The 56879-nt window shown below is 59.0% G+C and carries 53 protein-coding genes and 1 pseudogene (1 of these 54 running past the window's edge); 29 read left to right on the top strand and 25 right to left on the bottom strand.

Annotated features, from left to right (window positions below):
* From AB4Z52_RS15635 to AB4Z52_RS15605, 7 genes are all read left to right on the top strand, one after another.
* Window positions 1–33, top strand: partial view of an ABC transporter substrate-binding protein gene (locus AB4Z52_RS15635; RefSeq protein ID WP_442218843.1) — the 3' portion only. 1278 nt of this gene lie to the left of the window's left edge; 33 of the gene's 1311 nt are visible here — the last part of the coding sequence; its start codon lies off the left edge, out of view; it ends in the stop codon at window positions 31–33.
* Between the two features lie 212 nt (window positions 34–245).
* A complete protein-coding gene (locus tag AB4Z52_RS15630; RefSeq protein ID WP_442218842.1) occupies window positions 246–1118 on the top strand; it encodes a carbohydrate ABC transporter permease in 873 nt (290 codons plus the stop codon).
* 3 nt (window positions 1119–1121) lie between these two features.
* Complete coding sequence (locus AB4Z52_RS15625; protein ID WP_442218841.1) at window positions 1122–1952, top strand: carbohydrate ABC transporter permease; 831 nt, start codon at window positions 1122–1124, stop codon at window positions 1950–1952.
* A gap of 12 nt (window positions 1953–1964) precedes the next feature.
* On the top strand, window positions 1965–2963 hold the full coding sequence (locus tag AB4Z52_RS15620) for an ABC transporter ATP-binding protein (RefSeq protein WP_442218840.1): 999 nt from the start codon (window positions 1965–1967) through the stop codon (window positions 2961–2963).
* Between the two features lie 130 nt (window positions 2964–3093).
* Entirely contained in the window at window positions 3094–4572 is a 1479-nt protein-coding gene (locus AB4Z52_RS15615; RefSeq protein WP_442218839.1) for a mannitol dehydrogenase family protein, read from the top strand.
* Between the two features lie 58 nt (window positions 4573–4630).
* A complete protein-coding gene (locus tag AB4Z52_RS15610) occupies window positions 4631–5320 on the top strand; it encodes an HAD family hydrolase (RefSeq protein ID WP_442218838.1) in 690 nt (229 codons plus the stop codon).
* A gap of 3 nt (window positions 5321–5323) precedes the next feature.
* The gene (locus AB4Z52_RS15605) at window positions 5324–6907 is read left to right on the top strand and encodes an FGGY-family carbohydrate kinase (protein WP_442218837.1); all 1584 of its coding nucleotides are present in this window, start codon (window positions 5324–5326) and stop codon (window positions 6905–6907) included.
* Window positions 6908–6914: 7 nt separating this feature from the next.
* On the opposite strand, the gene AB4Z52_RS15600 is transcribed toward AB4Z52_RS15605, so the two are convergent.
* Window positions 6915–7766, bottom strand: a complete 852-nt coding sequence (locus tag AB4Z52_RS15600; protein WP_442218836.1) for a MurR/RpiR family transcriptional regulator — start codon at window positions 7764–7766, stop codon at window positions 6915–6917.
* Window positions 7767–7999: 233 nt separating this feature from the next.
* Here AB4Z52_RS15600 and AB4Z52_RS15595 point away from each other — a divergent pair, with 233 nt between their 5' ends.
* Complete coding sequence (locus tag AB4Z52_RS15595; RefSeq protein WP_442218835.1) at window positions 8000–8725, top strand: sulfate transporter family protein; 726 nt, start codon at window positions 8000–8002, stop codon at window positions 8723–8725.
* On the opposite strand, the gene nth is transcribed toward AB4Z52_RS15595, so the two are convergent.
* On the bottom strand, window positions 8699–9466 hold the full coding sequence (gene nth, locus AB4Z52_RS15590; RefSeq protein ID WP_442218834.1) for an endonuclease III: 768 nt from the start codon (window positions 9464–9466) through the stop codon (window positions 8699–8701). The genes AB4Z52_RS15595 and nth overlap by 27 nt on opposite strands.
* A 22-nt stretch (window positions 9467–9488) precedes the next feature.
* Here nth and AB4Z52_RS15585 point away from each other — a divergent pair, with 22 nt between their 5' ends.
* On the top strand, window positions 9489–9986 hold the full coding sequence (locus AB4Z52_RS15585) for a DUF2244 domain-containing protein (protein ID WP_442218903.1): 498 nt from the start codon (window positions 9489–9491) through the stop codon (window positions 9984–9986).
* 290 nt (window positions 9987–10276) lie between these two features.
* Here AB4Z52_RS15585 and AB4Z52_RS15580 read toward each other — a convergent pair whose 3' ends face one another.
* The 3 genes from AB4Z52_RS15580 to AB4Z52_RS15570 are packed head-to-tail and all read right to left on the bottom strand — an operon-like array spanning window position 10277 to window position 13087.
* Window positions 10277–11368: an NAD(P)/FAD-dependent oxidoreductase gene (locus tag AB4Z52_RS15580; protein ID WP_442218902.1), complete on the bottom strand. Its 1092-nt coding sequence runs from the start codon at window positions 11366–11368 to the stop codon at window positions 10277–10279.
* A gap of 34 nt (window positions 11369–11402) precedes the next feature.
* Window positions 11403–12797, bottom strand: a complete 1395-nt coding sequence (locus tag AB4Z52_RS15575) for an FAD-dependent oxidoreductase (RefSeq protein WP_442218833.1) — start codon at window positions 12795–12797, stop codon at window positions 11403–11405.
* Window positions 12779–13087, bottom strand: coding sequence for a (2Fe-2S)-binding protein (locus AB4Z52_RS15570; RefSeq protein WP_442218832.1), 309 nt, complete (start codon window positions 13085–13087; stop codon window positions 12779–12781). The genes AB4Z52_RS15575 and AB4Z52_RS15570 overlap by 19 nt, the downstream gene beginning before the upstream one ends.
* Before the next feature lie 139 nt (window positions 13088–13226).
* Here AB4Z52_RS15570 and AB4Z52_RS15565 point away from each other — a divergent pair.
* Window positions 13227–13397, top strand: a pseudogene (locus tag AB4Z52_RS15565) (LysR family transcriptional regulator); the annotation flags it as partial.
* Between the two features lie 105 nt (window positions 13398–13502).
* Window positions 13503–14108 carry a LysR substrate-binding domain-containing protein gene (locus tag AB4Z52_RS15560; protein WP_442218901.1) on the top strand — a complete coding sequence of 202 codons (606 nt, stop codon included), beginning with the start codon at window positions 13503–13505 and terminating at the stop codon, window positions 14106–14108.
* A gap of 69 nt (window positions 14109–14177) precedes the next feature.
* On the opposite strand, the gene AB4Z52_RS15555 is transcribed toward AB4Z52_RS15560, so the two are convergent.
* The 5 genes from AB4Z52_RS15555 to AB4Z52_RS15535 form a co-directional block, all read right to left on the bottom strand.
* Window positions 14178–16169, bottom strand: a complete 1992-nt coding sequence (locus AB4Z52_RS15555; RefSeq protein WP_442218831.1) for a hydantoinase B/oxoprolinase family protein — start codon at window positions 16167–16169, stop codon at window positions 14178–14180.
* A gap of 1 nt (window position 16170) precedes the next feature.
* On the bottom strand, window positions 16171–18213 hold the full coding sequence (locus tag AB4Z52_RS15550; protein WP_442218830.1) for a hydantoinase/oxoprolinase family protein: 2043 nt from the start codon (window positions 18211–18213) through the stop codon (window positions 16171–16173).
* Between the two features lie 327 nt (window positions 18214–18540).
* Entirely contained in the window at window positions 18541–19866 is a 1326-nt protein-coding gene (locus tag AB4Z52_RS15545) for an NAD(P)/FAD-dependent oxidoreductase (RefSeq protein WP_442218829.1), read from the bottom strand.
* Window positions 19867–20032: 166 nt separating this feature from the next.
* Window positions 20033–20227 (bottom strand): RidA family protein, encoded by a 195-nt coding sequence (locus tag AB4Z52_RS15540; RefSeq protein ID WP_442218828.1) that lies wholly within the window; start codon window positions 20225–20227, stop codon window positions 20033–20035.
* Window positions 20228–20464: 237 nt separating this feature from the next.
* Complete coding sequence (locus AB4Z52_RS15535; protein WP_442218827.1) at window positions 20465–21373, bottom strand: LysR family transcriptional regulator; 909 nt, start codon at window positions 21371–21373, stop codon at window positions 20465–20467.
* 107 nt (window positions 21374–21480) lie between these two features.
* On the opposite strand from AB4Z52_RS15535, the gene AB4Z52_RS15530 reads away from it, so the two are divergent.
* Window positions 21481–22509: a zinc-dependent alcohol dehydrogenase family protein gene (locus AB4Z52_RS15530; RefSeq protein ID WP_442218826.1), complete on the top strand. Its 1029-nt coding sequence runs from the start codon at window positions 21481–21483 to the stop codon at window positions 22507–22509.
* A gap of 290 nt (window positions 22510–22799) precedes the next feature.
* Complete coding sequence (locus AB4Z52_RS15525; RefSeq protein WP_442218825.1) at window positions 22800–23672, top strand: methylated-DNA--[protein]-cysteine S-methyltransferase; 873 nt, start codon at window positions 22800–22802, stop codon at window positions 23670–23672.
* 15 nt (window positions 23673–23687) lie between these two features.
* Here AB4Z52_RS15525 and AB4Z52_RS15520 read toward each other — a convergent pair whose 3' ends face one another.
* Window positions 23688–24683, bottom strand: coding sequence for a sugar-binding transcriptional regulator (locus AB4Z52_RS15520; RefSeq protein ID WP_442218824.1), 996 nt, complete (start codon window positions 24681–24683; stop codon window positions 23688–23690).
* 383 nt (window positions 24684–25066) lie between these two features.
* Between AB4Z52_RS15520 and tal the strand changes: the two genes are divergently transcribed.
* Window positions 25067–26032 (top strand): transaldolase, encoded by a 966-nt coding sequence (tal, locus tag AB4Z52_RS15515; RefSeq protein ID WP_442218823.1) that lies wholly within the window; start codon window positions 25067–25069, stop codon window positions 26030–26032.
* Window positions 26033–26106: 74 nt separating this feature from the next.
* Here tal and AB4Z52_RS15510 read toward each other — a convergent pair whose 3' ends face one another.
* The 4 genes from AB4Z52_RS15510 to AB4Z52_RS15495 all read right to left on the bottom strand — a co-directional run bounded on the left by AB4Z52_RS15510 (window position 26107) and on the right by AB4Z52_RS15495 (window position 29553).
* Window positions 26107–27273 (bottom strand): CaiB/BaiF CoA transferase family protein, encoded by a 1167-nt coding sequence (locus AB4Z52_RS15510; RefSeq protein ID WP_442218822.1) that lies wholly within the window; start codon window positions 27271–27273, stop codon window positions 26107–26109.
* Between the two features lie 10 nt (window positions 27274–27283).
* On the bottom strand, window positions 27284–27829 hold the full coding sequence (locus tag AB4Z52_RS15505) for a MaoC family dehydratase (protein WP_442218821.1): 546 nt from the start codon (window positions 27827–27829) through the stop codon (window positions 27284–27286).
* Between the two features lie 34 nt (window positions 27830–27863).
* Window positions 27864–28700: an amidohydrolase family protein gene (locus AB4Z52_RS15500; protein ID WP_442218820.1), complete on the bottom strand. Its 837-nt coding sequence runs from the start codon at window positions 28698–28700 to the stop codon at window positions 27864–27866.
* A 64-nt stretch (window positions 28701–28764) separates the two neighbouring features.
* A complete protein-coding gene (locus AB4Z52_RS15495) occupies window positions 28765–29553 on the bottom strand; it encodes an IclR family transcriptional regulator (protein ID WP_442218819.1) in 789 nt (262 codons plus the stop codon).
* Between the two features lie 188 nt (window positions 29554–29741).
* On the opposite strand from AB4Z52_RS15495, the gene AB4Z52_RS15490 reads away from it, so the two are divergent.
* The 11 genes from AB4Z52_RS15490 (at window position 29742) to AB4Z52_RS15440 (ending at window position 39888) form a co-directional block, all read left to right on the top strand.
* Window positions 29742–31049, top strand: a complete 1308-nt coding sequence (locus AB4Z52_RS15490; RefSeq protein WP_442218900.1) for a sugar ABC transporter substrate-binding protein — start codon at window positions 29742–29744, stop codon at window positions 31047–31049.
* Between the two features lie 181 nt (window positions 31050–31230).
* Window positions 31231–32124: a carbohydrate ABC transporter permease gene (locus AB4Z52_RS15485; RefSeq protein WP_442218818.1), complete on the top strand. Its 894-nt coding sequence runs from the start codon at window positions 31231–31233 to the stop codon at window positions 32122–32124.
* A gap of 2 nt (window positions 32125–32126) precedes the next feature.
* Window positions 32127–32993 (top strand): carbohydrate ABC transporter permease, encoded by an 867-nt coding sequence (locus AB4Z52_RS15480; RefSeq protein ID WP_442218817.1) that lies wholly within the window; start codon window positions 32127–32129, stop codon window positions 32991–32993.
* A gap of 4 nt (window positions 32994–32997) precedes the next feature.
* Entirely contained in the window at window positions 32998–34110 is a 1113-nt protein-coding gene (locus AB4Z52_RS15475) for an ABC transporter ATP-binding protein (RefSeq protein WP_442218816.1), read from the top strand.
* Window positions 34111–34122: 12 nt separating this feature from the next.
* Complete coding sequence (locus AB4Z52_RS15470) at window positions 34123–35235, top strand: mandelate racemase/muconate lactonizing enzyme family protein (protein ID WP_442218815.1); 1113 nt, start codon at window positions 34123–34125, stop codon at window positions 35233–35235.
* 12 nt (window positions 35236–35247) lie between these two features.
* Window positions 35248–35577 carry an L-rhamnose mutarotase gene (locus tag AB4Z52_RS15465; protein WP_442218814.1) on the top strand — a complete coding sequence of 110 codons (330 nt, stop codon included), beginning with the start codon at window positions 35248–35250 and terminating at the stop codon, window positions 35575–35577.
* Window positions 35578–35625: 48 nt separating this feature from the next.
* A complete protein-coding gene (locus AB4Z52_RS15460; protein WP_442218813.1) occupies window positions 35626–36699 on the top strand; it encodes a Gfo/Idh/MocA family protein in 1074 nt (357 codons plus the stop codon).
* Between the two features lie 2 nt (window positions 36700–36701).
* A complete protein-coding gene (locus tag AB4Z52_RS15455) occupies window positions 36702–37160 on the top strand; it encodes a MaoC/PaaZ C-terminal domain-containing protein (RefSeq protein WP_442218812.1) in 459 nt (152 codons plus the stop codon).
* Window positions 37150–38301, top strand: a complete 1152-nt coding sequence (locus tag AB4Z52_RS15450) for an extracellular solute-binding protein (protein ID WP_442218811.1) — start codon at window positions 37150–37152, stop codon at window positions 38299–38301. Before AB4Z52_RS15455 ends, AB4Z52_RS15450 begins: the two co-directional genes overlap by 11 nt.
* Before the next feature lie 47 nt (window positions 38302–38348).
* Window positions 38349–39080: an SDR family oxidoreductase gene (locus AB4Z52_RS15445; RefSeq protein ID WP_442218810.1), complete on the top strand. Its 732-nt coding sequence runs from the start codon at window positions 38349–38351 to the stop codon at window positions 39078–39080.
* A 127-nt stretch (window positions 39081–39207) separates the two neighbouring features.
* Window positions 39208–39888 carry a DUF1345 domain-containing protein gene (locus tag AB4Z52_RS15440; RefSeq protein ID WP_442218809.1) on the top strand — a complete coding sequence of 227 codons (681 nt, stop codon included), beginning with the start codon at window positions 39208–39210 and terminating at the stop codon, window positions 39886–39888.
* Between the two features lie 3 nt (window positions 39889–39891).
* Here the strand turns inward: AB4Z52_RS15440 and AB4Z52_RS15435 are convergent, their stop codons facing one another.
* Both AB4Z52_RS15435 and AB4Z52_RS15430 read right to left on the bottom strand, forming a co-directional pair.
* Window positions 39892–40065: a DUF1328 domain-containing protein gene (locus AB4Z52_RS15435; protein ID WP_442218808.1), complete on the bottom strand. Its 174-nt coding sequence runs from the start codon at window positions 40063–40065 to the stop codon at window positions 39892–39894.
* 211 nt (window positions 40066–40276) lie between these two features.
* Window positions 40277–41923, bottom strand: a complete 1647-nt coding sequence (locus AB4Z52_RS15430; protein ID WP_442218807.1) for an acid phosphatase — start codon at window positions 41921–41923, stop codon at window positions 40277–40279.
* 67 nt (window positions 41924–41990) lie between these two features.
* On the opposite strand from AB4Z52_RS15430, the gene AB4Z52_RS15425 reads away from it, so the two are divergent.
* Window positions 41991–43208: a cytochrome-c peroxidase gene (locus AB4Z52_RS15425; protein WP_442218899.1), complete on the top strand. Its 1218-nt coding sequence runs from the start codon at window positions 41991–41993 to the stop codon at window positions 43206–43208.
* 81 nt (window positions 43209–43289) lie between these two features.
* On the opposite strand, the gene AB4Z52_RS15420 is transcribed toward AB4Z52_RS15425, so the two are convergent.
* A complete protein-coding gene (locus AB4Z52_RS15420; RefSeq protein WP_442218806.1) occupies window positions 43290–43532 on the bottom strand; it encodes a hypothetical protein in 243 nt (80 codons plus the stop codon).
* A gap of 50 nt (window positions 43533–43582) precedes the next feature.
* On the opposite strand from AB4Z52_RS15420, the gene AB4Z52_RS15415 reads away from it, so the two are divergent.
* Complete coding sequence (locus AB4Z52_RS15415) at window positions 43583–43879, top strand: transposase (protein WP_442218898.1); 297 nt, start codon at window positions 43583–43585, stop codon at window positions 43877–43879.
* 236 nt (window positions 43880–44115) lie between these two features.
* Complete coding sequence (locus tag AB4Z52_RS15410; protein ID WP_442218805.1) at window positions 44116–45888, top strand: diguanylate cyclase; 1773 nt, start codon at window positions 44116–44118, stop codon at window positions 45886–45888.
* A gap of 240 nt (window positions 45889–46128) precedes the next feature.
* Here AB4Z52_RS15410 and AB4Z52_RS15405 read toward each other — a convergent pair whose 3' ends face one another.
* From AB4Z52_RS15405 to AB4Z52_RS15375, 7 genes are all read right to left on the bottom strand, one after another.
* Window positions 46129–47556, bottom strand: coding sequence for a gamma-aminobutyraldehyde dehydrogenase (locus AB4Z52_RS15405; protein WP_442218804.1), 1428 nt, complete (start codon window positions 47554–47556; stop codon window positions 46129–46131).
* Window positions 47557–47574: 18 nt separating this feature from the next.
* On the bottom strand, window positions 47575–48390 hold the full coding sequence (locus tag AB4Z52_RS15400) for an ABC transporter permease (protein WP_442218803.1): 816 nt from the start codon (window positions 48388–48390) through the stop codon (window positions 47575–47577).
* Window positions 48380–49351, bottom strand: coding sequence for an ABC transporter permease (locus tag AB4Z52_RS15395; RefSeq protein ID WP_442218802.1), 972 nt, complete (start codon window positions 49349–49351; stop codon window positions 48380–48382). Before AB4Z52_RS15395 ends, AB4Z52_RS15400 begins: the two co-directional genes overlap by 11 nt.
* Window positions 49348–50337 (bottom strand): ABC transporter ATP-binding protein, encoded by a 990-nt coding sequence (locus tag AB4Z52_RS15390; RefSeq protein ID WP_442218801.1) that lies wholly within the window; start codon window positions 50335–50337, stop codon window positions 49348–49350. The genes AB4Z52_RS15395 and AB4Z52_RS15390 overlap by 4 nt, the downstream gene beginning before the upstream one ends.
* Before the next feature lie 233 nt (window positions 50338–50570).
* The gene (locus tag AB4Z52_RS15385) at window positions 50571–51731 is read right to left on the bottom strand and encodes an ABC transporter substrate-binding protein (protein ID WP_442218800.1); all 1161 of its coding nucleotides are present in this window, start codon (window positions 51729–51731) and stop codon (window positions 50571–50573) included.
* Between the two features lie 122 nt (window positions 51732–51853).
* Entirely contained in the window at window positions 51854–52762 is a 909-nt protein-coding gene (locus AB4Z52_RS15380) for a LysR substrate-binding domain-containing protein (RefSeq protein ID WP_442218799.1), read from the bottom strand.
* A gap of 403 nt (window positions 52763–53165) precedes the next feature.
* Window positions 53166–54737 carry a Fic family protein gene (locus AB4Z52_RS15375; protein WP_442218798.1) on the bottom strand — a complete coding sequence of 524 codons (1572 nt, stop codon included), beginning with the start codon at window positions 54735–54737 and terminating at the stop codon, window positions 53166–53168.
* Window positions 54738–55689: 952 nt separating this feature from the next.
* Here AB4Z52_RS15375 and AB4Z52_RS15370 point away from each other — a divergent pair.
* Window positions 55690–56412, top strand: a complete 723-nt coding sequence (locus AB4Z52_RS15370) for a hypothetical protein (protein ID WP_442218797.1) — start codon at window positions 55690–55692, stop codon at window positions 56410–56412.
* The last annotated feature ends 467 nt before the right edge of the window (window positions 56413–56879 follow it).

Raw genomic sequence — 56879 nt, 5'->3', positions numbered from 1 at the left:
CGCGAAATGACCAAGGCCGGTTATATCAAATAAGAAACCTCCCGAGGTGGAGGGAGTGCCTCCGCACTTCCTCCCTTAGGCCGCCGACGCCCGAACTGCTTCGGCGGCCTTTTCCATCTCCGCTGGTTCTTTATTTTCAGCCGCGCTGTAGCCATTCTCCACGCTTGCAACAAGTTTGGGCTTGCAACAAGTTTGAGCTCGCAACAAGTTTGGCTCCCCCGCTTTAGACAAGATTGGTCCTTGCCATGGCGACGTTACACACCAGTTCCGCGGCCCGCCTGATGATCGCGCCGTCTGTTGTTCTTCTCTTTGCGTGGATGATCGTCCCGCTGGTGATGACGATCTATTTCTCGCTGCTGAACTACAACCTGCTCAATCCCGGCGTCGAGACCTGGGCCGGTTTCTCCAACTATTCCTACTTCCTGACCGACCCCGGCTTCGTTGCCGCCTTGATCAACACCATCGTGCTGGTGGTTGGCGTACTGCTGATCACCGTCATCGGCGGCATCGCCTTTGCGCTCTTGCTCGATCAGCCGATCTTCGGCCAGGGCATCGTGCGCATTCTGGTGATCTCGCCGTTCTTCGTCATGCCAACGGTGGCGGCGCTCGTCTGGAAGAACATGTTCATGAACCCGGTGAACGGGCTGTTTGCCTATATCGCCAAGGTGTTCGGGGCACAGCCGGTCGATTTTCTCGCCACCATGCCGCTGTTTTCGATCATCCTGATCGTCGCCTGGCAATGGTTGCCGTTTGCAACGCTGATCTTGCTGACCTCGCTGCAGTCGCTCGATTCCGAGCAGCAGGAAGCAGCCGAGATGGACGGGGCCGGCGTGGTCTCGAAATTCATCTACATCATCCTGCCGCACATGGCCCGCGCCATTACCGTGGTCATCCTGATCCAGACGATTTTCCTGTTGTCGGTCTTTGCCGAAATCCTCGTTACCACCAATGGCGGTCCCGGCACCGACAGTACCAACCTGACCTATCTGGTCTACGTCCAGGCCCTGCTGCAATTCGACATTGGTGGCGCATCTGCCGGCGGTATCGTCGCCGTCATCCTCGCCAATATCGTCGCGATCTTCCTCGTCCGCCTCGTCGGCAAGAATCTGGAGGCATGAACCATGGCCCGCAATGTCACAACGCGACGCAAGGTGGTCATGACGGCGATCGCCTGGCTCCTTGCCATCCTGATCTTCTTCCCGATCCTGTGGATGTTCCTGACCAGCTTCAAGTCGGAAGCCGACGCCATCGCATCGCCGCCGCAATTCCTGTTCTTCCACTGGACGACGGAGAACTACACCGAGGTGCAGTCGCGGTCCGATTATTTCCATCACTTCTTAAACTCGGTGGTCATCGCCTTCGGGTCGACCTTCCTTGGTCTCTTGATCGCCATTCCGGCCGCATGGGCCATGGCGTTCTCGCCAACGAAACGCACCAAGGACGTCTTGATGTGGATGCTGTCGACGAAGATGATGCCACCGGTCGGCGCCTTGATCCCGATCTATCTGATGTTCCGCAACACCGGCCTTCTTGATAGCCGTGCCGGCCTCGTCGTCGTGCTGACCCTGATCGACCTGCCGATCATTGTCTGGATGCTCTATACTTACTTTAAGGAAATTCCCGGCGAGATCCTTGAGGCGGCCCGCATGGACGGTGCCTCGCTCATGAAGGAGATCATCTACGTGCTGACGCCGATGGCGGTGCCGGGGATTGCCTCGACGCTGCTGCTCAATATCATCCTGGCATGGAACGAAGCCTTCTGGACCCTCAACCTGACTGCTTCGAACGCAGCACCGCTGACGGCCTTCATCGCTTCCTATTCCAGCCCCGAAGGCCTGTTCTACGCCAAGCTTTCGGCAGCATCGACCATGGCGATCGCGCCGATCCTGATCCTCGGCTGGTTCAGCCAAAAGCAACTCGTTCGCGGCCTCACCTTTGGCGCGGTTAAGTAAGGACAAAGAAACATGGGCAGCATTTCCCTTCAGAAGGTTTCCAAGGTCTTCGGCGAAGCCAAGGTCATTCCTTCGATCGACCTCGAAATTGAAGATGGCGAGTTCGTCGTCTTCGTCGGCCCGTCGGGCTGCGGAAAGTCGACGCTCCTGCGGCTGATCGCCGGGCTTGAGGACGTCAGCGGCGGCAAGATCACCATTGACGGCCGCAACGCCACCGAGATGCCGCCGTCGCAGCGCGGCCTTTCCATGGTGTTCCAGTCCTATGCGCTTTATCCGCATATGAGCGTGCGCGGCAATATCGGCTTCCCCTTGAAGATGGCCGGTCTTGCCAAGGACGAGATCGATCGCAAGGTCAATGACGCCGCACGCGTCCTCAATCTGACCGAATATCTGGAACGCAAGCCGCGTATGCTGTCCGGTGGTCAGCGCCAGCGTGTCGCCATCGGCCGCGCCATCGTGCGCGAACCGTCGGCCTTCCTGTTCGACGAGCCGTTGTCGAACCTCGATGCGGCCCTTCGCGTCAACATGCGCCTTGAGATCAGCGAGCTGCACCAGCAGTTGAAGACGACCATGGTCTATGTGACCCACGACCAGGTCGAGGCGATGACGATGGCCGACAAGATCGTCGTGCTCAATCGCGGCAATATCGAGCAGGTCGGCTCGCCAATGGAGCTGTACAAGACCCCGGCAAATCTGTTTGTTGCCGGCTTCATCGGCTCGCCGAAGATGAACTTCGTCAAGGGTGTCTATGCCCAGCCGTTCGGAGCACCGACGGTCGGCGTTCGCCCTGAACACATCCTGCTGTCGACGGAAAGCGGCGAATGGAAGGGCAAGGTCATCGTCGCCGAGCACCTGGGCTCCGACACCTTCTTACATGTCGATGTCGACGGTATCGGCACGATCACGGCGCGCGGCACCGGCGAATTCCCGGTCAAGGCTGGCGAGATGGTCTATCTCACACCCGATCGCAACCGTATCCACAAGTTCAACGACAAGGGTCTGGCGATGTAATCGCTTGATCGACGTCGGGCCAACCATGGACGGCATCGCATAGCGCCCGGGCATGCGGCCCGGGTTCTTAAAAGAGACGGTTGGACCCGGGACCAGCTGAACCAAAAGACCTTTCAGAAGGACTGGAGACATGACGAAACTATCGCTGGCAACGTTGAAAGAGGTGTCGGCAACCGCTGCGATACCTGGCTATGACAGGTCGTCGCTTGTCGCCGGTATCGTGCATTTTGGCGTCGGAAACTTCCACCGCGCCCACCAGGCGGTCTATCTCGACGATCTGTTCAACCTCGGTCACGATCATGACTGGGCAATCGTCGGCGCCGGCGTTCTTCCATCCGATGCGGTAATGCGCGAAAAGCTCGCCGCACAGGATTTCTTGACCACCGTCGTCGAACAGGACAACAATAAAACCGCTGCGCGCGTTACCGCCCCGATGATCGGCATACTGCCGACGGGCGATGCCAAGGCGATCATTGCCAAGCTCGCGGACCCGGCGATCCGTATCGTTTCGCTGACGATTACCGAAGGCGGCTATTTCATCGATGCTTCGGGAAAGTTCAATCCGGCGCACCCGGCGATTGCCGCCGACGGTCAACATCCCCAAGAACCGAAGACCGTTTTCGGCCTTATCGTCGCCGGCCTCAAGGCGCGGCGCGACAAGGGTCTTTTACCATTCACCGTGATGTCGTGCGACAATATTCCCCACAACGGCGGCGTCACTTTGGCCGCTGTCGTCGGAACCGCGCAGCTTTCCGATCCGGCATTTGCCGATTGGATCAAGGCCAACGTTTCATTCCCGAACGGCATGGTCGACCGGATCACGCCGGCAACGGGCGCCCGCGAGATCGATCTGCTCAGAGACAATTTCCAGATCGAGGACAACTGGCCGGTCTATTGCGAAGAGTTCAAGCAGTGGGTGCTGGAGGACAAGTTTCCGCTCGGCCGTCCTGCTCTCGAAAAGGTCGGCGTTACCTTCGTCGACAATGTCGCTCCCTATGAACATATGAAGATCCGCATTCTCAATGGCGGCCACGCGGCGATCGCCTATCCGGCTGCTCTCATGGATATCCATTTCGTCCACGACGCGATGGGGGATCCGTTGATCCGGGCGTTCCTTGCAAAGCTTGAGAACGAGGAAATCATCCCGATCGTGCCGCCGGTGCCAAACACGTCACTCAAAGATTATTTCCAGCTGATCGAGCGCCGCCTGCTCAACCCAAAAATTGCCGATACCGTTCCGCGGCTCGCACAGGATGGCTCCAACCGTCAGCCGAAATTCATCCTGCCTTCGACGGCCGACCGGCTTGCCCGCAATGAAGATGTCATCGGCCTGGCGCTGGTGTCGGCACTCTGGTGCCGCTACTTTGCCGGCACGACCGACAGCGGCAAGGAGATCGTCTTCAACGACGCAAGTGCCGATCGGCTGCATGCCGCAGCCCTTAAGGCGAAGACCGATCCTGCTGCCTTCCTTGCCTTTGAGGATATCTTCGGGACCGTCGCCAAGTCAGATCTTTTCGTCAAGCGCTTCGCCCACGCCCTGAAGACACTATGGGCGAAAGGTACGCGCGAGACTTTGCAGCTATATCTCGACGACAAGCTGGCGGAGTAGCCGCCGGCCGGCGCGCTTGTGCGCCGAAATCACGACACGATTTCAGGTTGGATCGGCAATGGCTGATGCGGAATACGGGCTCGTCATCTTCGACTGCGACGGCGTCCTCGTCGATAGCGAGCCGCTTTCGATCAGTGTGCTGGTTCAGGCGATGCGCGATTCCGGTGTCGAGATCGACGAGGAGGGCGCCTATAAGCGCTTCCTTGGCAAGAGCCTTGCGACGTTGATCGACACGCTGGAAACGGAGTTCAACGTTTTTGCCAGTCAGGAATTTCTCGATCGTATCCGCAACGATCTCTATGCCCGTTTTCGAACCGAACTGAAGCCAATTCCGGGCGTTGCCGAGACGCTGGATGCGCTGGATGTTCCGCGCTGTGTCGCGTCTTCCAGCCAGTTGGAACGCATCCGGCTTTCCCTTGGCCTAACGGGGCTTCTCGACCGGCTAGAGCCGCACATCTTCTCGGCAAGCATGGTCAAACGCGGCAAACCCGCTCCCGATCTTTTCCTTCATGCGGCTGGCCAGATGGGCGTTGAGCCCGGCCGATGCGTCGTCGTTGAAGACAGCCCCGCTGGAATTACCGCAGCAAGGGCCGCCGGCATGACGGTTTTTGCCTTTGCCGGCGGGTCGCATGCACATTCGGCCCACTACCACGCTGAATTGGACCGACTTTCGCCCGAAGTGGTGTTTGACGCCATGGAGGATTTGATACACCTTGTCCGAAAACGTAAAAACGGACGGGGCTCATAGTTGATGCGTGATCACGTGGTTGCGGTCGATGTCGGCACGGGCAGCGCGCGTGCTGCCGTTTTCGATCGGGAAGGGCGAATGCTCGGCAAGGGTGAGCATCCGATCATCATGAACAGGCCTTGCGAGAACCACGCCGAGCATAGTTCAGAAGACATTTGGTCTGCCGTCTGCATTGCCGTCAGGGCAGCGATTTCGGCGTCCGGCGCCGCCTCCTCAGCGATCGGTTCCATCGGGTTCGATGGCACGTGCTCTCTTGTCGTTCGCGATGTCGACGCTCAACCACTGACCGTTTCGACAGGCGGCGAAGCCCGTTTCGATACCATCGTCTGGCTCGACCACCGGGCCCTTGAGGAAGCGGATTTCTGTACGGCGACCGGGCATTCGGTGCTTGAACATTCCGGTCACTTCATGTCGCCGGAAATGGAAATGCCGAAATTGATGTGGCTGAAGAAGAACCTGCCGCAGAGTTGGGGCAAGGCCGGCTATTTCTTTGATCTCGCCGATTTTCTGACATGGAAGGCAACGGGGTCGATTGCACGGTCGCGCAGCACATTGACTGCCAAATGGAATTATCTCGCGCACCGCAATCCCGGCTGGCAGTCGGATTTCCTCGAACGAATCGACCTGTCGGATCTGCGCGAGCGTGGGCATCTGCCGGAAGAAACCGTGCCGGTCGGCGCCAGTGTCGGGACGCTGTCGCAACAGGCAGCCGAAGAACTGGGGCTTGATCGCGAGTGCCATGTCCCCGCCGGCATGATCGATGCCTATGCCGGTGCGCTCGGAGCGCTTGGTGGCTATGCCGGTGATCCCTCCGGCCTCGAGCGGCAACTGGCGCTGATTGCCGGCACCTCCAGCTGTATCGTCGCCTTTTCCCAAGAGCGCAAGCGCAGTACTGGCATGTGGGGTCCGTATTACGAGGCAGGCTTTGCGAACATGTGGCTGGTCGAAGCCGGGCAGTCGGCGACCGGCGCTTTGCTCGATCACATCGTTCGCATGCATGCCGCCGGTGGCGAACCGACAGCGGCACTTCACCTGAAGATCGTCTCGCGTATTGCCGAGTTGCGCGCGCTCGAAGGCGATGCCTTCGCAGCGCGCATCCACGTGCTGCCCGATTTCCACGGCAATCGCTCGCCGCTTGCCGATCCACATGCGGTCGGTGTCGTCAGCGGATTGACGCTCGACAGCTCGTTCGACGGGCTTTGCCGTCTCTACTGGCGCACGAGCCTCGCCATCGCGCTTGGCATTCGCCATATCCTCGAGAAGATGCACGAATTCGGCTATGTGCCGGATACGCTTCATGTGGCGGGCGGGCATGTGAAGAATGCCGTGCTGATGGAGCTTTATTCCGACGTGACGGGCTGCAAGGTCATCGTGCCGAAGATGAACGAGGCGGTTCTGCTTGGGACGGCTATTGCCGCATCCGTTGCCGGTGGCTTACACAAGGACCTGGCATCGGCCGGCGCCGCCATGTATCCGGGCGGCTATGAACGCTTGCCAAACCTCGGCAAGAAGGCCGCCTATGACCGCGACTATAGGCGTTTTCTGGCAATGTACAGGCATCGCTCCGAGCTTGAGCGAATGGAATAGCGGTTGCTTACCGAAGTGGCGCGTCGGCAAACATGCCTTCCAGCTCGGCAATTCGCCGTCCTCGCGCTTCGCCGTCCGGGCCGGCAGAATGAGAGACTGCGGCTGCAAAAAATTCCAGAAGGGCCGTAACTGCTGAATAATTATCGCGATTGCCGACGCGCGAGGGTGGCAGAGACAGCGTGATATTGGCGAACTCATGGGCCCATTCCGTGTACTGGCTCGTGACCAGCAGAACCTTGTAGCCGGCACGTCGCGCTGACCGCGCCAGGAGGCGCGACTTGGCGAAACGGTGAGAATCGATAATGACGAGTAGCGAATCTGATGTCTGATGGCACAGGAGCTCGGTGTAGCTGCCATTTGTGCCGTCGGCCAACTGCACGTGGTCGCGGGCAATTCCGAGATGGTTGCAGAAGTGGTAACCAAGACAGGCGGTGCTATGGTGCGCGGCGACGAACACTTCGTTTGCGGCCAGAACGGCGGCTACGGCATCGCGCCACTGCGGCTGGCTGGCCAGATTGTAGATGTGGTGCAGCATCTCGATCTGTTCGGACATGAGACCGGCAAGCGGGCGTCCTTCGGCGATGTCCTTGCGCAATTGCTCAATTGAGTCCGGAAGCTGAGACGTGCCAGGCGGCACGGTTTCACGCAGATGAACTTTTATCCCGTCGAGACCTTGATAACCCAGGGCGCGCAGGAACCGGCCCACCGTCATGGGGCTCAGCTCCAGTCGGTCGGCGACCGAAGACGCGGTTTCAAACGGAAGCTCGTTCATATGATCGGAAAAGTAACGCGCGATGCGGCGCTCGGCAGGGGTCCCCGATTTCATGTATGTCTTGAGCTTCTGACCTAGGTCTTCCAAATTTGCCTCGCTGACGTTTCACCTACTGAGCGAGCCGTTACACCGTATAAGCAATCGGGGCGGGCGCCGGCTTCTCAGGTTTAAGTTGTTGTTTTTTAATAGTAGCTCAATATATATTAGGGTCTGCTTCTTTACAACAAGTCACTTACAGACATTTGACCGGGATGGGTGCACGCTTGTCGGCAACCCAATCCCACCTTACATCCTGTGCGAGTTTCAAGGAGAGGCCGCGCATGATCATCGAAGCTGCACGTCTGGCGATTGCCAATCTATTCGCGTTGGAAACACGCACCGTTTTCTGGAAAGTGCTCAGCATAACGCTTCTGGTGCTGGTCGGCCTTTGGTTTGCTCTTGATGGCGCCTTTATCTCGTTTGCCTTACCTTGGCTTGAAGCGTTCTTTCCGAATATTCCCCATTGGGCCACCTGGCTCGCTTATGGCTTTGCAGTCATGGCAAGCTTTGGACTTGCCATCGGCCTATCATTGCTGCTTTCGCCAGTGACTGCTCTTATAGCCGGACTTTTTCTCGATGATATCGCCGAGGTGGTGGAAAAACGCGACTATCCGACAGATGCGCCAGGAAAAGCCATGGCCTTTGGCCCTGCAATCGTAAGCTCGCTGAAGTTTCTCTTTGTAATTGTTCTTGGAAATATAGTCGCGCTCATCCTGCTCCTCGTACCAGTCGTCAACCTCGCGGCCTTTTTTATAGTCAACGGCTATTTGCTGGGTCGGGAGTTCTTCGAATTTGCCGCAATGCGCTTCCGTTCGCCCGACGAGGCGCGGCAGTTTCGCGCCAAACATGGATCGATGGTGTTTCTCGGCGGCTTGCTGATTGCAGCCTTCCTGGCCATTCCGATCGTCAACCTGCTGACGCCCCTCTTTGCAGCTGCGATGATGGTGCATCTGCACAAGATGCTCAGTCGCAAAGACCCTTCATTCGCCGATAACTTTCGCAGATAGCTCAATAAGGGGTGCTGGAATATCACAGGTCTTTTCAGGCGAGCGACACAGATCGGCGATGACGCAGCGTTCGCATTCGGGCTTGCGCGCTTTGCAGCAGTAGCGGCCATGCAGGATCAGCCAATGATGCGCATGATAGAGGTAGCGCTCCGGGATGACTTTCATCAGCCGCTGCTCCACCTCGTCGGGCGTCTTCCCAGGGGCCAGCCGGATACGGTTGGCGATGCGAAGGATATGCGTATCGACCGCAAGCGTCGACTGACCAAAGGCCATCGACAGCACGACGTTGGCGGTCTTGCGCCCGACGCCTGGCAGGGTCATCAGTTCCTCGCGCGTCTGCGGCACCTCGCCGTTGAAATCCAGAAGCAGCTTTGCCGACAGGGCGACGACGTTTTTCGCCTTGTTGCGGTAAAGGCCGATCGTCTTGATGTAATCGCGAATGCGCTCCTCGCCGAGATCGAGCATCTTCTGCGGCGTGTCGGCAGCGGCAAACAGCGCCCGCGTCGCCTTGTTGACACCAACGTCCGTCGCCTGGGCCGAAAGAGCCACGGCAACCACGAGCGTGAACGGATTTACGTGCTCGAGTTCGCCTTTGGGCTCCGGCCGCTGGATCGAGAAGCGGCGGAATATTTCCTCGATTTCGGCCTTTGCGTAGATGCTGCGAAAAGCCGGCTTGCGGCCTGTCGTCACATTTGACTTTTTGACGGTTTGGGTGCTGGATTTCGTTCTGAGGTTTGCCATGAACGACCTATACTCAAGTCCTATGACAGAACGCAACGCCGATGCATCGGCCGACAAACCGGTGTTTGCCGCCGAGCTTTTCCCCCACCGTTCGCTCGGGCGAAAGGGGTTCAAGGCGATGCTCGTCCTGGCTGGCGCCGTCTGCATGTTTTACGGCGGGCTCTTCATCATCAAAGGCGCCTGGCCCATCGGAATATTCTTCGGGGCCGATTTCCTGCTTCTCTACGCAGCCTTCTGGGTGAGCTACCGTTCCGGGCGGGTGCGGGAAGAGGTTACCGTGTCGCGGACCGAGGTTTCGGTGCGGAAATTTTCGCCATCCGGCCGGATGATTGAACACCGCTTCAATCCGTTCTGGGCGCGGTTTCACGTGCTGCGCCGCAAGGGCGTCGGCATCTGGTCGATGCGCATCCACGGCGAGGGGCAAAGGACGGAGATCGGGTCTTTCCTCAATCCCGAGGATCGCGAGAGTTTCGCCAAGGCATTTGTCGGCGCCCTGGCGACGGTCCGACGGCGAATTTAGCGCAATTACAAAATGCCACCAGGCCCGGCATCCATAGACACGGCATGTCCGCGATCGTGTGGCATGGGGTTGCGAGGGAAATTCGTGGCGAGCCGGAGCGAACGCCAAGGTATGAGGCAAGTGGGCGCAGTTTGGCGTGTTTCATTTCCTAAGTCGGCCGCATCTTCGACGATACATTGACGAGATCATCTTCCGGATGAACCGGCGCGAGATCAAGCGTAGGGCGTATCGCAAGGCTGGACGTATGTCGCTGGTGCTGAGCTACATCAGCTTCGAGGAGCATCTGAAGATCATTGTTCCCTTGCTTGGACAAAACGCGCAATGGTGAAATCGCTGATGGGGGTCGTGGTTGAGCCGGTATCGATCAACTCGGCCATGACGTCGCCAACGCCCGGGCCTAGCTGAAACCCCGCACCGCAAAAGCCGAACGCATAATACAGGCCACTGACCTTTCCTGACGCGCCCATGATTGGCAGGTCGTCGCTCATATAGCCTTCGACGCCTGACCAAGTCCTGATAATTCTTAGATGCCGCAATGCCGGCACCAGGCGGACCAACTGCAGAAACTGCGGCGCTAGGTTTGCCGGATCGAATTTCGAGCGCCCGACTTCGAGGCTCACCGGCCCGCGCCGAACGCCGCCGAAGATGACATTTCCGCGTGGAATTTGACGAAGATAGATGACCTCGTCCGGAATGCTTGTCGAAACGCCCACGACCGGCCGAATGAAGTAGGGGGCAGGCTCCGTAACGCCCATTTGCGGGCCCCCTGGCGTGATCGGTACGGCCTCGCCAAAGGCTGCCGCCAGTCTTCCGCCCCAGGCCCCATTGGAAATCAACGCACATGGTGCGCTAAACAGGCCTTGTGGGGTCTCGGCTTGAAAATCGTCCCCGACCTTTTCGAGAGAAAGGACCTCGCAATTTTCCACGACGGTGGCCCCGTCACGTGTCGCCGCGCGTGCGAATGCTGGCGTCGCCAGGCGCGGATTAGCATGGCCGTCGTTGGGCGAGTAAGACCCCGCAACGGCCAACCCGCCAGCAAAAGGAAACCGTTCCCGAAGTGAGTTGCGTCCGATTATTTCGAGGTCCAGCCCGAGCTGTCGCGCGTGTCGCGCATATTCCTCTATAACGCCCACCTGTTCCTTATGCCATGCAAAGCGGACATGACCGACGGGCAGAAATTCGACATCGCTTCCTGTCAGTTCGGCGATTTTGCCCCAAATGCGCCGCGAGCGATTTGCAAGTGGAAGTTGGCCGAGGAAACGACCCTGCCTTCGGACATTGCCGAAATTCACACCGCTTGCCTGCTGGCCGACGAGAAAACGCTCGAGCAAGATCACAGATCGCCCACGCTGCCGCAGAAAAAAAGCCGTCGCGGCACCCATCAACCCGCCGCCAACAATGAGAACGTCGGCCTGCCTATTCATTGTCGTTTTCCATCTTCTTGATCGAAATCGCCAACGGCTTGACGGGCGCTTGCCCGCGCAATCGACCGACGGCTTCGACTGAAGTCCCTCGGGCCGCGGCAACCAATTCTTGACTTGCCTGTCCGCAGTATCGACCCTGGCAGCGACCCATGCCTACCCTTGAAAAGGCCTTGGCGCGATTAACCTCCGGCGCGGCCATTGGGCCAGCCGCGTTGCGAAGTTCACCGGCGGTGATCATTTCACAACGGCATATGATCGTTTCATCTTGAACAGCTGCAACGTGCTGGGCCGGCCAGGGAAAGGTCTTTTGAACCCCCTTCGCAAAGCAGGCGTGCTTGCGACTTTGTTTCAGAAGCGCGCCGATTTCGACTTTCGACGCGCGCTGTCCAAGATCCTTCAACACAGCAAGAGCGGCAAGCTTGCCGCTGACTTCCGCACCGTCCGCGCCAGACAAACGCGCACCGTCACCCGCAAGGTAGATGCCTGAAACCGAGCTTCGTCCCATCTCGTCTGAACTTGGAAACCACTGCCGCGACAATGCATCGAAGGAGAACTGACATCCAGCGAGGTCGGCCAGTTGGCTTTCGCTTCGCAGATGGTAACCAATGCCTATTGCGTCGCAATCCAGGGTAACCGTCCTTGCCCGATGGTGGAACTGGAGACCGCTAACCCCAGCGGAGCCGTCGCCAAGGACCCTTTGTGGTATCGATCCCGAAAATAGCTGCACCCCGGCGCGTTTTAGCGCCCAGATGTATTTGAACCCTTTGACCAATTGTTCCGGCCGTGAGGCCATCCACGGCAGCCCGCGACAGTGGTCGTGGAATGTGGAGGTATCGATCAAAGCCACCGGTTTGATGCCGACTTTCATATACTGATAGGACACGAGGTAGAGCAAAGGCCCCGTTCCGACGAAAGCGACCCTTTGGCCAATGGCGCATGCTTGTGCCTTCAAGGCGATTTGCGATGCTCCGAGCGAATACACCCCTGGAATAGTCCAGCCCGGAAGCGGGGCAATTCGATCTGTCGCACCCGTCGCCAAGATCAATGCGTCGAACTCGACGGTCTTGGTCGATCCATCGTGCGAAACGTGCAGCGTCTTGTCCAGGAGGGCCCAAACCTGCGTATTTGGCCTGTAGTCGATTTTCGCGCCGAGGCCGTCAAAGTCCTGATGCAGCTTTAGCGCCTTTTCAGCTTCAGAACCGTAGATTGTTTTGTAACTTCTAACGAAGTTTTTCGGCTGTCGCCTATAGATCTGGCCGCCGCTTCTGTCAGCCTCATCGATCACAATGGGTCGAAAACCGCCCTGTGCCAACGTTTCCGCGGCGCGGATCCCAGCCGGCCCAGCGCCAACGATGATAATGCGCGGAGCTACACGATCTTCGGCCATATACCCTCCGGCTGGTTTGTGGTCAGACGCATTCCAGGTGTGACGGCCGTCGAGCACGCGCGCAGACGATCACCGTCCTCCGTCCAAACCCAGCAGTCTTGGCAGGCGCCCATCATGCAGAACCCCGCTCGGTGGCCGTCACCAAATTCTGAACGGCGGGCATAACCGACCGTCAACATCAACACGACGAGAAGCGTGTCAGCCTCCAGCGCTTCGATCGGGCGTCCATCGATCGTCAAAAAGACGAGTTGGCGATTTTCCTCTGCGATGCGCCTGAAGCGGGCAGCCATGCTCTCTCTCCTTAAATCAATGCCAAAACATCCCGTCTCGACGATGATGCGGACCGGCGCCAAAATGTGCCAATCGTAAGCGTTGATGGATCTCTAACCCAAGGTTATAGGTTGTTTTGGAAGCCGGGAGTGACGCAGTATGAACGCGAGGCAGCTGGAAGTATTCCGAGCAATAATGCGTGACGGCTCTCTCACTGCCGCGGCAAACTCTCTGGCGGTCTCCCAACCCGCAGTAAGCAAGGTTCTACAGCATTTCGAAAGCCAGTTGGGCTATAGGCTGTTTGAGCGAATTGGCGGACGATTGACGCCGACCGCCGAGGCACATTTGCTGTACGACGACGCCGACCGCGTATTCCGTGAACTCGAAGTGTTGAAGGAATTTGCTCAGACGATCGGTGAACGAAAGGTGGGCCTTTTGCGCATCGGCGCCAGCTTGCCGATTATCTTTTCTGTGATGCCGGCCGCCTTGACAATATTTAGGAAGACGCATCCAACGGTTGACGTGCACTTGCATACCCTCCCACAGCGCGAGGTCACCGAACAGCTTTTGATTGGGGATATCGACATTGGGCTGACCTTGTCGACGATTCAGGCGCCCACGGTGAAGAGTGAGATCCTCTCGTCTTTCGCGATTGTCGCGCTCATGTCCGCAGCAGATCCCCTTGCAAACAAACAGCAAATTGAAGCAGGCGATCTATCCGACCGTTCGTTGATTTCCTACGGCTCCGCCGCGGAGGTTCGCGGACCGCTTGACGAAGCTTTCAAGGCCGCCGGCGTCCAGCGCCGGACGGCCATTCAAGTTTCGTCATCAATCGCTGCGGCACCACTGGTGCAGGCCGGGCTCGGAATTGGCCTTGTCGATGGTCTGGTGGCGTGGCATCGCTTTGAAGGCCTCGTTGCCCGACCGTTTGTGCCGTCGGTCATCATGAACCTAGCGATATCGACCAACATGGCACGGCCAGGTTCGCGCTTCTATCCTACCATCCTGCAAAACCTGCGCGATGCGATCAGCGCGAATTAGAACAGTCAGGACGTTTTGGACAAGGTCGCCGCAGAGCCATGTCGATTCCAGTCTGCATGGAATGTAAAACTATCCGTATTGCTCGCCCGATGGCGAGAGGCCGTAGAGCCCTCGCATCTCGGCAAAAACGTCCCTCATCTGAACGTCGATCGGTCGTCTATCAGCGGTGAGTTCGTCTACCCTATCAAAGATGCGGTGCTTGAGAAAGAAGCGCCAGCGTGTCGGTGTCATGGCAAGAAACTCGGTCAAAAGATCGTATCGATCAGACGTCCAGACCGCCTCAAATGCTTTGCGTTCTTCGCCATGCGTTATGATTTCAAGAGAAACCGCGCTCCTGCCGCCACGTGCCACTACAGTTCCGACCTGATCAACACAGCCGTCCTTGATGACAACGCCATAGTCCAGCCGTGCGCTTTGCAGTGAAACCGCGCCCTTTCGCACATCATCAAACACCATTCGAACGGGGCGCGTGAATGGGTCACCATAGCCGCCTGCGCCGGGTCCGATCACACGGATCACATCGCCAGGGTCACATTTGACGACGTCCGTGTTACCCAACGAGATTTCGCTGGGTTGGCCGGGGTTGCGATGAAAACTCGACACCTTGCCCGGATGGGCGCCATTCACCCCCCAACCGGACATGATCGATCGATTTCTGTTTCGGGCCGTTACCACCGTTTCGGGTGTGCAGACCTCGAATTCCATGATCGCTGAAAGGCCGCCGCGATATCTCCCCGGTGCCCCAGTGTCGGGCTCCAGACCATACCGGAGGAAGCGTATCGGGACCTCCGCTTCGCTGATTTCGATCGGCGTATTGCTAAGAAACCCCGTTGCTCCTCCGGCACCATCGCTTCCATCGCCAAAGGGCGTACCGCCGCCGCCGCCGCCAACCGGCCCGATAGATGCCATAACAGGGCGCCCGTTGCGGGAGCTTGTTTTGATATTCATAATAGCATTGCCACCGGGTGACGACGCCGGCATCAATTCCGGAAGTGCCTTCACGAAGGCGCCAAGCGTGACGATCTGCGTCATGGCACAGGTCAAGGAGCGAAGGCCGACTGCCGCGGGAGGCGAACAATTGACGATGGTCCCTTCGGGCAGGATCGCTCTTGCGGGTCTGAGCGTGCCTGCGTTCAGAAGCAGGCTATTATCCAATGTGAATAGAACATAGGTCAATCCCACCATTACCAGCGGATGCCGCTCTCGACCGCCCGTAGGCATGTTGAGCGACGAGCCCAACTGGGGATCGCTTCCGGTATAGTCAAGGATAACTTCGTCGCCGCGTATCTTGACGGTGAGCGCCACCCTGCAAGGTTTCCCGCCAACCGAATCTTCGTCCGCATAGTCTGAGAAAAAATAGTCGCCGTCTGGGACACTTGTCAGAATTTGACGGGTTTGCGCCTCGGCATAATCAAGAATTTGGCTTACGCCTTCTAGAAAGACCTCTAAGCCGAAACGCCGCACGATCTCCTGCATCTTCCGCTCGCCAATATTAACGGACGCGATCTGGGCGTGCAGATCTCCCAGATTCTGTGTGGGGGCGCGAACGTTTGTACGAATGATTTCAAGCACGAAGGTGTTTATCATCCCGTTTTCGACAAGCTTGACCGGCGGGATCCGCAGTCCCTCCTGCTCGATTTCGCTCAGCGTTCTTGATAGCGATGCGGGAACAGCTCCGCCAACATCGGTGTTGTGGATGTGCCCAACGACAAAGCATGCAATCTTTCCATCATGGAAGACCGGTTTCCAGATATGAATATCTGGCGAATGGGTCGCGACGTATCCGCTATAGGGATCGTTGGTAATACAGATGTCGCCTTCGCTGTAGGCGTCAAACATGGCCAGAAGCGGCGCGTAGTCGATGCCGCTGTACCATGGCGCGCCGAATTGGCGGGGATTGGCGAATGCCAAGCCCTCGCGCGTCACGACCTGGCAGCTGAAATCTTCAGTCTCTTTGACAAATGCCGAATGTGCCGTGCGCATGAGCGTGAAACTCATCGCATCGGCAGCAGCTGAGCAGAAATTTGCGAGGACCTTCAGATTGCGACGATCAATGGACATATCAAAACTCCGACTTGGTGATGACAAGATTGCCGAACCGATCAACTGCTACGGCGAACTGCGGGGGAACGACGGTCGTGGTGTCATCCTGCGCGACAATGGCCGGTCCGCTAAAGCTGTGCCCCGACTTGAGTTCGTGGCGATGATAAACAGCCGTTCGGTGCTGCCGACCCGAGAACCAACTTTCCAAGAAGAGATAGGGCTGTGCTGGCTCCGTCGCCGTCGCGATTTCCATAAGCTTCGGCTTGGGTGTCGCACCGGAGATGACGAAACGCAGGTTTACCATCTGCACCGGCGCATGTTCATCGGCATGGCCATAAAGGCGGTTGTGCTGGTCGTGAAATGCGTTCGCAATTGCCTTGACATCACCTGAACGCACCCACTCACTGCGAAGTGGTGCCTCGATCTCAAATGATTGGCCAAGATAGCGCATATCCGCGGACAACTGGACATCGCCTTCACCCGAATGACCTTGGGCGGTCAGCCATTCACGTCCAGAATTCTCCAATTCATCGAGAATGGGCAGCAAGCTGAGGATTTCATCCTTCGTTACATCGCAGTAGGTGGTACGGATAAAGTCATTCTTGAGGTCTGCGATGAGGCCGCCAAGAGCCGAAACCACGCCGGGTGTGGGTGGAACGATGACGCCCCGCATATCGAGTTCGTGCGCTAGGAAACATGCCAGCATTGCGCCGGCACCGCCGAAAGCAAAAAGATGATACTCGCGCGGATCAATGGCAAAGCGCGACACAAGCGCACTTACCTCGGCGTACATTCCCGAAACCGAAATATCGATAATATTGCCGGCAAGTATCTCCACGGCGACGCCGAGTTGCACGGCAATTGGCTCCATGGCGGTAAAGGAAGCAGTTTTATCGACGGAAACGGCGCCGTATCCAAGTGGCATAAATCCTATCAGGTTTGATACGGCCATCGCATCGGTTATCGTGGGTCGAGTTCCGCCACGGCCGTAGCATGCCGGTCCCGGCGTCGAGCCGGCACTTTCCGGGCCGACTTGCAGCATGCCAAGGGTATCGACCCATGCAATCGAGCCGCCACCTTGACCCACCGAGCTTACTGCGACCGAGGGAACGTGGATCTGAAAGTCGCCGATAAGCTCTCCAATCCCATATTGCGGGCTGCCATCGACAATGACTGCAACATCAGCACTGGTTCCGCCGATATCCAAGCTCATGACACGGTCAAATCCGCTCGCCATGGCGAAATAGCCGGCACCGATGACACCGGAGGCCGTGCCTGATAAGATCATCTGGACACACTCACCGCGGGCTTGATCTATGCCCATCACGCCACCATTGGTCTTGGTGATATGCAACGGGCAGGTGACACCCTTTCCCTTTAGGACCTCCTCAAAGCGGTTGAGATAACGAGCGACACGGGGACGAACATATCCACTTATCACCGACGTAATCGTGCGCTCATACTCACGGATGATCGGCCAGGTTTCGGCCGACGTCACGACGGGGAGATGAGGTGCAAGTTTCTCGATGATGCTCTTTACGGCCCGTTCGTTGGCCGCATTTCGATAGGAGTGCAGGAAAGACAGGACAATCCCCTGACATCCGGCGGCTATCGCTGCCTCGACTGCTCTTGCGACGTCATCTTCAGCCGGTGAGATAGTGATCTCTCCGGTGGCAAGCGTGCGTTCATTGATTCCGAAGACACGGTCGCGGGAAATCAACGGCTTGGGTCGAGCGGAATACAGATTGTGAATCTGCGGAACTTTTAGGCGTGCGACTTCAAGAACATCTTCAAAATTCTTGGTCGTGAACAGCGCAATGTCATGCCCGTTGCGCTGGATTACTGTGTTAACACCGACCGTGGTGCCATGGGTGAAGTATTCAATTTCTGCGGGTTCGATGCCATCGCGGCTCTTAAGTATGTCGAGTGCGAGCAGGATTTCTTCGCCAGGTGCGTCCGGTCTGGAAAATACTTTCAGTGTTGAAAGAGCGCCCGTTTCGTCGTCGAAGACCGCAAAATCCGTGAAGGATCCACCGACATCCACTCCTACCCTGTAACTCATTCCAATCTCCTGTTGTACTGCGACAAAGATGATGGAAAGCTGATGGATTGACCAAGAGATAGTTGGGATAGATCCATAACCGGTAGTTATGACGTCGGCATCCGCTGCTTCGAAACTGAGGCGAGCAGGTCACAGCGCAGAGGGGAGGCGGACTATCCCGCTCAAGCAGGAAGCCCAATCAGTTGCACGGACCAACGCGGTGAGCCGCATTGGGACGCACCCCCGAAACAGGCTCTGTATCTGCAATTAATGAACCGTCTGCGCCGGGACTGATAGCCGACGGTCATCGACATCCGATCTGGGAGAACATGTCGGCGAGCCGTTGGCTCAGAAATCGGCGACTTGGCCCCACACGGAGGACTTGAACCGTTCCGGCCGATACGGCCTGGGGTCGACGATCGGCGTTTGGCCAGTGGCGATATCAGCGATCAGGTGGCCCGCACCCGGGCCGATTCCGAAACCATGGCCGCTGAACCCGGCGGCCAGGATGAAACCAGGAACGCTGCCGATTTCGCCGATAGCTGGGACCCCATCGGGTGTTGAGTCGATGTAGCCGCCCCATTCTGCAATTACGCGCGACTGTGCCAGGGCAGGAAGCAGCGCAACCGCGCGCCGGTGTGTGAGCGCTATCGTTCCCGCATCGGGGCGCGGGTCGAGAACGCGCATCCGCTCCATCGGTGTCGGACGGTCGAGGTTCCAGCGCCGTAGCGTCTCATGGCCAGAGCGCCAGCCTTCCAGCCCACCGGGAGCCAGAACACGCCACCGACGCAGGAACATTGGCAGAAACTGCGGGGCGAAACGCATCTGCTGAAGGGTCGGATCGACCCTTCCGCGTCCAGTGATAGCAAGTCGGTAGCCTCCAGCGCTGTGCCGCGTCACTGAAACTCGAGACGTGTGGAGCGCGTCAGGAAGCACGTCCAGCCCCGCTGTAACGGACATGATGGAGGATCGGATCGTAGCTTGAGGGAAACGAATACCCAGTTGGTGGCAGAAGGAGGACGCCCAAGCGCCACCCGCCATGATGGCAATCGGCGTCCTGATGGTGCCTTTTTCAGTGACAATCGCGCTCAGTCGACCGCCGCTTGTCTCGATGCCGCGCGCAGCGCAGTTCTGCAGAACCGTGCCGCCAAATTTCACAATTGCCCGCGCAACGGCTGGAGCCGCGCGAGATGGATCCGCGGTACCGTCGGTTGGCGACAAAACACCGCCTTTCCAAGGGCGACCGGTCTGACGACCGCGCTCGCTGGCTTCCCGACTATCCAGCATATTCGTTGTGACACCTGCTGTCTTGGCGAAGTCCCGCCAGCGCGCCCATTTTTCGATCTCGATGTCGTCATTGCTGAGATACAACAGCCCGCAACGGCTAAAGCCGGTGTCCTCGCCGGTTTCAGCGGCAAAACGCTCCCACAACTCAAGGCTCTTCGTCGCGATTGGCAATTCACGTGCATCGCGGTTCTGCTGGCGGCACCAACCCCAATTGCGGCTGGATTGTTCCGCGCCGATCCGACCTTTTTCAAGCAGGACGACCTTTAGTCCCCGCCGGGCGAGGTAATAGCCGGTGAATACGCCGACAATGCCGCCACCAATGACGACGACGTCCGCAGTCTCCGGCCGCGTCGGGTGCGTTTTTACCAGTTGCAAAGGGGCGGGCATGAACGTTCTCCGGCTTCGGCACGCGTGTGACTTTGTTGCGGCTATTTTAACTTTGGAAGTTGCCCGGAGTGACGGGAGTTGGCGGTATACCGGTATTTTCTTCCATACCTCTGGCATGCCGCAGTCTAATGTTCTGGTCGCGGGGGCAGGCCGGAAGATGCGTGATCTAGTCGGGTTCGGTGGCCGCAATCGCATCCAGTTCGACAAGATAACCGCAGTGCAGTTCCGGCACTGGCACCACCGTTCGTACCGGCCTGGCCTGCGCGAACCTCTCGGCGAAGATGGCATTGAACGAGGGCCAGTGCTCAACGCCTGCAATATAAGCGGTTACCCTCAGGATCCGGTCCGTTGAACTAGACATAGTGGCCATCTTCATCGTTCGTGGCCCACCGTACTGCAATGCTATTGACTCCGCTGTACCAATTCGATCAGGGAATAGCCGAATGGGCCAATCAAGATGCGGTGCGACGTTGACCAGCTATAACGCCTGTCTCTCGGTTTAGAAACGAAACCTCTCGCGGTTCGTCGCCGACAAACTGACCCGTTGAGAGCTTTCGAATCTTTGCAAACCGAGGCGTCCCAATAACAGCACATGACGTCAGTATTCAGGTGATGCGACCTTGGGCAATGCTGCTGCAAGTGCGTCGATAGCAGACCGCACGCGGGTGGGAAGGTGAGATCCCTCTGGCCACACGGCCCACACTTCCGACACGTGAGGTGATATCTGGTGCATTACTCTTACGAGTTCTCCGGATTTGAGGCGGTTCCTGACAAGCCAGTATGGAAGCCACGCCAGCCCGAGGCCTTCTGCGGCGGCATCTGCGATGGCATCCAGATCGTCGAAACGGAATCGAGAGGTCGGGTTGAACTTGTAAGCAGCCCCGTCATGTTGCAGCGCCCAAGGCTGCACCCAACCGCTGCGCCCATATGTGATGGTATCGTGCAAGGCAAGGTCTGACACGGTTTCCGGCTCGCCTCGGGCTTGGAGATAAGCCGGGGCGGCGTACACCATCGTTTCCTCGTGGCCGATACGACGGATTCGCATTCCCGCCCCATTACCCGGAGAGCCATTGCGGATCGCTAGGTCGAAGCCTTCCTCCAACAGATCGACTTTGCGGTCGCTGAAATTAAGCTCCAATTCGAGCTCTGAGTGCGCCCTCGCAAGATCCCTGAGAATCGGCGCTACACACATGCGGCCGAACAAGACCGGCATAGACGCTCTAAGCTTCCCACGCGGCTTGCTCAAACCCGACTCGAAAGCTGACTCGGCAGAACGAATTTCCGAAATTGCTCTCTGGCAATGTTCAAAAAAGAGCTGTCCGTCTGCGGTGACGTTCTGGTGGCGGGTGGTTCGATCGAACAGCCTGACCTTTAGCTCGGCCTCCAGGCGGGCGACCGCCCTCCCAACTGAAGACCTCGACAGGTTCAACCGCCGGCCGGCTTCGGAAAAACCTCTAGCCTCAACCGCGCAGATGAAAACTGGGATATCACTCATGGGTATTGTCATGCATTTATTGTAGTGTCAAACGCACCATAGTCGAGCAAAAACGGCGCAACTGTAGCACCTAGCGAAGTGATAGCGTCCCTTTCATTGGTCAAGAAAGGATTGAAGTCATGCAGAAGCAAATGCGTCGCTGGGAATTGTCGGCTTTCGGCCGGGAGAATCTAAAGCTCAAAGACGTGCCGATTCCCGCGTTTGGAGACGATGAGGTGCTCGTCAAGGTCAACGCAGTCGCACTCAACTACCGCGATCAAGACGTTATCGCTGGAAACCTAGGCCCGCTCACCTGGCCGGCGACGCTGGCATCCGACATGTCGGGGACGGTCGTGAGAACAGGAAACTCCGTCAAGGAATTCGCGGTCGGTAATCGGGTTCTCTCGACATTCTTTCCGGAGTGGAAAGATGGTCGACCGCTCGGATCTGGCCGGCAAGCCTATTATCAGGCGCTCGGCGGTCACTATCCGGGCGTGCTGTCAGAATATGCGGTCTTTCCGGCTGCCTGGCTGACAAAAGGCCCGTCGTCGCTGGACGAGGCCGAGGCCAGTACCTTGCCGTGCGCCGGCTTGACGGCCTGGTTTGCTCTCGTCGAATTAGGTCACCTCAGCAATGGCCAAACCGTCCTGATCGAGGGCACAGGCGGCGTCGCGCTGTTCGGCGCCCAGATCGCGAAAGCGAAGGGTGCGACTGTCATCCTCGTTTCCGGCAGTGACGAGAAGCTCGAGAGGGCGAAGGCGCTGGGGATTGCTGACTTCGTGATCAACCGAAATCACGAGGACTGGGTCGAGAAGGTCTACGATATCACAGCGGACCGTGGCGTCGATCACGTTCTTGAAGTTGTTGGCGGACCCCATCTGGCCAAGGCGCTTGCCGCCGTTACACCCGGCGGCCATATATCCATGATTGGCGTCCTGGAAGGCAATCATTTATCCGCGTCCGTCGGCCCGCTCCTTCTGAAGGGGCCCGTCATTCAGGGTATTGCTGTTGGACATCACCGGGCTCAGAACGACTTGGTCAAGGCGGTCGATGAACTGGAACTGAAACCGATCATCGACGCTCGCTACAGCTTATCAGACCTCCCGCAAGCCCTCGAGCATCTCAATCGCGGTGCTTTCGGCAAGATCGTCATCGATCTCTCGCTTTGATCAAGCACACCAGAAAACGAAGTGTTCTGGAAAGCATCCCCAAAGGCACCGAATCGTCGTTCTGAAATGCCGCTAGACCTGGCGAAAGCCTGCGCGCCTTTGCCAGGTCTAATTTATCAAATTCGCCTTTGTTTCGTAGCTAAGTGCAAAATTATATTTCATGCGCAAAAAGCCGTATTCCACTCGGCTCAATTGTCATACGATGCAATTCCGGAATTTAGCGGGTTGTGCAAGAAATGGGTGGCAACCCTGCCAAGGAATGATCATCTTCGGGTCAAAGGAGAAAGATCATGAATATGGTACCTCAGCTCCAGGCTGACATCACGCCCGAGGGCCCTGACTACGATATCGTCCGCAATGTCATCGAATATCTGACGCTGGAATATCGCGAGCAACCTTCGCTCGAGGCGATTGCTGCTCACCTGCACCAATCACCGACGCAATTGCAAAAGACCTTCACACGCTGGGCGGGCCTTTCGCCCAAGGCATTTCTGCAGGCCGTGACCCTCGACCATGCCAAACGACTGTTGCGGCAGGAAAACATGCCGCTGCTCGAGACCTCGATCGAGGTTGGCCTTTCCGGCCCGAGCCGGCTGCATGACCTTTTCGTTACGCATGAGGCGATGTCGCCCGGCGAATGGAAGGCAAAGGGCGGTGGGCTTGTCATCCGCTATGGCTTCCACCAGAGCCCGTTTGGGACGGCGCTGGTCATGACGACGGATCGCGGTCTTGCGGGTCTTGCCTTCGGCGACGGCGGCGACAATGGGGCCTGCCTTGCCGACATGACGTCGCGCTGGCCGAACGCGAAATTCGTCGAGGATACCGAGGCAACGAAGAGCTATGCCAGGCGCATCTTCGAGCCGGGCAACTGGTCGTCGGATCAGCCGCTGCGAATAGTCCTGCTCGGCACCGACTTCCAAGTTCGCGTCTGGCAATGCCTGTTGAAGATCCCCATGGGCCGGGCTGTCACCTATTCGGATATCGCCAGGGACATCGGGCAGCCGACGGCCAGCCGGGCGGTTGGCGCCGCCGTCGGCAGCAACCCGATTTCCTTCGTCGTGCCATGCCACCGCGCGATCGGCAAGAACGGCGCTTTGACCGGATATCATTGGGGCCTGACGCGCAAGCGGGCGATGCTTGGGTGGGAAGCCGGCAAGGCTTAAGGCGGAAGGCTGGAGTCAGGCCGCTATAGCCTGGCTTTCGTGGAGTTCGAGGAGCGCCTTGGCGGCGCTTTCGTCTGTTATCAGCGTGTTGCAGCCGATCCTCTTTATCGTGGCGTTGATCGCCACTGCGCGATGCGCCCCGCCTGAGGACAGGACGATGTGGCGGGCTTTCTTCAGCGTGTCGAGATCGACCGACATGACGCGGCTGTTGATGCTGTGATCGATCGAATTGCCTTCGGCATCGAGGAAATTGAACATGGTATCGCAGACGCAGCCGGCCGCGATCAATTCGTCCAGCTCGGCCGGCGAGATGAAGCCCTCCGACAGCGATGTGGAATGCGGGCCTATGTCGCCGCAGCTGACGATGGCAAGATCAAGGTCTTCGGCAAGGCGGTAGATCGATTCCAACCCGCATTTTTCGATGAGATTGCGCTTGGTGGCGATGGAATCGACCAGAAGCGGCGCCAGAAACATGTAGCATTCGGCACCGAGCTGACTTGCCAGTCTCCAGGTATAGTCGATGGGGTTGGTCTGGTGCACGGCGACGATGCCGCCAAGCAGAGAAACGACCTTGCAGTTGTCGCGGCGAGGCGGGCGAAAGCTTGCCAGCGACGCCGTCATCGTCCGGCCCCAGCCGACGCCGATGGTATAGTCATCGGGAATGGCTTCCGACAGAAACTGGCCGAGCGCCAGGCCGACGCATTTTGCCTGTGCGTTCGCATCGGCGCTTGCCGGGGCCGGCACGACGATTGCCTCGTCCAGCCCGAAGGCGCGCTCGAGCTTGATGGCCAGCTCGACACAATCGTCGATGCCCTCGTTGATCCAGATCTGCACCTCGCTGCGGCGCATTGCCTCGTCAAGCAAGCGGATGACGGTAGTACGGCTGATGCCGAGCTGCTCGGCGACATCCTTCTGCGTCAGGCCCTGGTTGTAATAGAGCCAGGCTGCCCGAAGCCGCAGCGACGCCGTTTCGGAATAGGCGGTGTGCGTTCCCCGTCTGAGCTTGACCACGGATCCTCCGAAAAATAGCGTCCGACATTGCGATCGCAAATGACAAGAGCAGCACTTTTGCGCATGATAGAATTCGCAATGCCGGCCTCGTCGCCATTGATATTCTATGACATGAAACTTATGTCAATTGAAATGCACAAATGTCCTTGACTTTCAGCCGCTGGATTGGCGATAGTCGAGGTGAGGAATTCGGTCTTGTCCACGAGGAGGACAATGTGCGGGTCTGCGGGGCTGTCGCCCATGGAACATTCCCTTCGGCAAATCCGTTGTTGGCGGATTGGACAAGGGAAGCGGTCATCCGCCTGAAACATTCGTACCGTCTACGAGAAAGCCGGACGGGATTTGCGCCGGTCAACAGTCTCAATTCAACGAGGATATCCATCATGACTTCCAAACTTGACCAACTCCGCGGCATGACGACCGTCGTCGCCGACACCGGTGATATCGAGGCCGTGGCTCGACTGAAGCCGGTCGATTGCACGACAAATCCGTCCATCGTTTTGAAGGCGCTCGGAACGCCGATGTTTGCCGACACCTTCAAGGAAGCGGTTGCCTGGGGCAGGAAGCAGTCCGGCAATCCGGAAGCGGTCGCATCTTCCGTCGCCGACCGCCTGGCGATTTCAGTCGGTGCTGCCTTGTCGAAGCTCGTCCCCGGTCGCGTCTCGACCGAAGTGGATGCCGACCTCTCCTACGACACCCAGGCTTCCATCGCCAAGGCGCATAGCATTGTTGCTGCCTATAAGGAGCGCGGCATCGAAAAGGACCGGATCCTGATCAAGCTCGCCTCGACCTGGGAAGGCATCCGCGCTGCCGAAGTGCTCCAGAAAGAAGGCATCGACTGCAATCTGACGCTGCTGTTCAGCAAGGCGCAGGCCGTTGCCTGCGCCGACGCCAAGGTGTTCCTGATCTCGCCCTTCGTCGGCCGCATTCTCGACTGGTACAAGAAGTCGACCGGCAAGGACTACACGCCGGAAGAAGATCCGGGCGTTCTGTCCGTCCGTGATATCTACAACTACTACAAGGCCAATGATATCAAGACGATCGTCATGGGCGCCTCGTTCCGAAGTGCTGCCGAAGTCGAGGCGCTGGCTGGCTGCGACCGCCTGACCATCAGCCCCAATCTGCTCGACGAATTGTCTAAGGACGAAGGCAAGCTCGAGCGCAAGCTTTCGCCCGACAACAAGAAGCCGGCCGCAAAGATTGCGATCGACGAGAAGACCTTCCGCTGGATGATGAACGAAGATGCGATGGCAACAGAAAAGCTTGCCGAAGGCATCCGTCAGTTCGCCAAGGATCTCGTGACCCTGCGCACGATGGTCACCAAGGAGCTGCAGCTCGCTGCCGCTTGAGCAATAGAGGTCTGAAACAATAGAAGGCCCGGCTGCACATTTTGCAGCTGGGCCTTTTGCGTAAGGCGCCTACGTCACTTCGTGCGTGCGGCAAGTTCTGCGCGGAGATCGGCCGATTGATAGCCGATCGTCGGGGCGGCAAGGTCGTTCTTGTGGCGGTGACCGTTGACGCGGATCGGGCTGGCGGTGGTGCGGACGCAGACGCCGCCATCGCGGGAGACGGTTTGCAGCATGTCGAGTTGCCGGAAGGCGGCTGTCTGCATCAGCTTTGGCCAGTCGAGCACTTCGGCCGCCCAGATATCGGCCGGCTCGAGGATAGCGAGCCAGGCCTTCACGGTCTTCTGGCGAAGCTTGCCGGCTATCATGGTCTTGATCTCGTCACGGCGCGAGAAGGCTTCTTCCGACCTGTAGCTTTCGAGCGCCGGCAGGTCGAGGAGTGGCGCAAGTTTCGCAAGCGGCATCATCGCAAGAGCCACCCAGCCATCGGAACATTGATAGACGCCATAGGGTGCTGCGAGATAGGCGTGGGCGTTGCGCACCGACGACTTCTTCGGCAGGCGTCCGCCATCGTTCAAATGCGTCGTCAGCACCTCGAACTGGAAGTCGATCATCGCTTCGAGCAGGCTCGTCTCTATGTGCACGCCCGCACCGGTGACACTGCGCCGGACGAGGCCGGCAAGTATGCCTTGCACGAGCAGATTTCCGGCAAGCATGTCGGCGACGGCAAGACCGAAGGGAACAGGGCCGTCATCGGCCTCGCCGTTCAACCACATCGCGCCGGAGCGTGCCTGGGCGAGAAGATCCTGCCCGGGCAGGGCGCGCCATTCGTCGGCGGCGCCATAGCCGGTGATGCTGCCGTAGACGATGCGGGGATTGATTGCCTTCACGCTGTCATAGTCGAGGCCGAGCCGCTCGATCACGCCCGGGCGGAAGTTCTGGATGACGACGTCGGCCCGCGCGATCAAGGCATGGATCGTCTTCAGGTCTTCGGGGTCCTTCATATTGCCGGCAAAGCTTTCCTTGCCGCGATTGATGGCGTGAAACAAAGTGCTGTCACCGCCGATCTCGGTGTCACTCAGATAAAGCCTCCGGCAGAGATCGCCGCCATCCGGCCGCTCGATCTTGATGACCCGTGCACCGAGATCGCTAAGGCGCAGCGCCGCCATCGGCCCGGCCAGGAACTGGCTCATGTCGAGCACGGTGATGCCCGACAGCAGGCTCTCTTCGGTCTTCTCATTCATTGAATTGTCCTCAGTCCTTAAGAGCGGGTGCCTCAGTCGGCCGGCCGCTCTTGTAGCGCACGGTCTGGATGTGCTCGCAGTAGAGAACGAGTTCGCCTTCACCCTTGAATACTTCGTAGGAAGCGCGGATCAGGCCCAGCTGCGCATATTTCGGCTGTTTGTCGAGGTTGGTTCGGATCGTGTAGATGGTGTCGCCGATGAAGGTCGGCTTGATGAAGCGCAGCTTGTCGTAGCCGTAGGAAAAGGCATTGATGCAGTTCGTCGCGACAAGCCCGAGACCTGCTGAGAACACGAAGGCGCCGGCAACGAGCCGCTTGCCGAACAGGCCTTCCGTCTCGGCGAAAATCTGATCGCCGACATAGGGATGCATGTCGAGAACCAACGCATTGAACTGCATCGATTCGCCCTCGGAAATGGTGCGGCGAAGCGAGCGGATCCTGTGGCCGATCTCGAAGTCCTCGTAAAACCAGTTCTCCGCATTCCAGACCGGAAGGGCGGAATGATCGTCCGGCATCGTCTTTGGATGGGTGCTGGAAACGCCAACGGTCGCTGCCATGATCCTTGCCTTTCAATAGGTTCGATTGAAACGCTCACAGGTTCCAGAGGCGCCTGGCGTTGCGCTGATAGAGGCCTGCGCGCTCATCGAGGCTGCAGCCCGACGTCAGTGCGTGGGTTGCCGCGACCCAGGTCGTCAGTCCGCCACCGAGCGTGCAGACCGGCCAGTCACTGCCCCAGATGACGCGATCCCAACCGAAACTTGCAACGGAATGCTCGAAGAAGGGCCGCAGCGTATCAACCGTCCAGCTATCCGGATCGGCATAGGCGACCACGCCCGAAATCTTGACGACAACATTGGGTCTCTGGGCAATTTCGGTGATACCGGTCTTCCAGATGTCGCTGAGGCCGTCCTTGACGGCGGGAACGCCGCAGTGGTCGAGGATGAACTGGACATCAGGGTTAAGGTCGACCAGCGCGATCGCCTTGGCAATCTGATGCGGCAACACGCAGAAATCGAAGGTCAGGCGCGTTCCCGTCAGTCGTCTCAGGTTTTCGCGGAAAAGGGCGCCTTCGGAAAGTTCGTCCGCAACGACATGGAGGACCCGCCTAAAACCCTTAACGAACGGATTTTCGACAACGCGCTCGAGATAACTGGCAAAGCCGTTTTCCTCTGGCCGGCAGGAGGCAATCGCGCCGCGGATCAGGCTGCCAGGCTGGCGGCTCAGCTCTTGGACAAACGCCGTTTCCGCCTCGATATCCCCTGCTGCGACATCCACTTCCATGTGCAGCGTGTCGGTGATTGCGCACCGGTGCGCATCGCGCGCATAGTCGGCGTAAAGGCTGTCGCGGTTCAATGAGCCTGCCCCCTCCAGCCAGGGGTAATTCAACCTCTCCCGGTCGATGATGTGAAGATGACTATCGAAAAGCAAGGCCTGTCCTCCCATGAACCGTTGCCATATATACTCACAGAAGAATAATTTATTCAAATAGAAATTACAGCTCAGCCTCGTCTACGGTGCCGGCGACCGTATTCGACACGTCCGCGGCTGCGGCGCGAACCAATTCTATCACTTTCTCGTAGCTTGGCGCTTGCCGATTGACCGGCTGGATATAGGGACAAGTCAGTGCTGCCAGCGCATTGCCGTCGAGCGCCAGTACCGGGGCGGAAATGTTGCGCACGCCGGTTGTCTGCAGGCTGTCCATGGTCTCAAATCCACGTTCCCGGATGAACTGCAGCTTGTCTGCAAGATCATCCGGCATCGCGACATCGTCTTCGCGGCGCTGCTGCTCCGAAATCATCATTCGACGCTGTTTGTCGTTTCGGAAGGCGAGCAGGATGTGACCGGAACCGGTATTGAAGAGATTGATCTGTGCTCCGACGCGGATCGAGATGCCCCAATAGGTCGGCGAATCCTGCTGGGCGATGACCACCACCGAGCCGCGATCGAAGACGGCCAGATGGCAGGCCTGCTCGGCGCGTTTGGAAAATTCGCGCATGAGCGGCGCTGCAAACGAGACAAGGCGGCGGACCGGAGCGTGGAAGTGGGCAAGCCCGAACAGCTTCAGCGTCAGGAAGAAGCGATCGCCCTCCTGGCGCTGCACGTAGCCGCGCCTGACGAGGCGGTCGAGCATGCGGTAAAACTCATTGGGGCTTTTGCCGAGCTGCTTGGAAATTTCCGCCTGCGTCAGACCGCCATCGACCCTCGATAGCAGCTCGAGAATATCAAGGCCCTTGTCCAGCGCCGGGGCCCTGTAGCGGTCATTGTCGTCTTCGGCTGTCATGCCTGCCTCATCATGCATTTATAGTGCGATATGTTCATATATGAATGAACGGCATTTGCAATGGTTGTTGATCTCTGCTTGACCACTTAAGAATATGATGTTTACATATAAATCAATGATCCATATTTGGATCGTGGAGGAGGGTCGGACTGCGGTCCGACGCAATGGGAGGAGTTCCAATGACCAGAATGAAAGCCGGCATTGCAGCCGGGATATTGGCATTGCTTGCAAGTTCGGCCGTATTCGCTGCCGATCTGCCGGGAAAGTTCCCCGGCGTATCGATCGATGCAAAATTGATCGGCGGCCAGCAATATGAGCCGCTCTATGCGCGCATCGCCGAGTGGGAGAAGGAGACCGGCGCCAAGGTCAACATTCTTTCCAAGAAGAATCACTTCGAGCTCGACAAGGAAATCAAGTCGGACATGGCGTCGGGCGCGATCAGCTGGTGCATCGGTTCGAACCATTCGTCTTTCGCGCCGCAATATCCTGATCTCTACACCGATCTCAACAAGCTGCTGCCGAAGGAAGAGATCGGCAAATTCGTCGATTCGACCATCCAGGCCTCGACGATCAACGATCGCCTGATCATGCTGCCGCGCGCGCAATTTGACGTTTCGGCGCTTTATTACCAGAAGAGCCTTTACACCGATGACGCCAAGAAGACGGCGTTCAAGGCGAAATATGGCTATGATCTGGCTCCGCCGAAGACCTGGAAAGAAGTGACCGACCAGTCGATCTTCTTTGCCAATCCGCCGAATTTCTTCGGCACGCAGTTCCCGGGCAAGGAAGAGGCGATCAACGGTCGCTTCTTTGAAATGCTGGTCGCCGAAGGTGGCGAGTATCTCGGCAAGGACGGCAAGCCGGCCTTCAATTCCGAGGCAGGCGTTCGCGCGCTCGACTGGTTCGTCAACATGTACAAGGCGAAAGCGGTTCCGGCCGGCACGACCAACTACCTTTGGGACGACCTTGGCGCCGGCTTTGCGTCCGGCACCGTCGCGCTCGATCTCGATTGGCCGGGCTGGGCAACCTATTTCAACGATCCGAAATCTTCCAAGATCGCCGGCAATGTCGGCGTCGTCGTGCAGCCCGTCGGCTCGTCTGGCAAGCATACCGGCTGGTCGGGTCATCACGGCTTCTCGGTCACCGAAGCCTGCGCCCACAAGGACGCTGCCGCATCGCTGGTCTGGTTCCTGACCAACGACGATTCGCAGAAGCTTGAAGCGGCCAACGGCACGCTGCCGACCCGCAAGGCGGTATGGGATTGGGATATCCAGCAGGCCGCATCGGACCCCTACAAGAAGGAAGTGCTGAGCACGTTCCAGGAATCGATGAAATACGCCTTCCCGGTTCCGCGCACGCCGCAATGGATCGAAATCTCCAACGTGGTCTATCCTGAGCTTCAGGCCGCCATCCTCGGCGATAAGACCTCCAAGGAAGCGCTCGATACCGCTGCCCAGAAGGCGTCTGACGTCCTGAAGGACGCAGGCTCACTCTGATCATCGAACCAGGAACCCGTACCCCCGGCAAGGGGTGCGGGTTCCTCACTGCCTCTCAAGCGGCCTCTGGCCTGCGCCTTTTGAAAGGGCCGGTCGTTCCGGCTGTAGCAAGGCGCGGTTCTGGCCGCCCGCCCATGAAATAGCGTTCCAGGCAGCCACGGAACGCCGACAGGTGCAAACTATGTTCAAGAGAATATCCCCACCGGCCCTGCTGCTTTTGCCGGCGATTATCGTCCTCGTGGCGGTCGTGCTGTTTCCGTTGCTGCTGTCGTTCTATTCCAGCTTCACGCCATTTCGCCTGACCCGGCCGGATTCGCTCTTCGTCTTCGTCGGCCTGCGCAACTACATCCGCATCCTGAGCGATCCGGTGTTCCTGGCCGCTTTCGTGCGCACCGTGGTGCTTCTGACGATCGCCCTCAATCTGGAAATGCTGCTCGGCCTTGGCCTGGCGCTGTTGGTCAACAAGGCGACCCACGGCAAGCGCATCCTTAGAACGATGATGATGTTTCCGATGATGTTTTCGCCGGTGCTTGTCGGCTTCCAGTTCAAATTCATGTTCAACGACAATGTCGGCATCATCAACAACGCGCTTCAGTCGCTGGGGGTCACCAGCAATGCAATTCCCTGGCTGATCGACGGCAATCTGGCGCTGTTTGCGATCGTCGTCGCCGAGGTCTGGTCCTCGACGTCGGTCTTTGCCATCCTCATTCTGGCGGGGTTGTTCGCGATGCCGCAGGAGCCGGTGGAGGCTGCAAAGGTTGATGGTTGCACGCCCTGGCAGACCTTCCGCTATGTCACCTGGCCGTTCCTGATGCCCTTTGCCTTCATCGCCATGACGATCCGCTCTCTCGACGTCGCCCGTGCCTATGACATCGTCAAGATCATGACCGACGGTGGCCCGGCCCGGCGCACCGAGCTGATCTGGACGCTGGTCGGCCGGACGGCCTATGCGGACGCGCAGATGGGGCTTGCCAACGCCATGGCCTATGTCTCGATCTTCCTGTCGATCGCTTTTACCGTCTATTTTTTCCGTAAGCTTGCGCTTGCCCGCACCCAGATCGGAGCGGAGTGGTAATCATGGATCGCAACGCTGAACAACGCATTCGCCGTCGTCTCTGGAATATCGCCTATCTCATCGGCCTGTTCTTGGCGATGCTCGTCATCTGCCTGCCCGGCCTCTGGATCGTCTTGAGTTCGCTAAGGCCAACGGTGGAGATCATGGCGAAGCCGCCGGTCTGGATCCCGCGCGAACTCTCTCTTGACGCCTATCGCGCCATGTTCGGCGGGCTTGGGCAAGGCGGTATCCCCGTCTGGGAATACTTCCGCAATTCGCTTGTCATCTCCATCACCTCAACTGCAATCGCGCTGATCATCGGCATGTCGGGCGGCTATGCCTTCGCGCGCTTTCGGTTCCGCGGCAAATCGGGCGTCTTCCTCGGGCTGATGCTGACGCGCTCGGTGCCCGGCGTCGCCCTGTCGCTACCGATCTTCATGGTCTACTCGCGCGTGGGGATCATCGACACCCACTTCGGGCTGATCCTCACCTATGTCGCGCTCAATGTTCCTTTCACCATATGGCTGATCGACGGGTTCTTTCGCCAGGTGCCGAAGGATCTCGCAGAAGCGGCGCAGATCGATGGCTGCACGCGCTGGCAGGCATTCTGGCAGGTCGAGTTTCCGCTGGCCGGTCCCGGCATCGCCTCTGCCGGCATCTTTGCCTTTCTCACCTGCTGGAACGAATATGCGCTCGCCTCGCAGCTGACGCGGTCGGTCAATTCGAAGACCTTGCCGGTCGGCCTACTCGACTACACCTCGGAGTTCACCATCGACTGGCGCGGCATGTGCGCGCTTGCAGTCGTCATGATCGTTCCGGCGCTCGCCCTTACATTCATCATTCAAAAGCACCTGGTGTCCGGTCTGACATTCGGCGCGGTCAAAGGTTGACAGCATGGCTCAAGTCTCGCTCAAAAAACTCGTCAAGCGCTACGCCGCACTCGAAGTGGTCCACGGTATCGACCTCGACGTGAAGGATCGCGAGTTCGTCGCACTCGTCGGGCCGTCCGGCTGCGGCAAATCGACGACGCTGCGCATGATCGCCGGCCTTGAGGATATCTCCGGCGGCACGCTTGAAATCGGCGGTATCGTGGTCAACGACCTGCCGCCGCGCGACCGCAATATCTCAATGGTTTTCCAGTCCTATGCGCTCTATCCGCATATGACGGTGCGCGAGAACATGGGCTTCTCGCTGAAGATCGCCAAGGTCGCGCAGCCGGAGATCGACAGCCGGGTTAACGAGGCGGCGGCAATTCTCGGGCTGGATACGCTCATGGAGCGACGTCCGGCACAGCTTTCGGGCGGCCAGCGCCAGCGTGTTGCCATGGGGCGTGCCATCGTGCGCAAGCCGGAGGTGTTCCTGTTCGACGAGCCGCTGTCGAACCTCGATGCCAAGCTGCGGACCCAGATGCGCACCGAGATCAAGAAACTCCATGCGAAGGTACGATCGACCGTCATCTATGTGACCCACGACCAGGTCGAGGCGATGACGCTTGCAGATCGCATCGTCATCATGCGCGACGGCTATATCGAGCAGGTCGGGACGCCGGACCAGGTGTTCAAGCGTCCGGCAACACGCTTCGTCGCCGGCTTCATCGGCTCACCGCCGATGAACATGGAGGAAGCAACGGTCACCGCGGGTTCGATCGTCTTCAAGAACGGCGACAAGATTCCGTTGCCCGAACAGTTCCGTGGCCAGGTAAGGGATGGAGACAAGGTGGTCTTCGGCCTTCGCCCGGACGACATTTTCCCGACCGGACACGGGCTTTCATCCGGCTTAGACAGCGCAGTGCATGAGGTGACCATCCCGGTTTCGATCACCGAGCCGCTCGGCAACGAGACCCTGGTCTTCGTCGAGTTCGCCGGCCGCGAGTGGGTGTCGCGCATGCTCAACCCGCGCGCATTGAAAAGCGGGGAGCAGCTGAAGATGAGCTTTGACCTGTCCCAGGCCCATCTGTTTTCGGCGGAAACCGGCAAGACGCTTGCAGTCGAGACGGCTGCAATCTGAGGAGGACCTGATATGGCGCGCATCGAAAGAATTGAACTTCGGATGGTCAATCTGGTGCCGAAGGTGAAGCGGACGGATGCCATCCAGAGCTTCGTCAGCCAGGAAACGCCGATCGTCACCATCACCGATTCCGACGGCGCTGTCGGCACTGGTTACAGCTACACCATCGGCACAGGCGGCTCCTCCGTCATGCGGTTGCTGTCGGACCATCTCGTGCCGCTTCTGGTCGGCGAGGATGCCGATTGCATCGAGGCAATCTGGCACAAAATGGAGTTCGCCACGCACGCAACGACGATCGGCGCGATCACGGCGCTGGCGCTTGCCGCCGTCGACACGGCGCTGTGGGATCTGCGCGCCCGGAAACAGAACCTGCCGCTTTGGAAGCTTGCCGGCGGCGCCAAGGACAGCTGCCGGCTCTACACGACCGAGGGCGGCTGGCTTCATATCGAAAAGGAAGCCCTGGTCGAGGATGCACTTGCCGCCAAGGCAAAGGGCTTTTCCGGCTCGAAGGTCAAGATCGGCAAGCCGCACGGATCGGAGGACTACGCTCGTCTTTCGGCCATTCGCGCAGCACTTGGCGACGGCTTCGAGATCATGACCGATTGCAATCAGGGCTTCACCGTCGATGAGGCGATCCGCCGTGCTGCGCGGTTGAAGGAACTCGATCTTGCCTGGATCGAGGAACCCTTGCCGGCTGACGACCTCGACGGCCATATCCGTCTGGCGCGCTCGACGCCGACGCCAATTGCGGTCGGGGAATCGATGTATTCGATCCGGCATTTCCGCGAATATATGCAGAAGGGCGCCTGCTCGATCGTCCAGGTCGATGTTGCTCGTATTGGCGGTATAACGCCTTGGCTGAAGGTGGCGCACGCGGCCGAGGCGTTCGATATCCCCGTCTGCCCGCACTTTTTGATGGAGCTGCATGTCAGCCTTGTCTGCGCCGTCCCGAACGGCAAGTATGTCGAATATATTCCCCAGCTCGACGACCTGACCACAAAGGGGATGGAAATCCGCAACGGCTGCGCCATTGCGCCATCCGAGCCGGGCCTCGGCGTCGCCTGGGACTGGGAAGCGATCAAAGCCCAGTCGGTTGCCGAGTTCACGACAGAAGTTCGCAGCTAAGGGGAGGATGGCATGCAGCGGATGGGAATGGTGATCGGCCTGGAGCCGTCGAAAGTCGCCGAATACAAGGAATTGCACGCGGCTGTCTGGCCGGAAATCCTCGAGCTGATCACCTCTTGCAACATCACCAACTATTCGATCTTCCTAAAGGAGCCCGAAAATCTCCTGTTCGGCTATTGGGAATATGTAGGGATCGATTTTAAGGCCGATATGGCCAGGGTGGCGGCAAGTCCGAAGAACCAGGAATGGTGGTCCGTCTGCATCCCCTGCCAGAAGCCGTTCGAGAGCCGCAAGCAAGGCGAGTGGTGGGCGATGATGGAGGAGGTGTTTCATCTTGGTTGAGACAGCAATTTCTACCGCCACCATGTGGGGGAGGGTGGAGGAGCGCGCATGACCTTCGACCCAAAAACCCTCCGACAATGGTGGCCGAAGCCATCCGTCATGCGGCCCATCGTCATCCTCGGGGCCGGAAGCATTGTTGGCGACGCGCATCTGCCGGCTTATAGGAAGGCGGGTTTTCCCGTTGCAGGATTGTTTGATCCGAACCTTCAAAAAGCCCAGGCACTGGCAAGCCAGTGGGACATCCGCGCCTTTGCCACGCAGAGCGAAGCGCTGGCCGTCGAGGGTGCGATCTTCGATCTGGCGACGCCGCCTGGAGCACACGCCGCCGTGTTGAGCGCCCTGCCGCGCGGCTCTTTCGCCCTGATCCAGAAGCCGATGGGCGGCGATCTGGACGAGGCGACAGAGATCCTCAACGTCTGCCGTGAACGGGGCATAGAGGCAGCTGTCAATTTCCAGCTGCGGTTCGCGCCGATGATGCTGGCGCTCTACGATGCGGTCGAAAAAGGCCATCTCGGCGACGTCGTCGACTTCGACGCGCTGCTGGCGCTTGCGACCCCGTGGGGGCTTTGGCCGTTCCTGAAGGGATTGCCGCGCATCGAGATCGCCATGCATTCGATCCACTATTTCGACTTCATCCGCGGCCTGCTCGGCAATCCGCTCGGTGTGCACGCAAAGACGCTCGGCCATCCGAACCACGACGTGGCGCAGACGCGAACCGCCGCGATCCTCGACTATGGCGACAGGGTCCGCTGCGTGCTCTCGGTCAACCACGACCATGATTTCGGACGCAAGTTCCAGGCCTGCGAATTCCGAATTTCCGGAACCAAGGGGGCGGCCTATATCAAGCTTGGCGTCAACCTCGACTATCCCCGCGGCGAGCCGGACGAGCTGTGGATTCGCCCTGCCGACGGCAGGGATTGGGTCGAGGTGAAGCTCGAGGGTGCGTGGTTTCCCGACGCCTTCATCAATCGCATGGCCAACCTGCAGCGTTTTGCCTCCGGCGAAGATCAGACGCTGGTGGGGTCTGTCGAGGACGCCTGGCAGACGATGGCGCTCGTCGAGGCCGCCTATCAATCGAGCGCAATGCCGGCAACGCCGGTTGCCGCTCTACCGAAAGGCTAAACATGTCCGAGCAGGCGATCTATTTCGAAGACTATGCGCTGGGCTCAGTGCGGCTTACCAGTGGCCGCACGATCACCGAGACGGATTTCGTCGTCCATGCCGGGCATACGGGCGATTTCTTTCCGCATCACATGGATGCGGAATTTGCAAAGAGCTTGCCTGGCGGACAGCGCATCGCCCATGGCACCATGATCTTTGCGATCGGTGTCGGCCTGACGGCATCGCTGATCAATCCGGTGGCATTCTCCTATGGATACGACCGGCTGCGGTTCATCCGTCCGGTCCACATCGGCGACACGATCCGGACCCGCGTCACCATCTCTGCCAAGGAGGACGATCCGAAGCGTCCCGGTTTCGGCCGCGTGGTCGAGCGCTGCGAAGTTTTCAACCAGCGCGACGAGGTGGTGCTGGCGGCCGATCACATCCTGCTCGTCGAGAGCAAAACCAGAAATGCAGGTTGAGAGCAAATCGATGGTGAAGCTCAAGGCAATGACCTGGTCGCATCCGCGCGGCTATGATCCGATGGTGGCCTGCTCCACGCTCTGGCATGACAAGACCGGCGACGAGATCACATGGGAAAAACGATCGCTGCAGGATTTCGAAGCATTCCCGGTCGATGAACTGGCCGCCGCCTACGACCTCATCGTCATCGACCACCCGCATGTCGGTCAGATCACCCGCGAGGATTGCCTTCTGCCGCTCGACGATGCCGAGTTCGGCGCCGAGATCGAGGCGATCGCCGCCGGAACCGTCGGTCGCTCCTATCCGAGCTACAATTGGCAGGGTCGGCAATGGGCTTTCCCGATCGATGCGGCGACGCAAGTGCAGGCTTACCGACCGGACCGCATCGGCGGCCCGGTTAGAGATCTGGAGGAAATCATCAGGTTGGCCGCTGCGGGCAAGGCGATCCTGCCGATGCGGCCGCCGCATTCGCTGATGACCTTCTATACGCTTGCGGCACATCTCGGTTTTCCGTGCAGCGTCGAAGGCCCGGAGCTGATTTCCCGGGAAGGCGGGGAAGTGGCGCTGGATTGGATGGCGCGACTGGTCAGCCGGATGGACCCCGCCTGCGACAAGATGGATCCGATCGAGGTGCTCGATCAGATGGGCAAGACCGATTGCCCCTGCGACGTTTCGCCGTTCATCTATGGCTATGTCAGCTATTCCTTTGCCGGTTTTCGACCGGCCCGCATCGCCTTTGCCGATATTCCGGTCATCGCCGGCCGACCTCCTGCGGGTTCGGCGCTTGGTGGTACGGGGATTGCAGTTTCCGCAAAGACAGCGGCGCCCGACCAGGCGAAAGCCTTCGCCAGGTGGATATCGAGCGGCCCGGTGCAAGCCGGGCCTTACGCGGCTTCGAACGGCCAGCCGGGCCATTCCGACGCCTGGACAAACGACAAGGTGAACGGCCGGACGCTCAACTTCTACCGCAACACGCGGGCGACGCTTGAGGGTGCCTTCGTGCGGCCACGTCACGACGGCTACATGGCGTTTCAGCAGCAGGCTTCTGAACTCATTACCGGTGGACTGCGCAACGGTGCCCGACATAGAGTTCTTCTCGACAAGCTCAACGAGCTCTTCGCCCAATCACGACCGGCCTGAAACGGCTTTCAAACTTCTAAACTGTAATAGAGACAAGGATTTTCGATATGGGACATGGACTGGAAGGCAAGGCCGTTTTGATCACGGCCGCAGGGCAGGGGATCGGCCGCGCGACGGCGGAACGCTTCATTTCGCTGGGCGCCCGCGTTATCGCCACCGACATCAATGAGGCGGCGCTCTCCACGCTCGAAGGCGCGCAAACCCATGTCCTCAACGTGCTCGACGGCGCCGGCGTAAAGGCATTCGGCGAAAAGATCGGCAGTATCGACGTACTGTTCAACTGCGCCGGCTTCGTTCATAGCGGAACGATTCTCGATTGCGAGGAGAAGGATTGGGATTTCTCCTTCAATCTCAACGCCAAGGCGATGTACATGACCTGCAAGACCTTCCTGCCGGGCATGCTGGAAAAGGGCAAGGGCTCGATCGTCAACATGGCCTCCGTCGCCTCTAGCGTGAAAGGTGTTCCGAACCGCTTTGCCTATTGCGCCTCCAAGGCGGCCGTCATCGGCCTTACCAAGTCGATCGCTGCCGACTTCGTTGCCAAGGGCATTCGCGCCAACGCCATTTGCCCGGGTACCGTCGACAGCCCGTCGCTGCATGATCGGCTGCGGGCAACCGGCGACTACGACAAGGCGATGAAGGATTTTATCGCCCGCCAGCCGATGGGCCGCATTGCCGATCCGAAGGAAGTGGCAGCACTTGTCACCTATCTGGCAGGCGACGAAGCAGGCTTTACCACCGGCCAGATCCACGTCATCGACGGCGGCTGGACGGGCTGAAGTCGGACACTATATTCAAGTCTGAGAGGCCCCGATCAGTCGGGGCCTTTTCGCGTCGAGCAATTCCTTGCCCGCAGCGGCGACAGGCGTATATCAAGGTACCAAGCAATGAGGTCGGAGTGTCGGCATGCAGCTGGATGATAAGCGCCGACCGGCGCGTTCTCCCTACGTGAGCCTGTTTTTCAAACATCAGAGCGTCATTCTTGCCGCACTTGCCAGTCTTGCCGTTTTCATCCTGCTAACCTCCCGTCAGCTCAACGCCCATAACCTCCTGACAAGCTGGAACTGCGGCGCCGCGCTCTACATTGGGTTGACCTGGTACCGAATGCTGACATCGAACGTTCACCGCATTCGCCAGCGCTCCGCCGATCTTGATTTTTCGGAACTCGTCGTGCTGTTCCTGGCGATCGCGGCAGCACTCGCCAGCATCGGCGGGATCGCCCTTGAGCTTAGCGGCATCAAGGATGCGCCGCCGGGGGTCGCCGCGACGCGCGCAGGGGTGGCCATCCTTACCATCCTGATATCATGGGTGTTCCTGCACACCCTGTTCACGACCCACTACGCGCACGGCTTTTATGCCACTCAAGGTGACAAGCCGGCATTGCGCTTTGCGGAAGGTATCGAGGAGCCCGACTATTGGGACTTTCTCTACTTCTCCTTCACCATCGGTGTTGCAGCCCAGACGGCCGACGTTGCAATCGCAACGCCGCTGATGCGGCGGCTTGCCTTGCTGCACAGCGTATTGTCGTTTCTGTTCAACACGACAATATTGGCGCTGGCGATCAATGTGGGTGCAAGCCTGCTCTGATGGTCAGAGGACGGCACTGCCGGCCATGAGCGCCAGAACCAGGAAGATCAGGAAGATGACCAGCGCGATGCCGAACAGGATTCGGGCGATCGACGCGGATGCGGCCGATACGCCGGAAAAACCGAAGAAGCCGGCAATCAGTGAAATCACGAAGAAGATAAGAGCCCATTTCAGCATGTCATTGTCCTTCAAGATTGTCAGGGACAAGACGCGGCAGCGGGGCAAATTGTTCCATCGCTATCAACGATTTAGAGCGTCTCATGTTTTGACCGAAGCATAGCCAGCGTCTGTGTCGATGCAACTGACACGTGAAAATCTTGCGCTTCCTTTGCTGTCTGTCCGTCGGCAGGTCGGAAGACATGGGGCTGGCTTGTAGCGAATGCCGATCTCAGTGCGTCAGATCGAGTGCGCTTGTGAGGTCTCCTAGAGGCGGCTCGCCGTTGGAGGCCACGGCATTGTCGCGCACCGTGATGCCGTGCAGCGTCGGGAGCTCGAAGCGGCGCGTGATGAACCGCAGGATCGAGGTCGTGTCCATCGGCGTGTGGTCGACAAAGCCGAGGCGTGCGTATGGCGAGATGATGATGGCGGGAATACGCGAGCCAGGCCCCCAGCGGTCGGCCTTCGGCGGCGCGACATGGTCCCACAGGCCGCCGTTCTCGTCATAGGTGACGACGACGAGCATATGCGGCCATTGCGGGCTCTTTTCGAGATGGGCCACAAGGTCGGCGATGTGCTGGTCACCGGCCTGGATGTCGGCATAGCCCGAATGCTCGTTCAGGTCGCCCTGCGGCTTGTAGAAGGAGACCTGTGGTAGCGTGCCGGCGTCGATCTGCTTGATGAACGCGGCGCCGCCCAGCCCACCGTCGCGCAGATGCTGGGCGCGCGCCGCCGTTCCCGGCGCGAAGCTCGCATAATAGTTGAACGGTTGGTGGTGATACTGGAAATTGGGAACCGGCGTCTTGTTGCCGTGGTCGAGGACGTCCTGCCATGCGCCGCTATACCAGGCCCAGTCGATATGCTTGAGGCTGAGGAGATCGCCGATCGTCGGCTCTGTCTGCGGCGGTAGCGTCGTCGGCTTGGCGGGGTCGGCAGTCGCGGGATCGGCGCCAGCGGCCGGCGCATTGCCGCTCGGCTGGTAGGCCGGCTGCATGGTGTTCACGGCGTAGAAATCGGGTGAAAGGTTTCCGTCGCCGACGAATTTCGGGATTCCGTCGAGCGACGATTTCGGGGAGTTGTCGGCGATCTTAAGCGTCACACCGTCTGGTTCGACAACCGCGATCGAGGGCTTGGCTGGAGTGGTGTCTGCGTTGGGATAATAGGGAGCGCAGGCACAGATCAGCCATTGATGGTTGAAGAACGAGCCGCCGAAGCCGCCCATAAAAAAATTGTCGGCCAGCGTATATTTCTGCGCCACCTTCCACATGGCCGTCTTCGAACCGTCCCACAGCCCCATCACCATGGCGCCGGCATCGGCGTAGGCGACGAACTTGTCGTTCTTACCACCGTCGATCTGCATCTGGTTCTGGTAGAAGCGATGCCAGAGATCGTGGGTGATCGTTCCAAGGGGCTGGTTGAAGCCGGCGGGGTCGTCGACCCAGAAGGGACGGTTCGCCAGATGCTCTGTCTGCGCCTGCGTCACCGGCGGCACGACGCCTTTGGCCGTCAGGCCGTCCCAGACAGGTGGCAACTCCGTCAGCGCCTTGTTGTCGCGGTCGAGTTGGACGAGCGCGGTGCTGGAGGCGTTCTGAAGCCCGTCGGCGCCGGGAAAGTTTCCATAGAGGTTGTCGAAGCTTCGGTTTTCCGCGTAGATCACGACGACGGTGTCGATCGCGTCCAGATCTTTGCTGGATCCCGCCGCCCACGCGGAGCTAAGAGAGCCGGCGATAAGACCGATTGTCGAAACTGTCAGAACCAATGTCGCCCGCATCTTGGTGCCCCTTGCCGCCCGTTTGTTGATATCTTTCCATGCTGCCGCGATCCTACCTTGCCAGCCGCCGAAGACACGCCGCAGAATGCAATCCATGAAGCTAATCATAGAATCTCTTCACGACACAAGGACAAAGCGCCGGGCTGGAATTCTGCTGATTGTCTCAGTGGCAGGCATGGTTACGGTCGGCATTGCGGTGGAAAATTCCCCCGCAGCGTCTGACGGCGTTGTGGGGCAGGGGATCACGCGCGCCGAGGCCCGCCGGCAGGCGGATGCCCTGAGCGATTTGGGACGGGCATTGTTCTTTGATCCGTCCCTGTCGGGTTCGGGCAAGGTCTCGTGTTCCTCCTGTCATGATCCGGGCCATGCCTTCGGGCCGCCGAACGCGCTTGCCGTGCAGCTCGGCGGTGGAGACCTGCACCAGCCGGGCGTCAGGGCTGTACCGTCCCTCAAATACCTACAGGCGGTCCCACCCTTCACCGAGCATTTCTTCGAATCGGAGGACGACGCCGACGAAAGCATCGACAACGGCGCGACCGGCGGCCTGACCTGGGACGGGCGCGTCGACCGCGGCGGGGAACAGGCCAAAATCCCGTTGCTGTCGGATTTTGAGATGGGCAATAGGGACGACGCCGACGTCGCCCGCCGGCTGCTTGCGGCCGGATACGGCAAGACGATCGCGGCCATTGCAGGGCCTGACCGGCAGGCCGATCCGCTGACTGTCTATCAGACCGCGCTCAAGGCCATCGAGGTCTTCGAGCAGGATTATCGGACCTTCTATCCCTATTCGAGTAAATTCGATGCCGTGCTCGCCGGGCAGGCGACACTGAGCGCGCAGGAGGCGAGGGGCCGCGATCTGTTCGAGGCGCCCGATAAGGGCAATTGCGCCTCATGCCATGTCAGCCAGCGCGGCAACGACGGCACACCGCCACAATTCACCGACTACGGGCTAATCGCGCTCGGCGTGCCGCGCAATCCCGACATTCCTGCCAACAGGGATTTGCACTATTTTGATCTCGGCCTGTGCGGCCCGCTGCGCAGCGACTTTGCCGGCCGGGAGGAGTATTGCGGCCTTTTTCGCACGCCGACGCTGCGCAATGTTGCACTGCGCCAGACCTTCTTCCACAACGGCGTTTTCCACTCGCTGCGCCAGGCAGTGGAGTTCTATGTGGAACGGGAAACAGATCCGGGGTACTGGTATAGGCATCGCGCCGACGGTAGCATCGACAAATACGACGACCTGCCGCAGGCGGCCAAGACCAACGTCAACATGGACCCGCCTTTCGATCGCCATCCCGGCGACAAACCGGCTCTTAGCCCATCCGAAATCGATGACGTGGTTGCATTCCTGAAAACGCTGACAGACGGTTACGGCCGGACGAAAACACCGTGACGCCGCGGAAGAAGACAATGGCGGTCGGAAGGCTCATCAACGACGGGTCATCACACGACACATGCCGCGCGCAATTGTGGTCTAGCTGTTTCCGGTTTCGACCGGCAGCCCGAGCAGCTTGGCGACGGCGTCGGCACCGTTACCGGATGCAGACAATTTGCCGCTGTCGTGCACGTCAAGCGCCGCTCCGTTCGCAAAGCTGACGGACCATCCGTCGTCATTGCTGTTGCGGCGGCGATCGGTGAGTTCGATGCCTGCAGCGGAGACCAGCGCGATAGCCTTTTCTACGTCCATGATCGTCACCCAATCGGAGGTTCCTATCATGTCAGCTAGCTCTTGAAGACGAAACGAGTCAAGGCAGAGCCAGTGTCGGCCTGTCAAACGGCTGGGCGTCGTCTCTGTCGGCGAGTGTGCCGGATCCGAGGCTGTTTGAAGGTAGGCGAAAGTTCGCGGCTTTGCTGGGCTTGGTGCCTCGACAATATTCGGGTGGCGGCATTCCGGAGCTCGGTTGGATTTCCAATATCGGCAACCGACATCCGCGGTTGATGGTTGGAGCGCATGCCGCTTTCTGCGGCATCAATAATGGCAAGACTAGATCGGCGAGTCTCTCAGGCGCTCTGATCCGCCCAGGGCTGATCAGCGCTTTGGCCAGACCAGCCAGCGGGCGATGAAGTCATCACTATTCAAAGTTCTGTTACGACCAGCTTTTTCGATGATGCAGTGTTGTGGAACACATATAAACTTTTACCTAAAGTTGCTCGGGTCATCGCTTGCAATTGCGGTGGCCGCATTTCGAATCTTATTGTAAGCTCGGACTTTCAACAATCTTGGGATCGCGGGTTCGCCTCTTCTCTGGCAAGAGCGTACTAAGACCTGTCCGCGGTTGTTGCGGTTGCGGGAGAGCCGGATGCGGATAGCGACGATCACCAATTGGGCCTACGGCGTCACGCTATTGCTGACAACGTTGTCGGGAGGCGCTTTTATCCTGTCTGCCCGCAGTGCGGGGCAAGAGAGAAGCGCCCTGCAGCAGCACGTCGAACTGGGTGATATGGCTGAAGAGCTTGCTATTGGTGTTGAAGAGACGTCGGATCAGGCAAGACTTTACGTGATCCGCGGCGAAAGCAGACATTACGATGCTTTCAAGCAGGCTGCGGGCGAGGACAGTCATCGTGATGCCACGATAGAAAATCTGAAATCCTTTGGAATTTCGCCGCAGGAATATCAGCTCATTGAAGAGGTTGCCGTCAAAGCCGAAACGCTTGACCAATTCGAAGATGCTGCCGTGACGAGCTATCGCAACGGCGACCAGAACGGCCCAAGAACGACGCTGTTCGGGCCGGAGCATGAGCGCCTGCAAACCGCTTTACTCGCCGGGGTCTCCACATTTCGGTCGCTGTCGACAATGCGGACTGCGACAGCGGTCGGTCAAGCTCAGTCGCGGAGCGATTTCTGGAGCGCATGTGCAAAACTAATGCTCGCATTGACAGCAGCCGTGTTTCTTGGCGTGCTCTATTTTGTCCTCAGGCGCCGGATTGCAATCCCTTTGAAGCGCATGACAAGCATAGTGAACCGCCTTGCGCTCCAGGACTACGCGGTCGAAGTCCCCTCCGATCATCGCCATGACGAGATCGGTGACATGAACGATGCAATCCAGATCTTCCGCCAAAATGGCATTGAACGCGACCGCCTTGACGCCGAATTGAGGCGGGATCAGGAGACGAAGGATTTGATCCTGCAGATGATGCACCGTCTGCAAGCATGCCAGTCGCAGACGGAACTTGCCGAGGTGGTGTCGTTGTTTGCGCCCCGCATTTTTCCTGGATTAGCGGGCTCCCTCTACATCATGAACGAGAGCCGGACAGTTCTGAACCAGCTCAGCAGCTGGCTTGATCCGCACCATTCGCAACATTCGTTTCCGGCGATCGCCTGCTGGGGTTTGCGCAGGGGCAGGCCACATGTCAGCAACGCCCATCATGGGGATATACCCTGTCAGCATCTGGACGGTGCAGACGCGTCTGAACTTTGCGTGCCGCTCACCGCCCAAGGGGAGGCCATTGGCCTGCTGTATTTCGAAGAGCAGGTCGGTGGGCAAGCCGCGGCGACCGCGCCGAGGCTCTATCTGGAACTCATCGCCGAGAATGTCGGACTTGCTGTGGCCAACCTTCAGCTGCGCGAGAAACTCACTAATCTCGCTGTTCGCGACGGTTTGACCGGACTTTTCAATCGTCGCTCGTTGGATGAGGCCCTCAACCATCTCCAGAGAGAACGACCTGGCCGCCAACTCATCTGCATGATGATCGACATCGACCACTTCAAACGCTTCAACGACGAATCTGGCCATGACGCGGGCGACGAGGTCCTGCGCTACGTCGCACAGATCATATGCGACACCGTCGGATCGCTTGGCACCGCGTACCGTTTTGGCGGCGAAGAGTTCACAACGCTATGCCAGGAACTGGCCGACGAGGACGGTTTCGATTTGGCCGAGAGACTTCGGCAGACGGTGTTCAAGACGCCTTTTAGCTATCGTGGGCGGATTGTCGGCCCGGTCTCAATATCGGTTGGCGTTGCCTCGTCCCCAGCCTCGGGCGCGCTGTACACTCTTTTGAATCGAGCCGATGCCGCGTTGCTCGAGGCAAAGATGAGGGGCCGGAACACCACTGTTTCGGCTGCATCCTAGGAGCTACCGACCACAGCATCCAAAACGGATTCTCTTCGAAATGCCACACAGAGCGCAGGCGGCAATATACTTCCGAATGTTTGCGCTGCCGTCAGGGATATGCTGGTCATGGGCCTCAATGGTTGTCGTCAGGGCTCCCGCGAGATATTCCACGAGGGGCTGATGCAGGTCACATGAATTCTGACGGCCTCGTGCCCCCCCGGGATCGGGAGGCACTTCCGAGGCGATGCAGGCCGTAAATCAGCCGTGGTTGATCATCACGTGTCGAACCGCCGTATAGTCTTCCAGCGCATAGACCGACATGTCCTTGCCGTAGCCGGATTGCTTCAGGCCACCATGGGGCATCTCGTTGACAAGCATGAAGTGCGTGTTGATCCAGGTGCAGCCATATTGCAGGCGTGAAGCCGTCTGCATGCCGCGGCTAATGTCCTTGGTCCAGACGGAGGATGCCAGGCCGTAATCACTGTCGTTTGCCCAGGTAACCGCATCCTCGACGTCGGTGAAGCGGGTGACAGATACCACGGGCCCGAAAACCTCGCGGCGAACGATTTCGTCATCCTGCGTCGCGCCAGCGATGACGGTCGGGGTGAAGAAGAAGCCCTTGTCGCCGGACACCTTGCCGCCCGATGTGATTTCCATGTGCTTGTGTTCGGCCGCGCGGGCGACGAAGCTCTCGACCCGGTCGCGCTGGCGCTTGGAGATCAGCGGGCCGATCTCATTTTCGGTGTCGTCGGCCTGGTTGAACTTGATGCTGGAAACGGCTGACGACAGATCGGCGACGAACTTGTCGTAGACCTTTGCATCGGCATAGATCCGGCAAGCTGCCGTGCAGTCCTGGCCGGCGTTGTAATAGCCGAAGGTGCGGATGCCGGCGACGACGGCGTCGATATCGGCGTCGTCGAAGACGATGACCGGCGCCTTGCCGCCCAGTTCAAGGTGGGTCCGCTTGACCGTCTTTGCAGCCGCCTGCAGCACCTTCTTGCCGGTTGCGACGTCGCCGGTGATCGAGAGCATGCTGATCTTCGGATGGTTTATCAGCGCGTTGCCGACGCTTTCTCCCCGGCCGAGAATGACGTTGACGACGCCCTCGGGCAGGATGTCTGCGAACAGCCTGGCCATCTTCAGCGCCGAAAGCGGCGTCTGCTCGGACGGCTTGAAGACGACGGTATTGCCGCCCGCAATTGCCGGGGCGAGCTTCCACGCCATCATCATCAACGGGTAGTTCCACGGGGCGATGGAGCCGATGATGCCGATCGGGTCGCGGCGGATCATCGAGGTATGGCCCGGCAGATATTCGCCGGCGACCGGTCCATGAAGGTTACGCACAGCGCCTGCAAAAAAGCGATAGCAATCGACGATCGCCGGGATTTCGTCGTTGATCACGGCGTTGATCGGCTTGCCGCAATTGAGCGCTTCGAGTGCTGCAAACGCTTCAGCGTCCCTCTCGACCGCATCGGCGATCTTTAAGAGATAGGCCGAGCGCTGGGACGGCGTGGTCTGCGACCAGCTCTTGAATGCCTTTTCGGCGGCATCAACCGCATTGTCGATCTGTCCAAGCGAGGCTTCGGCCAGCTTCAGGACGGTCTCCCCCGTTTTCGGGTTGAGGATGTTCTCTTCAGTCTCCGTGCCGGCCTCGAAGCGGGCGCCGATCAGCATTGCGGTGTCCATGACGTTCTCCTCGTTTAATTATTTGCCACCGCCGGCGATCTGATCGCCGTCGCGGGTGAGATAGTAGGCAGCCAGGATCGGCAGGAAGGTGACGAGCACCACCACCATGGCGACGACATTGGTGACCGGGCGCTGGCGTGGCCGGATCAGTTCTTCAAGCATCCAGATCGGCAAGGTCATCTGCTGGCCGCCGGTAAAGGTGGTGACGATGACCTCGTCGAATGACAGTGCGAAGGCGAGCATGCCGCCTGCCAGCAGCGCGGTGCCGATGTTGGGCAGAATGATGTGGCGAAATGTCTGGAAGCCATCGGCACCAAGATCCATCGACGCCTCGATCAGCGAGCCTGACGTTCGACGAAAGCGGGCAACGGCGTTGTTGTAAACGACGACGACGCAGAAGGTTGCGTGGCCAAGCACGATCGTCCAGACGGAGAAGGGGATATCAAACAGGCTGAAGGCGGAGCGCAACGCGATGCCGGTGACGATGCCGGGAAGGGCGATCGGCAGGATGACGAGAAGCGAGATGCCCTCACGGCCGAAGAACTTCGTCTGGCTGACGGCTGCGGCGCAGAGCGTGCCGAGCATCAAGGCAATCGCCGTCGCAATCACCGCGACCTGAACCGAGAGGCCAAGCGCTGCCCAGACGTCCGGCCGGTTCCACGCAACGGTGAGCCAATTGAGCGTCAGGCCCGGTGGCGGCCATTGATAGCTCTTCTCCTCGGTCGTGAAAGCATAGACGAAGATCAAGAGGATCGGCAGGTGCAGGAAGAGCAGACCGCCTGCAGCAGCAGCCTTCAATGGGAGGGGCGAGCGTTGGTTGCGGTCAGAGCGCATCGAAGGCTCCCTGTCTTTTGGCGATCCAAAGGTAGACCGCCATGATGACGATCGGGAGGACTGAGAAGGCGGCGGCGAGCGGCACGTTGCCGGCGGTACCCTGCTGGGCGTAGACCGCCTGGCCGATAAAGAGCCTCGATGAGCCGATGATCTGCGGGATGATGTAGTCTCCAAGCGTCAGCGAGAAGGTGAATATCGAGCCGGCGACGATGCCGGGCAATGCCAAAGGCAAAAGCACAGTTCGAAAGGTCTGGCCTGGCGTCGCGCCGAGATCGGAGGACGCCTCGATCAGGTTGGCGGGGACGCGCTCAAGCGCTGCCTGGGTCGGCAGGATCATATAGGGCAGCCAGACATAGACGAAGACCAGGAAGGTGCCGATATAGCTGACAGACAGCGAATTGCCGCCAATCACCGGAAGGCTGAGGACAGCATCGAGCAGCCAGCTAAGGCTGATCTTGGCAAAGAGCCAGGTCAGGATGCCTTCCTTGGCGAGAATCAGCTTCCAGGCATAGACCTTGACGAGGTAGCTCGACCATAGCGGCAGCATGACGCCGAGGTAGAACAGCGCCTTCCATTTTCCCCTGGCATAGCGGGCCGCGTAATAGGCGATCGGGAAGGCGACGAATGCGGAAGCGACGGTCACCAGCGCCGCCATGACGATGGTGCGGATGATGATGTCGAAATTGGAAGAGTTCAACAGCTGTGCATAGGTCGACAGGGTGAACTGGTAGTTCACCAGGCCGGAGAAATCATCGATCGAGAAGAAGCTCTGCAGCAGCAGGGTCAGCAGCGAGCCGACATAGATGATGCCGAGCCAGGCAAGCGGCGGCGTCAGCATCAGGAAAAGCAGCAGCTTCGGCCGCCGCCAGAAAAGATCGGACAGACGCCCGAAGAGCCCGCCGCGTCCGGGCAGGATCGATGTGGCCGGCATCATGCCGGTGGATGCGACTGCGGCCATCATGCGGCGTCATCCATATAATGCACGTCCGCCGGCTGCCAGGAGAGCTTGACCGAGGCACCAGTCTCCGGGATCGGGACGCCGGCCGGAACGGTGACGTGCAGCCGCGTGCCCTTCGTCTCGACAGCAAGGCGCGTGGCGGCACCAAGGAAGTTGGTCGTCTGCACCATTGCCGGCACCCCGGTGTCACCGGCAAGGCTGATCGCCTCGGGTCGCAGGCTTGCCCAGCGCCGCTCGCCGCCGAGCGCCGACATGATGTCTGGCGCAATCACGTTGGACGAGCCAACGAAGTCCGCGACGAAACGCGTTCTGGGCTGCTGGTAGATCTCGTGGGGCGTTCCCTCTTGTACGATGCCGCCATCGTTGAAGACGGCAACCCGGTCGGCCATGGACAGGGCTTCGCTCTGGTCATGGGTGACGAAGATGAAGGTGATCCCGAGCGCCCGCTGCAGGCTCTTCAGTTCCTCCTGCATCCGCTCGCGAAGCTTAAGGTCAAGCGCTCCGAGCGGCTCGTCGAGGAGAAGCACCTTCGGCTTATTGATGAGCGCTCGGGCGAGTGCAACGCGCTGGCGCTGACCGCCGGAAAGCTGCCCGGGCCGACGGGCGCCATAGCCCGGCAGCTTGACGAGTTCCAGTACTTCGCTGGCGGCCTTCGTTCGCTCCGCCTTGCCGACGCCCTTGACCATCAGCCCGTAGGCGACGTTGTCGAGGATGTTTAGATGCGGAAACAGCGCGTAGTCCTGGAATACGGTGTTGACGTTGCGCCTGTACGGCGGGACGCCTTCGGCGGTTTCTCCGAATATCTCGATGTGGCCCGATGTCGGCTGCTCGAAACCTGCAATCAGCCTGAGACACGTGGTCTTTCCGGACCCGGATGGGCCAAGCATGGCGAAAAACTCGCCCGGCGCGATTTCGAGGTCGACACCATCGACGGCGCGGACCTGGCCGAAATGGCGAGACACCTTCTGGAAGCGTACGGCGGCTGTCATTGGGGTGCTCCGGAAATTGTCATCTTGGTTCTCATGGGTGAAAGAATGGGCACATGGAGAGCGGCATCCTTCCTCTGCTTCCCAGCAGGGAGAAGATGTCCGAAGGACAGATGAGGGGCGAGCACAGTCCGAAGCGAACGTCTGAGCGACAAGCGAAGATGATGTCCGTCGCGCCACTCCCTCATCCGGCCCTCTGGGCCACCTTCTCCCCGCTGGGGAGAAGGTGTAGCGCGTTATCTCCCCCCGATGACGCCGATATAATCCGACACCCAGCGATGGTAGGGCACGCATTCGCTTTGGCTCGCGCACTTGGCAACCGGTGTCTTCCAGAACTTGATCTTGTCGAAATGGTCCACGCCATTGGTGACGCAGCCGGTGTCTGTCATCAACTCGTTGCCCTTGCATGCGGCGGGGACTGAGGGTACTGCGCCGAACCAGGCGGCGGCGTCGCCCTGGACCTTGGGCTGCAGCGAGTGCTCTATCCACATATAGGCGCAGTTCGGATGCGTACTGTCGACGTGCAGCATGGTGGTGTCGGCCCAGCCCGTCGCCCCTTCCTCAGGGAAGGTCGAGGCGATCTTCTGCTTGTCGGTCTGCAGCAGGTTGACCTGGAACGGCCATGAGCCCGAGGCAACGACGCCCTCGTTCTTGAAATCGTCCGTCTGGATCATCGCGTCGTGCCAATAGCGGCTGACGAGCTTGCGCTGGCCGCGCAGGAGATCGAGCGCCGCCTTGTACTGGTCTTCGTTGAGCTCATAGGGGTCCTTGATGCCCAGCTCCGGCTTGTGCGCCATCAGATAGAGGGCGGCATCGGCGATGTAAATCGGGCCGTCATAGGCCTGGACGCGGCCCTTGTTGGACTTGCCGTCCGGGAGCGTCATTTCTTCGAAAACGACATTCCAGCTTTTCGGAGCCTGGTCCTTGAAGGCATCGGTATTGTACATCAGCACGTTCGGTCCCCACAGATAGGGGACGCCGTAGTGCACGCCATTGACCGTGTGCCAGGGCGCGTTCTTCAGCCGATCGTCAAGGGTCTTCCAGCTCGGGATGAGATCGACGTTGATCGGCTGGACGCGCTTGCCGGCGACGAGGCGAAGCGAGGCATCGCCCGAGGCCGTGACCAGGTCAAAGCCGCCTTCGTTCATCAGCGCGACCATTTCGTCGGAGGTCGCGGCGGTCTTGACCGACACCTTGCAGCCGGTTTCCTTCTCGAAGCCGGTGACCCAGTCATAGGACTTGTCGCTTTCGCCGCGCTCGATATAGCCGGCCCAGGCGACGATGCTGACGGCGCCCTCTCCCTTGCCGAGCGCTTTCAGCGGCTCGGCGGCAATGACTTGAGTAGCGAAGCTTAGCGCCACTAGCGCAGCCGTGCATGAATTCAGCAGATGCTTCATCGCAGTCTCCCGGTTTGGGCCACTTTTGTGGCGTTCTGTTCCCGAGCCTGAGATTGACGCTGTTTCGCCGCATTCGCAAATTCATTTATCAGAACGGCGATATCGGAATTTCCGATACCTGCCTAACGCTGGCGACCGGAGCGCATGGCCTCGGCGATGCCGACGAAATCGCGCGCCGCCTGCGGCAGGTTGGACCCTTTGCGCCAAACCATGCCGACCTGAACGACCGGCAGCGAGCCCGAGACATCCCGGCTCTCGATGCGGTCGCCTTCTAGAGACCACGGCCGATAGACCAGATCCGGCAGCAGCGCCACGCCAGCTCCTGTGGCAACAAGGCTGCGCACCGCCTCCACCGACCGGGTGCGGAAGGCGACATGCGGCCTGGCGCCAAGCGCGCTCAACAGTTTGCCGGTATTCTCCTCGATCTCGTCGATCGTCAGCATGATCAGCGGTTCGCGGCTGATGTCGGCAACGCTGATAATGTCGGCCGACACGAGCGGATGACCCAGCGGCAGCCAGAGGCGATAGGGCGATGTCTCAAGGATTTCCGCCTGCAATGCCATGCGGTCGCGCAGATTTGAAATGACCATGACGGCGACGTCGAGTTCACCGCCGACCAGCAGATGTTCGAGATATCCGCCATTGTCCTCGATGGCGGTGACTTCAACGCCTGGGCAGGCTCGTCGATAGCGCGCCAACAGGTCTGAGAGGACATAACCGGCGACGAGCGATGTCACACCGATATTGAGCGTCCCGCTGAGCGCGCCCTGCTGTCCGGAAAAACTGGTGCGGGCGTCGGAAACGGTCGAGAGGATCTTGGTCGCGTGGCGAAGAAACTGGTGGCCGTTATGTGTGATGGAGAGCCCGCGCGGATGCCGGTCAAAAAGTTCAACGCCGAGGTCGCTTTCCAGCTCCTTCAACGCCTCCGTCACGGAGGATTGCGAGATCGACAGGTTTTGGGCAGCCCGGGTGACCGAACCCTGTTCCGCCACGGCAACGAAATATTGAAGCTGTCTCAGGGTGAATGCCATGGCCGTTTAGACCATGCCACATCGCATGGTGACAAGCGTCATTGCTATTCTATCCGCCTGGCGAAGTGTTTGCGTCCGAGGTGCCGGTCCTTCGCTTCTGTGCAGCTATGGCCAGGACGAGTGAGGTCGCGAAAGCCGACAGGGCGATCAGCGATCCATATCCACTCCAAATCCGATAGCCGAACGGCATCGCAAAGGCCCATGCGATTTCACGGGAGTTCGCAGCCGGTGTTGTCGAATGCCTCTGGACGTGTTGGCATCCATCTACCTTGAAGGGAAATAGATGGCAGTCCTGGCCCTGCGCCGTACAGAACGTATATGTTCATGTATGTGGCTCGATGAGAGAATTTACGTTCATGTCTAGGAGTTCCCCATCAAGCCCTGTCCTTCAGGGCCGGGAGTGTCACCGGACACCGAACGGATTGGCGTTTGCCGCCGACGATATCGATTGCCAGTAGTCATCCGGTGCATAAACGCCGTTTCGATTGATCACGTGAACAGCGGCGTTTGGCATTGTGAGCCTTGCGTACCTTGCATTTTCGCAGAATGCATAGGTTTGAGCCCAGATCGTTATTGCTTCCGATGCGGACGGCGCGGAACATGCCGCCGAGACCTTCTGACAGAATTCCAGTGACCGCACGAAAATTGATGGGTCATCGCGCCGGGAGAGACCCCGCAACGCATCAAGATAGTCTCCGCGAAACACTGTTGGTATGACAATTCTAGATAAGCCGGCCGACAGCAGCTCACGTGTCATTAGGATGCGGCTAATACGGCCGTTGCCGTCGTTGAAGGGGTGTGTCTCGGCCATCATGTAATGAAGGAACGCGGCGCGCCGGAACGGGTCTTCGATGCTCCTCATCATAGCGTGCCCCTCCTTTAAAGTACCTTCCAAGAGGTCTGGGGTAACAAACGAGGTATCGCCCGCGCGATTGGCAATGGTCTTGAACTGTCCGGGTCGGACATCGGGCCGACTTTCCATCAGCCGCCTGTGGCGCGTCCTAATCTCGTCCTTGAACTCTTCGAAATTGGTAGCCGATGGCGGTCGCCCTACGGTTTCGACCAGTTGCAGGTAGGTCCCCAGCACGTCATGTCCGTCTTGAGGTCGGTCTGCCGGAATTTTTCCATCATATACGATTTCGGTTGCCTGCTCGACCGCAAACTCGGTCCCTTCGATATAGTTCGAGAAATACGCCTCGACGAATGATCCAGCCATCATCCGATCCGGCGTAGTGTCCGCCGTGACGATTGCTTGCGGCGCTCGCTCTGAGAGATAAACGGCAAGTTTCGCGAACCTTTCGATACAGGCGACATCCAAGGGCATGCCGGCCGCTCGGGCCCTCCCCTGAGGCGTTACCATAGAATCTTTGCGGGTGTTCAACAGCGTGCCGATTATATTGTTCAGTCGTTTGAACTCTTCGTCTCGCTCGATGAGTGGTGCCAGGTGTCTCGCCCTGTCTCTGATCCCATTAAGATAGTCTTCGCCATTGACCCTGCACCATTCGTCCAGTTTGGCCTCGACCACCTCTTCGCCTAAAGTCCGAGCGCCCTGGCCGCGTCTCGCCCTTGATGGGGTAAGGTTGTCCAGCAGGCGTCTTTCCCTCCCCGCAAGGTGTGTACCCATGTATGCGATGTCGTCCTTAACCGGACCAGCCCCATTCCGAACATGGACCAAAAGGCCGGGAAGTTCGAGGGTGGTCCTGCTTCGTGGCGCGCAGACATAAATGTTGTTGGGTCCCTCCTGAGAAAACTGAACGGGTTTGGTCTCAATACCGCTCCTGTCCGTGATCACGCCTCCGGGGACCAGTTTGGCGACGATCTTGGCCCAGTTTCTCCTAACCTCGACTTCCTTTGGCTCGCCTTCCAGTTTGAAGAAGACGCCGCTGGTTAGCCGTTCTATTTCGCCCGCTTCTTGAAGTCGCCTGAGGCGGCGATCTTCGGCATCGTCGCCGGTTGGTGTGAAAAAAAGCGGCATGTTTATCTCCTATGGACGGACTGATGATGGAAACTGTCCGTGAGGATCGCATAAGAGGCGATTTTGTCCGTGACGATCGCATAAGAGAATGTCGCATAAGGTCGTCGGCGTCAAATGATTCGTCCGTGAGGATTGCATAAGTCCGGATTTTGTCCGTGAGGATCGCATAAGGCCTTTAACATTGCTAATGGCAGCTCTGCCGCCGCATAGTGCATCGTCTTCGGCGCGAACTAGACCCTCTTGCTCTAGCTTGTGGAGAAGTCCAGAAAACGACTAGAAAGCCGAGGTGAAAGCCCTTCTGCAGCGCGTTCGAGACCCTCGCGACAAAGATAGCACCGGGAAACGTCCGCCGCGAGGATCGGGGCCGCCGCCTCTCGCAAGGCCCCCAAGATGCCGCATCCTACATCCCGCCCTCTTAGGAGGTCTGTGACCTGCCGGGCGGGTGTGGTTCTGTCTTTCCGCGTTGATTGTGGGGTGGCTTCATCGGCACCCTTGGGTACGTAGACCTTGATCACTGTCACGAAGGCTTTCCGTTGCCCCTCCATCACCGCCATGTCAGCAAGGCAATGAGGTATAGGGTATAAGAAATGGCCTTCTGCTTGAATTGATCACGGCTCACGCGCATCCCTCGGTTGTGTGGACGCTGCCAGAGAATTCTTAAGGTTTCGAGAGAGCTTCGATACAGGTTTAGCGATGCCGCAAAACAGCACAAGGGATCTCCCTTGAGCAATATATAGCCAACGATAGAACATCGCACCCCCACCTGATCCGCTAAGCGGAAGTCTGCAAAATCAATGCTGTAGTCTAACGGAAACAACGGGACCTTTTTTGGTCATGGCAGCATTTGCGCGGCCCTCGGCGGCTCCTCCTTAAGTATTCTGAAACACGATGTCTTTAGCGTTGCGGTTGATTACTTTGTCGCGTTGGAGTGCTTTATGACGGAGCAGTTGGCTTGAAGGCCCTACTGCAGATTTTCCGGCTTTCCCGGAAGCTTGTCCTTATTGTCGGCGGAGTGGCCCTGTTGATGGGCTCCTCCGGTGCTTTCGCACTTTATATCGGTAGGGACAGGCTGCTCGGGCCATCGTCCGCTTCCGTCAACGGGCTGATCTGCACGGACGTCAACCTGGTGACGATCCGCAAGCAGAACCGCGTTTGGATCCGCAAATATATCACCACCGACACCACCGACGGCCTGACGCGCGTCAAGACGGCATTGCGGGTGGCAAGGGCGGTCTACGAGGCGCAGAAGCCCGATCTCGTGCAGGTCGTTGTCCTCGACCGGAACGGCCCGACATTGCGCTCGGATATCCACGGCCGGGCGCTCGGCGCCGACGTGGTCTATGTACCCGACCCGACGAAGGTCGAAGATGGCGCTGTCGATGCGCCCTATACGGCGCGCTACTACGACGGCACCGCCAGCGATCAGGGTCTGTTCTACGGCGAGCGCGTCGAGATGCCGCTCAAGGATATCGATGGCGTGATCGCCTCGCTCAAGGATCATAGCGACTGCCAGGACCCCGTCGCCGCCGATGCAACAAAGAGCGACGAGAGCGCGAAGGGCAAGAAGAAAGTCCAAAAGGCTGATAGCGCCGACAAGGTCGACCACGGCACGACCGGAAGCGTCATTCCCTCAGCGGGCGCTGAAGCGAATAAGTCTCCACAATCCGGAAACTAGAAATCTGCTGGGCGACCGCTCCCGCCCCACGTTTGCGGGGCTCTGCGTTCCGTCATCCCTAGCACTTATCGTTCTTTCTTCGGTCGCGCTGAACGCAAAGAGGGCGACATCGGTTACGTTTCGAAATGGGGGATTTTCGTCAATGCCCGCGAGACCGACCTCCTGGCCGAAGTGATGGCGCGCCGGAGTATCGGGTAAATGTTGTTGACGAACAAACTCTTATGTTCGTTTGCAAGCTCTTTAGTCATGATCTTTCCTTTCCGGCTTTGACGACGAAAACACATGCGTGAAGCTGTTGAACAAAGCAGGAGACAGGGCATTTTGACGACGGCTGGCATACTCTTATGCGCGGGTTGGGTACCGCATTTCCGTGTGTTCGTCTGGGGCTGTCTTCTGTCTAGAATCGGGCATGGATTTTATCCGCCACATAGTTTGAACGAGGGTTCCCCACCGGAGCCCTGGCCCTG

The sequence above is a fragment of the Rhizobium sp. 2YAF20 genome, assembly GCF_052114685.1.
In the GTDB taxonomy this organism is placed as follows: Bacteria; Pseudomonadota; Alphaproteobacteria; order Rhizobiales; family Rhizobiaceae; genus Rhizobium.
The sequence above is the reverse complement of the archived record's forward strand: the minus strand, read 5'-3'. Positions and strand labels throughout refer to the sequence as shown.

Bases quoted from the DNA above. Each gene is read 5' to 3' on its own strand.
- AB4Z52_RS15455 (WP_442218812.1), top strand. From the start codon at position 36,702: ATGTCCGAGCAGGCGATCTATTTCGAAGACTATGCGCTGGGCTCAGTG.
- nth (WP_442218834.1), bottom strand. From the start codon at position 9,466: ATGGCAAACCTCAGAACGAAATCCAGCACCCAAACCGTCAAAAAGTCA.
- AB4Z52_RS15430 (WP_442218807.1), bottom strand. From the start codon at position 41,923: ATGATTAGCTTCATGGATTGCATTCTGCGGCGTGTCTTCGGCGGCTGG.
- AB4Z52_RS15630 (WP_442218842.1), top strand. From the start codon at position 246: ATGGCGACGTTACACACCAGTTCCGCGGCCCGCCTGATGATCGCGCCG.
- AB4Z52_RS15625 (WP_442218841.1), top strand. From the start codon at position 1,122: ATGGCCCGCAATGTCACAACGCGACGCAAGGTGGTCATGACGGCGATC.
- AB4Z52_RS15495 (WP_442218819.1), bottom strand. From the start codon at position 29,553: ATGACAGCCGAAGACGACAATGACCGCTACAGGGCCCCGGCGCTGGAC.
- AB4Z52_RS15410 (WP_442218805.1), top strand. From the start codon at position 44,116: ATGCGGATAGCGACGATCACCAATTGGGCCTACGGCGTCACGCTATTG.
- AB4Z52_RS15385 (WP_442218800.1), bottom strand. From the start codon at position 51,731: ATGAAGCATCTGCTGAATTCATGCACGGCTGCGCTAGTGGCGCTAAGC.
- AB4Z52_RS15490 (WP_442218900.1), top strand. From the start codon at position 29,742: ATGAAAGCCGGCATTGCAGCCGGGATATTGGCATTGCTTGCAAGTTCG.
- tal (WP_442218823.1), top strand. From the start codon at position 25,067: ATGACTTCCAAACTTGACCAACTCCGCGGCATGACGACCGTCGTCGCC.
- AB4Z52_RS15460 (WP_442218813.1), top strand. From the start codon at position 35,626: ATGACCTTCGACCCAAAAACCCTCCGACAATGGTGGCCGAAGCCATCC.
- AB4Z52_RS15435 (WP_442218808.1), bottom strand. From the start codon at position 40,065: ATGCTGAAATGGGCTCTTATCTTCTTCGTGATTTCACTGATTGCCGGC.
- AB4Z52_RS15465 (WP_442218814.1), top strand. From the start codon at position 35,248: ATGCAGCGGATGGGAATGGTGATCGGCCTGGAGCCGTCGAAAGTCGCC.
- AB4Z52_RS15535 (WP_442218827.1), bottom strand. From the start codon at position 21,373: ATGACAATACCCATGAGTGATATCCCAGTTTTCATCTGCGCGGTTGAG.
- AB4Z52_RS15620 (WP_442218840.1), top strand. From the start codon at position 1,965: ATGGGCAGCATTTCCCTTCAGAAGGTTTCCAAGGTCTTCGGCGAAGCC.
- AB4Z52_RS15510 (WP_442218822.1), bottom strand. From the start codon at position 27,273: ATGAATGAGAAGACCGAAGAGAGCCTGCTGTCGGGCATCACCGTGCTC.
- AB4Z52_RS15420 (WP_442218806.1), bottom strand. From the start codon at position 43,532: ATGATAGGAACCTCCGATTGGGTGACGATCATGGACGTAGAAAAGGCT.
- AB4Z52_RS15380 (WP_442218799.1), bottom strand. From the start codon at position 52,762: ATGGCATTCACCCTGAGACAGCTTCAATATTTCGTTGCCGTGGCGGAA.
- AB4Z52_RS15540 (WP_442218828.1), bottom strand. From the start codon at position 20,227: ATGTCTAGTTCAACGGACCGGATCCTGAGGGTAACCGCTTATATTGCA.
- AB4Z52_RS15475 (WP_442218816.1), top strand. From the start codon at position 32,998: ATGGCTCAAGTCTCGCTCAAAAAACTCGTCAAGCGCTACGCCGCACTC.
- AB4Z52_RS15445 (WP_442218810.1), top strand. From the start codon at position 38,349: ATGGGACATGGACTGGAAGGCAAGGCCGTTTTGATCACGGCCGCAGGG.
- AB4Z52_RS15440 (WP_442218809.1), top strand. From the start codon at position 39,208: ATGCAGCTGGATGATAAGCGCCGACCGGCGCGTTCTCCCTACGTGAGC.
- AB4Z52_RS15550 (WP_442218830.1), bottom strand. From the start codon at position 18,213: ATGAGTTACAGGGTAGGAGTGGATGTCGGTGGATCCTTCACGGATTTT.
- AB4Z52_RS15575 (WP_442218833.1), bottom strand. From the start codon at position 12,797: ATGGCCGAAGATCGTGTAGCTCCGCGCATTATCATCGTTGGCGCTGGG.
- AB4Z52_RS15505 (WP_442218821.1), bottom strand. From the start codon at position 27,829: ATGGCAGCGACCGTTGGCGTTTCCAGCACCCATCCAAAGACGATGCCG.
- AB4Z52_RS15395 (WP_442218802.1), bottom strand. From the start codon at position 49,351: ATGATGGCCGCAGTCGCATCCACCGGCATGATGCCGGCCACATCGATC.
- AB4Z52_RS15530 (WP_442218826.1), top strand. From the start codon at position 21,481: ATGCAGAAGCAAATGCGTCGCTGGGAATTGTCGGCTTTCGGCCGGGAG.
- AB4Z52_RS15450 (WP_442218811.1), top strand. From the start codon at position 37,150: ATGCAGGTTGAGAGCAAATCGATGGTGAAGCTCAAGGCAATGACCTGG.
- AB4Z52_RS15405 (WP_442218804.1), bottom strand. From the start codon at position 47,556: ATGGACACCGCAATGCTGATCGGCGCCCGCTTCGAGGCCGGCACGGAG.
- AB4Z52_RS15545 (WP_442218829.1), bottom strand. From the start codon at position 19,866: ATGCCCGCCCCTTTGCAACTGGTAAAAACGCACCCGACGCGGCCGGAG.
- AB4Z52_RS15580 (WP_442218902.1), bottom strand. From the start codon at position 11,368: ATGGGTGCCGCGACGGCTTTTTTTCTGCGGCAGCGTGGGCGATCTGTG.
- AB4Z52_RS15615 (WP_442218839.1), top strand. From the start codon at position 3,094: ATGACGAAACTATCGCTGGCAACGTTGAAAGAGGTGTCGGCAACCGCT.
- AB4Z52_RS15555 (WP_442218831.1), bottom strand. From the start codon at position 16,169: ATGTCCATTGATCGTCGCAATCTGAAGGTCCTCGCAAATTTCTGCTCA.
- AB4Z52_RS15400 (WP_442218803.1), bottom strand. From the start codon at position 48,390: ATGCGCTCTGACCGCAACCAACGCTCGCCCCTCCCATTGAAGGCTGCT.
- AB4Z52_RS15470 (WP_442218815.1), top strand. From the start codon at position 34,123: ATGGCGCGCATCGAAAGAATTGAACTTCGGATGGTCAATCTGGTGCCG.
- AB4Z52_RS15390 (WP_442218801.1), bottom strand. From the start codon at position 50,337: ATGACAGCCGCCGTACGCTTCCAGAAGGTGTCTCGCCATTTCGGCCAG.
- AB4Z52_RS15585 (WP_442218903.1), top strand. From the start codon at position 9,489: ATGACAGAACGCAACGCCGATGCATCGGCCGACAAACCGGTGTTTGCC.
- AB4Z52_RS15595 (WP_442218835.1), top strand. From the start codon at position 8,000: ATGATCATCGAAGCTGCACGTCTGGCGATTGCCAATCTATTCGCGTTG.
- AB4Z52_RS15480 (WP_442218817.1), top strand. From the start codon at position 32,127: ATGGATCGCAACGCTGAACAACGCATTCGCCGTCGTCTCTGGAATATC.
- AB4Z52_RS15525 (WP_442218825.1), top strand. From the start codon at position 22,800: ATGAATATGGTACCTCAGCTCCAGGCTGACATCACGCCCGAGGGCCCT.
- AB4Z52_RS15485 (WP_442218818.1), top strand. From the start codon at position 31,231: ATGTTCAAGAGAATATCCCCACCGGCCCTGCTGCTTTTGCCGGCGATT.
- AB4Z52_RS15375 (WP_442218798.1), bottom strand. From the start codon at position 54,737: ATGCCGCTTTTTTTCACACCAACCGGCGACGATGCCGAAGATCGCCGC.
- AB4Z52_RS15570 (WP_442218832.1), bottom strand. From the start codon at position 13,087: ATGGCTGCCCGCTTCAGGCGCATCGCAGAGGAAAATCGCCAACTCGTC.
- AB4Z52_RS15610 (WP_442218838.1), top strand. From the start codon at position 4,631: ATGGCTGATGCGGAATACGGGCTCGTCATCTTCGACTGCGACGGCGTC.
- AB4Z52_RS15605 (WP_442218837.1), top strand. From the start codon at position 5,324: ATGCGTGATCACGTGGTTGCGGTCGATGTCGGCACGGGCAGCGCGCGT.
- AB4Z52_RS15425 (WP_442218899.1), top strand. From the start codon at position 41,991: ATGGTTACGGTCGGCATTGCGGTGGAAAATTCCCCCGCAGCGTCTGAC.